Raw genomic sequence first — 49,600 nt, forward strand, 5'->3', positions numbered from 1 at the left:
CCGGGGTGATCTTCTGCTCGATCTCCGAGGCGGTGCGCGAGCATCCGGAGCTGGTGAAGAAATACATCGGCTCGGTCGTACCACAGTCGGACAACTTCTTCGCCACGCTGAACTCGGCGGTCTTCTCGGACGGTTCCTTCGTCTACATCCCGCCGGGCGTGCGCTGCCCGATGGAGCTGTCGACCTATTTCCGTATCAACGCCGAGAACACGGGCCAGTTCGAGCGGACGCTGATCATCGCCGACAAGGGCTCCTACGTGAGCTACCTCGAGGGCTGCACCGCGCCGAAGCGCGACACCAACCAGCTGCACGCCGCGGTGGTGGAGATCGTCATCCTTGAGGATGCCGAGGTGAAGTACTCGACGGTGCAGAACTGGTATCCGGGCGACGAGAACGGTCTGGGCGGCATCTACAACTTCGTCACCAAGCGGGCCGACTGCCGCGAGGACCGGGCGAAGGTGATGTGGACCCAGGTCGAGACCGGGTCGGCGATCACCTGGAAATACCCGTCCTGCATCCTGCGCGGCGAGGCGAGCCAAGGCGAGTTCTACTCCATCGCCATCGCCAACAATGCGCAGCAGGCCGATACCGGCACCAAGATGATCCATCTCGGCAAGAACACCCGCTCGCGCATCGTGTCCAAGGGGATCTCGGCGGGGCGAGCGCAGAACACCTACCGGGGGCTCGTGTCGATGCACCCCAAGGCGACCAACTCGCGCAACTACACCCAGTGTGACAGCCTGCTGATCGGCGACAAATGCGGGGCGCATACTGTTCCCTACATCGAGGTGAAGAACAACTCCTCCCGCGTCGAGCACGAGGCGACGACCTCCAAGGTCGATGACGACCAGCTGTTCTACTGCCGGTCGCGCGGCATGGACGAGGAGGAGGCGGTGGCGCTGGTGGTGAACGGCTTCTGCAAGGAAGTGCTGCAGGCGCTGCCGATGGAATTCGCCATGGAAGCGCAGGCGCTGGTGGCGATCAGCCTCGAAGGATCGGTGGGATGATCGTCACGACGACGCCGAATATCGAGGGTCATCTGATCGCCGAATATCATGGCATCGTCTGCGGCGAGGCGATCCTCGGCGCCAATGTGATCCGCGATCTCTTCGCCGGGATCACCGACATTCTGGGCGGCCGGTCGGGCGCTTACGAGAAAGAGCTCGGCAAGGCGCGCAAGACCGCGCTGGCCGAGATGGAAGACCAGGCCCGTGCCGCCGGGGCGAATGCCGTGGTGGGAGTCGATCTCGACTACGAGGTCATCAACAACATGCTGATGGTGTCGGCCTCCGGCACTGCCGTTACCATTGCCTGAGGGAAAAATATGCTTGAGATCAACAACCTGCATGTGAAACTTGAGGAAGAGGACAAGGTTATCCTCCGCGGCGTCGACCTGAAGGTCGAGGCCGGCTCGGTCCATGCCATCATGGGGCCGAACGGCTCCGGCAAGTCGACGCTTTCCTATGTGCTGGCGGGCCGCGACGGCTATACCGTGACCGAGGGCTCGGCCAAGCTCGAAGGCGCCGAACTGCTGGAGATGGAACCGGAAGAGCGCGCCGCAGCCGGCCTGTTCCTCGCCTTCCAGTATCCGGTCGAGATCCCGGGTGTGGGCAACATGACCTTCCTGCGCACCGCGATGAACGCGCAGCGCAAGGCGCGCGGGCAGGACGAGCTGAGCGCCGGCGACTTCCTCAAGCTGGTGCGCGAAAAGGCCAAGGCGCTGAAGATCGACGCCGACATGATGAAGCGCCCGGTGAACGTGGGCTTCTCGGGCGGCGAGAAGAAGCGCAACGAGATCCTGCAGATGGCCATGCTGGAGCCGCGCATGTGCATCCTCGACGAGACCGACTCGGGTCTCGACGTCGATGCGATGAAGCTGGTCTCCGACGGCGTGAACGCGCTGCGCGACGCGGGCCGCGCCTTCCTCGTCATCACCCATTACCAGCGTCTGCTGGACCATATCCACCCGGACGTGGTGCACATCATGGCCAACGGCCGCATCGTGAAGACCGGCGGGCCGGAACTGGCGCTGGAAGTCGAGAAGAACGGCTACGCCGACATCCTCTCGGAGGTGGTGTGATGGCTGTGGCGCAAGCCAAGCAGGACACGCTGGAGGCGCGGATCGCCGGGCTGTCCTTCCCGAACGAGGGTTGGCAGGCCCCGGCGCGTTTCGACGCGCTGGAACGGCTGGGCGCCATGGGGATGCCCGGACGGCGCGACGAATACTGGCGCTACACCCACCCGTCCTCGCTGACCTCGCCCGAGCCGCTGCCGGCGCCTGTCTTCGTCGACACGGCCGAAACGATGGTCTTCGACGCGATCGACCGGCTGAAGCTGGTCTTCGTCGATGGCGTCTTCGATGCCGAGGCCTCGGACGATCTGGCGCTTTCCGGCGTCGAGATCGATCTGCTGTCGCAGGCGCAGAGCGACATCCACTGGGCGCGCGACATCTACGGCGTGCTCGAGGCGCGGGGCCAGACCCCGGTGCAGCGGCCGCTGGCGGCGCTCGGCACCGCCTTCTCCACTGAGGGCGTGCTGATCCGCGCGACGGCCAAGGCGGCGAAGCCCATCGCGCTGGTTTATGTCCATAAATCAGATACTTCCGACGTGATCCTGCACAACTGCATCAGGGTCGAGGCCGGGGCCGAGGTAACGGTGCTGGAAAGCGGTCCTGCCGCTGCGCGCTTCACCAAGGTGATGGAGGTCGACGTGGCCGAGGGCGGCCGCTTCCACCACATCCGCGCCCAGGGCCCGGATCAGGACCGCCGCGCCGCGACGCATATCTTCGCCCGGCTGGCCGAGGAGGCCCTGTTCAAGAGCTTCACCCTCACCGCCAATGGCGTGATGACCCGCAACGAGGCGGTGCTGGAGCTGGTCGGCGACGACTGCGTGGCACATGTCGCGGGCGCCGCGGTGGGCGACGGCATGTTCCACCACGACGACACCGTGTTCATCACCCATGAGGGCCAGCGCTGCGAAAGCCGGCAGGTCTTCAAGAAGGTGCTGAAGAACGGCGCGACCGGGGTGTTCCAGGGCAAGATCCTGGTGAAGCCCGGCGCGCAGAAGACCGACGGCTACCAGATCAGCCAGTCGCTCCTGCTCGACGAGGACAGCCAGTTCCTCGCCAAGCCGGAGCTGGAGATCTACGCCGATGACGTGAAATGCTCGCATGGCTCGACCTCGGGCGCGATCGACGACACGGCGCTGTTCTACCTGCGCTCGCGCGGCGTGCCGCTGAAGCAGGCGCAGTCGCTGATGGTGCTGGCTTTCCTCGCCGAAGCCATTTCCGAGATCGAGGACGAGGGCATCGCCGAGGACATCCGGCAGCGGCTGGAAGACTGGCTTGCGAGCCACGAGCATTGAATGTCGGTCACATCTGACATCGTGGCCAGCTGGCGACACCCGCGCAAGGTGATCGCCAGCCATCTGGCGCGCGGCCGGTCCGAGCCCTTCGCCTTCAGCCTGCTCGTGGTCTTCCTCGTGCTGGCCTTCGTCGCGCAATGGCCGCGGCTGTCGCGCCAGTCGGTGCTGGGGCCGGACGTGCCGCTGGTGCAGGGCATGGTCGCCACCGGGCTGGCGCTGCTGGCGATGATCCCGGTCTTCTACCTGCTGGCCGCGATCAGCCGCGGCGTCGCCATGCTGCTGGGCGGCAAGGGCAGCTTCTACAGCGCAAGGCTCGCGCTGTTCATGGCGCTGCTCGCCACCTCGCCACTGATGCTGCTGCACGGGCTGACGCTCGGCTTCACCGGCTCGGGCGCGCAGAGCCTGCTGGTCGGCGGGCTCGCCTTCGCCGCCTTCGCCATTCTCTGGATCGTCATGCTGATCGAGGCCGAAACATGGAGCTGACCTTCGGCTCGATCCTGCAACTCGCCCGCTTCACCGTGCAGAAGCCGCGCGAGGGGGCGCGGGCCGTCCTGTCGCTGAACCTGCCGAACGACGCGCGCTGGAGCCTGCTCTTGCTGGTGGCCATCGGCGCAGCGCTGCTGACCTCGGTCTCCATCGCGCTGCTGCCGGCCGAGATGCGCGAGATGCTGGGCGGGGGCGCGCAAAGCCCGCTGGTCAGCGCCGGTCTGCAAAGCGCGGCACTGCTGCTGCTGGTCGGAGTGATGACCCAGGTTGGCCGCTGGCGCGGCGGCAAGGGCAGCTTTGCCGATGCGCTGCTGCTGGTTGGCTGGCTGCAATTCATCCTGCTGCTGGTGCAGGCGGTGCAACTGGCGACGCAACTGGTCGCGCCCTTCATCTCCGAGATCATCGGCATCGCCGGGATCGCGCTGTTCTTCTGGCTGCTCACCAATTTTGTGGCGGAGCTGCATGGCTTCCGCTCGCTGGGCAAGGTTTTCGCCGGCATCCTGCTGACGATGTTCGCGCTGTCCTTCGTGCTGGCGCTGTTTCTGATGCCGCTGATGGCGGCCCAAGGGGTTTGAGCGATGTATGACGTGGCCGCGGTCCGCAGCGATTTCCCGATTCTCTCGCGCGAGGTGAACGGCAAGCCGCTGGTCTATCTCGACAACGGGGCCTCGGCGCAGAAGCCGCAGGTGGTGATCGACGCGATGACCCGGGCCTACAGCCATGAATATGCCAATGTTCACCGGGGCTTGCACTATCTTTCGAACCTTGCGACCGACAAGTACGAGGCGGTGCGCGGCACTGTCGCCCGCTTCCTCAACGCGCCTTCCCCGGAGGAGATCGTCTTCACCACCGGCACCACCGAGGCGATCAACCTCGTCTCCTACGCTTGGGCCGCGCCGCGGCTGCAGCCCGGCGACGAGATCGTGCTGTCGATCATGGAGCATCACGCCAATATCGTGCCCTGGCACTTCCTGCGCGAGCGGCAGGGCGTGGTGCTGAAATGGGTCGATGTCGACGCCAATGGCGATCTCGACCCGCAGGCGGTGCTCGACGCCATCGGGCCGCGCACCAAGCTGGTGGCGGTGACGCATATGTCGAACGTGCTCGGCTCGGTGGTCGATGTGGCGGCGATCTGCGCGGGGGCGGGCGAGAAGGGCGTGCCGGTGCTGGCCGACGGCTCGCAGGCGGCGGTGCACATGCCGGTCGACGTGGCGGCGATCGGCTGCGACTTCTACGCCATCACCGGCCACAAGCTCTACGGCCCCAGCGGCTCCGGCGCGATCTTCATCCGGTCGGAGCGGATGGCCGAGATGCGGCCCTTCCTCGGCGGCGGCGACATGATCCACGAGGTCAGCCGCGACGCCGTGAGCTACAACACCCCGCCGATGCGCTTCGAGGCCGGCACCCCGGGCATCGTGCAGCAGATCGGCATGGGCGTGGCGCTGCATTACATGATGACGCTGGGGATGGACCAGATCGCGGCGCATGAGCGTTCGCTGCGCGACTATGCCCGCGATCGTCTCGCCGGGCTGAACTGGCTGAATGTGCAGGGCAATTCGGCGGGCAAGGGGGCGATCTTCTCCTTCACGCTGCAGGGCGCGGCCCATGCGCATGACATCTCGACCGTGCTCGACAAGAAGGGGGTCGCCGTCCGCGCCGGCACCCATTGCGCCATGCCGCTGATGACCCACATGGGCGTCGGCGCCACCTGCCGCGCCTCCTTCGGGCTCTACAACACGGTGCAGGAGGTCGACGTGCTGGTCGAGGCGCTGGAGCTCTGCCACGAGCTGTTCGGCTGACGCGCCGCCCGCGCCGACGAAACTCGCGCGGGCCGCACTCTTGATGTTGCAGCCCGCCGAGCAACTGGCTATACGCATCTGCGACGCACCCGTAGCTCAGCTGGATAGAGCGCTGCCCTCCGAAGGCAGAGGCCACAAGTTCGAATCTTGTCGGGTGCACCAACACTTAGCAGACCTCCGGCAACCTGCTGGCCCTCGTTTCGCCCTCGATTGCCCCCGAATCCTACCGTCTCGCTTCCATTGCGCGCACCGCGCCCTCCTGGAAATGGGGGCTGTGGTGCCAGTAGACGCGCTCGATCGTCTCGGTCGAGGTGGCGAAGAAGCCAGCGGCATCCGTGATGCTCGCGCCGCGCTGGATCGCCCAGGTGATCGCCGTGTGCTTCAGGGTGTGCGGCGTCGGATGCCATCCCAGCTCCGCCTCGACCGCGATCTTTCCCCAAGCCATCTTGATGTCCGCCACGCGCGAGCCCCGCCACTCAATGGCCCAAGTGCTGCCGGATGCCTTCCAGCGCCGCGCATGGGCGAGGATCTGGCGGGGCAGCTTCGCCGGGGTGCGCCGCTTCTTCGTCGCCCGCTCACCAGATCCGCGGCGGTAGATCACGCCGGCCTCAAGGTCGATCCAGCCGCCCACGGTGCTGGGGCCGCCGAGCCGCAGGTTCAGGATCGCTTCCTTCCGGGTGCCGGTGTAGAGCGCGATCAGGACGAATCGAGCGATGTGATGCTGCTCTCGGGCGCGAGCGGCGCGGATGAACTTCGCGGCCTCGCTGCGTGTCATCGCCCGCTGCTTGGTCACGGGCCGCCTGCGCTACCGCTACGCCACGGTCCCTCACCAGTCTAACGGCCTCGATTTTAAACTCACGGCTGAACTTCCGTCTCGTCGTATCTGCACTCCAGTTCCTTGGTCACGATCTTATCTTCGTGTCCACGAAACTGGCAGCAGCTCACCGTGGCCTCCGGCGAGACCGTGTCGATCATGAACTTCAACGTCCTGTGTGGTGACGAGGCGCGGGGCGACGACGAGACCGACGCAGCTTATGCCGCAGATGTGGCTCGCGCCATTGCGGGCGGCCAATTCTATGTGAACAGCCCGGTGTTTACCGGCCTCACTCCCGACCAGATCGCAACGCTTGTGAACTGGAACGTCAAGCTTGACGGCGCGCTTCCCGCGGCCTCTGCCGCGAGCAGCCTCTCCTTCGACATGCACAGTGCTTTTGACCGTATTCTCTGGCAGACGCAGCGGGTGGATCAACAGGCGGCAGAACCGGCTACCCAGCGCGGTGATGATGGCATTCGCGCCGCGACGATCGCTCTCTCGACCTCGGGCGGCCGGGCGGCGCTTTCCGCCGACGGCGCGAATATGGCCTATCTCTTCGGTGGCCTGGCCCCGGGCTGCAGGACCTCGAAGAGGGCAAGCTCGACTATGATGGCGACGTGCTTGGCCTCGGCATCGAGAGCGAGCTGTCGACGGCTCTGGTCGCGGGCGTTGCGCTCGGTCTCAGCCGGGCCGACGGCTCGATCGGCGATCTTTGCTCGTCGATCGACAGCCGGCAGGTGACGATGTCGCCCTACATGCGCATGGATCTTGGTCCGGGCCTGTCGTTCTCCGGCCGTGTCTTCGCCTCGACCGAAGACTGAAGCTACGAGCGCACTGCAGGTGCGGCGACAGCTTCCGCCAATGCTGAGGGCAAGAGCTTCGGCGGCAAGATCGAACTCGCCAAGGATCTGCGCTCCATGGTCTCCGGTCTGGGCGCCTATGCCGGTCTGTCCTACTCCCATACGGATGTCGATGGTTACACCGGGGGCGCCGCGGGTGCGGCGAACCTGGTCGTGCCGTCCTACGACATCGAGAAGACGGACATCCACGCCGGGCTTCGGCGCACCGCCTCCTGGACGACGGTGGGCGGCACGCTGCTGAACGGCTTCCTTGGCGCAGGCGTGGGCGCGAACCTCAGCGGCGACAGCTCGATCCTGACCAGCTATGCCGGTTCCGGCACTGGTTACAGCAGCATCGTGGAGAATGACCAGGGCGCATACGCGACCCTGGAGTTCGGTCTCTCCGGCGAAGTCGCGCCGGGCGTCACCATTGCCGCAGCCTACGGCGGCCGCTTCAATGACGAGGGCAACGAGCAGTCCGCCATGCTGCGGATTTCCGCAAGCTTCTGATCGGACCGCAAAACTCTCAAGCGCCGCCCCGGGGATTGACATCCCGTGGGCGGCGTTCTTTCAAAAGCAGTATCGCTAATTGCGACGCTACGGTGCTCGGTTCATTGTCGCCAATTACTCGTAGCAGAGGGGGATATGAACGGCTCTGATGATGGGGGCATTTTGCTGCAGAACGGGCTGAACGACTGCTTTCAGGGACTGCAGCCGCTCAGCCCGTTCTTAATCAAAAGATGCGTCGTGGGCCGCGGCCAGTCCTTAGGCGAGTATAGCCTCCTGGTCTTGACCTGGGCAGGCGAAAGGTACCGTGATCCAGTCGAGCGGCAGGCCCGCGGGACCCGGGGAAGCGGTCAGATGATGTGCGCGGAAGTCTGGGGGGTATTCTGGGACTCCGTCCCCAGCTGCCGCCGAGTAACTGCGATTCCCGCCGGTCTGCGATCAGCGAAAATTTTGTGTAACGGCACACCAAACGTGCCAGACCCCAACAATATCAGACCGTTACCCAGGGGGATGCTGGAGCGGGTGAAGGGAATCGAACCCTCGTATTCAGCTTGGGAAGCTGCTGCTCTACCATTGAGCTACACCCGCGACAGGAACTGACCTAAGCCAGCGGAGAGGCTTCGTCAAGCGGGGTCGAGGCGGGAAAATGAGGGGGCCGCGCCGGAGACGCGGCCCCTTCCTCGCCGGCCAGGGGGCAGGAGCCCGGCGAGGACAGATCCGGAGCGCGGGTCGGGTGTGAGCGCCCGCCCGCGGTCCCCGGCCGGTGGACCCTGGCGGGCCTCACATCGCGGGAAGCAGCACCGTGTCGATCACATGGATCACGCCGTTCGACTGCTTTACATCGGCAATGGTCACCGTAGCCACATTGCCCTGACCGTCTTCCAGCATCACCATGCCGTCCTTGGTCATGGCGGTGTATTCGCAGCCGCCGACCGTCGTGACGGTGTGCTTGCCGCCATCATCGGTCACCATCTTGGTGATCGCATCCGACATCGCATCGGCGGCGACCACGTGGCAGGTGAGGATCTTGGTCAGCATTTCCTTGTTCTCGGGCTTCAGCAGGTTGTCCACCGTGCCGGCGGGCAGCTTGGCGAAGGCCTCGTTCGTCGGCGCGAAGACGGTGAAGGGGCCTTCGCCCGAGAGGGTCTCGGCCAGACCGGCGGCCGTGACGGCGGCGACCAGCGTGGTGTGATCGGCGGAATTGGCCGCGTTCTCGACGATGTTCTTGTCCTCGAACATTTCGGCGCCGCCGACCATCGGGTTTGCGGCGAAGGCCGCCCCGGCGAAGAGCGCGGCGGCGGCGGTCAGGGATGCGAAACGGAATGCGTTGGTCATAGGGGTTCCTCCGGGTGGCTGGCAGGGCCATTCCCTGCCTCACGACGAAGCTACGGAGGTTTCTCCCCCGGAGTTTCATCCCGGGCCGATTATCACGGCTTCGTTAGGAAGACGTGACCACGCCCGAGACCAGAACCTCGGTCGGCGCGCCGTCGGGCGAGCCGCCGAGGGGCTCGCGGCTGACCGCCAGCGTCGCGCCGGGCGTGAGCGCGGGCAGGCTGCGCGTCACGGTCTGCGCGTCGATCAGGCCGAGCGAGGCCGGAGCCCCGGTTCCGACGATCACCCAGAGCTCATAGCTGCTGTCCGCCCCGGGGTTCGGTCCGGCGGTATGGGTGACGGTCAGCTCCTCGGTCGCCGCATCATAGGAGGCGGCGAAGGTCAGCGGCTCCGCCGTGGCGCTGAGCGTCGCGGTGAGGGCAGGGGCCGCCGGTCGCGGATCGACCGCGATGAAGACCGCCAAGGCCAAGGCCGCCGCTGCGCCGGCGCCAGCGAGGAAGCGCAGGAAGGCGAAGCGCCGCCGCGGCGCGGGCAGACCGAAGAGCCGCGCCTCGATCACCGGCAGCAGATCGGGCGCGGGCACCTCGGGGTAGGCGTCGTTCAGCGGCGCGAAATGCTGCTCCCAATGGGCGACGCGGGCTGCGAAACCCGCATCGCTGCGGATCAGCGCCTCGGCGCGCTGGCGCTCGGCACGCTCAAGTGTGCCCAGCACGTATTCCGCCGCCAGCGCCTCGCCCTCGTCCCGCTCCTGATCCCGTGCGTCGCTCATCCGTCCAGACAATCCTTCAGCCGCAGCAGGCTGCGGCGCAGCCATGTGCGCATGGTGTTCAGCGGCACGTCGAAGCGGCTGGCAAGCTGCTGATAGGACAGCCCGCCGAGATAGGCGCCGCGCACCGCCTCGGCCCGGTCGGGCTCCAGCGTTTCGAGGCATTCCACTACGCGCCGCGCCTCGCCGCGTGCGATCAGCCCCGCCTCGACCCCGGGCCGCTCATCGGCAAGCTGCTCGGTCTCCTCGCCGTCCTCACGGTCGGGGCGGGCGCGCAGCCGGTCTATCGCGTGGTTGCGCGCGATGGCGATCAGCCATGTCATCGCCCGGCCCCGCTCCGGATCGAAGCGGGCGGCTTTCAGCCAGACACGGGTAAAGACCTCCTGCAGCGCATCCTCCGCTTCGCTCCGGTTTCCGAGGATACGCAGCAGCGTGCCGAAGAGTTTCGCCGAGGCCGCGGAATAGAGCGCGCGAAAGGCGGCGCGGTCCTGGGCGGCGATGCGCGACATGAGCGGGGCCAGCGGATCGTCTGTCATGCCCATCCCGGTGCCTGTGGAGCCTGCCCCTTGATCGGGGATTGGAGGGCGGATGACAAGCCGTCACCTGCCCTCGGCCGATCACGATCTGCGCCGCCGCGCCCCGGCGCCGCCGCCGCCGCCGGTGTTGAAGCTCACCTCGGGCAGGGTGACGATCTTGTGCAGCTCGGGGAAGGCGTCGACCGCATGCGGGATCGCGTTGGCATTGACGAAATGCTCTTGGAAGCGCGGCTCGATCGCGGTCTCGACCTTGTGGATCTCATGCACCGTCGCCTCGATCGCATCGCGGGCGGCGACGCTGGCCAGCGCGATCCGCGCCCCGGTGCCCGCCGCATTGCCGGCCGAGATCACATGGTCGAGCGGCACATCCGGGATCATCCCCAGCACCATCGCGTGTTTCGGGCTGATATGCGCGCCGAAGGCCCCGGCCAGCACGACCTTCTCGACCTTGTCGATGCCCATTTCGTCCATCAGCAGCCGCGCCCCGGCATAAAGCGCAGATTTCGCCAGCTGGATCGCCCGGATGTCGCCCTGCGTCACCATGATCCGCGGCCCGCCCTCGGCGCTGGCGTCATGCAGCAGGTAGGAATGCGTCCGCCCCGAGGGCAGCATCCGCGCCGTCCCTGTCTGTTCCGCCGAGCCGAGCAGGCCTCCGGCATCGACCAGTCCGGCCAGCCGCAGCTCCGCCACCGCCTCGATGATGCCCGAGCCGCAGATGCCGCTGATACCCACGGCCTTCGTCGCCTCGGCAAAGCCCGGATCGTCGGACCAGAGATCGGACCCGATGACGCGGAAGCGCGGCTCCTTGGTCACCGGATCGATCTCCACCCGCTCGATGGCGCCCGGCGCGGCGCGCTGGCCGGAGGAGATCTGCGCCCCCTCGAAGGCCGGGCCGGTGGGAGAGGAACAGGCGAGCACGCGGGTCTCGTTGCCGAGCAGCAGCTCGGCATTGGTGCCGACATCGACGATCAGCACCATGTCCTTCGACTTGCCCGGCTCTTCCGACAGCGCCACCGCCGCGCAATCGGCGCCGACATGGCCGGCGATGCAGGGCAGGATATAGACCTGCGCCGAGGGGTTGACGGCTGTCAACGCGAGATCCCGGGCGGCAAGGCTCATGCTGCCGGAGGTCGCCAGCGCGAAGGGCGCCTGACCCAGCTCCACCGGGTCGATGCCAAGGAGGAGGTGGTGCATCACCGGGTTGCAGACAAAGACCGTCTCGTAGATCGACTGGGGGTCGATGCCCGCTTCCCTGGCGATCTCGGAAGCCAGCGTGTTCAGCGCGGCGCGGACGGCGGCAGTCATCTCGACATCGCCGCCGGGGTTCATCATGGCGTAGCTGACGCGGCTCATCAGATCCTCGCCGAAGCGGATCTGTGGGTTCATCACCCCCGAGGAAGCCAGCACTCGCCCGTCGCTCAGATCGCAGAGATGGGCGGCGATGGTGGTGGAGCCGAGATCGATCGCCAGGCCGTAGAGCCCGTCCTCGTGGAACCCGGGCCAGATGTCCAGGAGCCGCGGCGCGGCATCGTGGTTGCCGCGGTGGACGGCGACGGTCACCTTCCACTCGCCCTTGCGCAGCGCGGGCTGTAGCCGGCGCAAGAGCGCGAGATCGGCCCGCACATCCGTGATGCCCCACTGCTCGGCGAGCGCCTGCGACAGCCGCTCGAAATCGCCGGATGGTTCCTCCATGTCGGGCTCGGCCACCTCGACGAAGAGGGCGCGGGTCGCCGGGTCCATGACGATGTCGCGCTGGGTCGCGGATTTGCGGATCACCTGCTTGTGCACCTGGCTCTCCGGCGGCACGTCGATCACCACATCGCCCTGCACCTGCGCCTGACAGCCGAGCCGCCGCCCGTCGAGCATGCCACGCTTCGTCTTGTAGCGCTCCTCTACCGCGTTCCAGGGCGAGAGCGCATCGGCGTCCACCGTCACGCCATGCTTGGGAAATTCGCCCATGCCGGGCGAGACCTGACATTTCGAGCAGATGCCGCGGCCGCCGCAGACCGAGTCGAGATCGACGCCCAGCTGCCGCGCCGCCGTCAGCACCGGCGTGCCGAGCGGGAAGCGCCCCCGCTTGCCGGAGGGGGTGAAGATCACAAGCGCGTCGGTCATGGGGGCCTCATCGGAGGGGAGCGGAACAGCCTTCCTTTTAGAAGGCGGGCGGGGCGGCGCAATGCCTGAACGCGGCAGGTCGTGGTCGCCTTGCGCCCGAAGGTGAAGTCTTCTGCGAAGACTTCAAGGGGCGATCTTTCTGCGAAAGATCGGAGTTCGTGTTTTCGCAGAAAACACGCCTGCGAGGATTTTCGCAGAAAATCCTCAGAACAGGATATGCACCGGGCGCGGATCGCAGACGATGACGAACTGATCGCCCGCCATCAGCAGGTGAAACCCACGCCTGCGCACCTCGAACAGGAAGCGGTCCCGCCCGACCTCGCGGTCGACCCAACTGATGCTGCGTCGGATCACACCGTCCTTCGCCGCCTTGGCGGCAAAGATCAGCGCGATCCAGGTCTCGGGGTCGGTGATGCGACAGGGCTGGTCCATGGGGCGATCCTGCCGCCCCATGGTAAAGATCGGGTTATCAGCCGCGCGACTTGCGCCCGCCGCGCCGCCCCGAGGCCGCCGAGGAAGCCGCGGCCGAGGCTTCGGCGAAGCTCGCCCCGGCCTGCACCGCTTCCAGCACTTTGGCGAAGCGGATCCATTCGCCGCCGTTCGGATCGTGGTTCATCAGGAAGTTGGCGGCGCGGATCGCCTCCATCTCCTGCAGGCGCACCGGGTTCATGATCGCCGAGGTCATGCCGGCGGTGATCGCCATCGGCAGGAAGGCCGCGTTGATGCCATGGCGATGCGGCAGGCCGAAGCTGATGTTGGAGGCGCCGCAGGTGGTGTTCACCCCCAGTTCGTCGCGCAGCCGCCGCACCAGCGCGAAGACCTGCTGCCCGGCCGTGCCCATGGCGCCGACCGGCATCACCAGCGGATCGACGACGATGTCATGCGCCGGGATGCCGAAATCCGCGGCGCGCTCGACGATCTTCTTGGCCACGGCGAAACGCACGTCCGGGTCTTCCGAGATCCCGGTGTCGTCGTTGGAGATCGCCACCACCGGCACGTTGTATTTCTTCACCAGCGGCAGGACGAGTTCCATCCGCTCCTCCTCGCCGGTGACCGAGTTCAGCAGCGGGCGGCCCTCGCAGGCCTTCAGCCCTTCTTCCAGCGCGCCGGGCACCGAGCTGTCGATGCAGAGCGGCACGTCGGTGATCGCCTGGATCCGCAGGATCAGCTCGCGCATCAGCGGCGGCTCGACGAAGTTGTTGTCGGCATAGCGCGGGTCTTCGGCCATCTTGTTGGTGAAGACCGCGCCGGAGTTCACGTCGAGCACCATGGCGCCGCAGGCCACCTGCTCCAGCGCGTCGCGTTCGACGGTGGAGAAATCGCCCAGCTCAAGCTCGGCGGCGAGTTTCTTGCGACCCGTGGGATTGATCCGCTCGCCGATCACGCAGAAGGGTTCGTCGAAGCCGATGACAACGGTTTTCGTTTTCGATTCAATGATTGTACGGGTCATGCTTCAACCTATTTCTCAGGAGTTTGCCGGGACGCCGGAAGCGCCGCCATTGTCTTTGGCCCACTGGGCATTCGTCTTGATCCCGCCGAGCGGGAAGAAATGAACCGATTCAATGCCGAAGCCGTGGTTCTTCGCCTTGTGCGCGGCGAGGCCCGCGACGAAGTCGGTCGGCTCGTAGGGCACGAGCAGCTTCGTCACATCCATCGCCCGCTTCTGCAGCACGCGCAGCGACGAGCCGACGCCGCAGGCGATGGCGAACTTGATCAGCGTCTGCAGCTTGGCCGGGCCCGCCACACCGATATGGATCGGCAGGTCGATACCTTCCTGCGCCAGACGCTCGGCCCAGGCGATCACGGGATCGGCCTCGAAGCAGAACTGGGTGGCGATCGCCATTTTCGCATCCGACCGCTCGTGGAAGGCCTGCTTACAGCGCAGCGCCTCCATCACCATCCGGTCGGAGCCGTCGGGATCGATGTCCTTGTTGCCCTCGGGGTGGCCCGCCACATGCAGCCGCTCGAAACCGTCGAAGAGCCCGGTCTCCATCAGCTGCATCGAGCAGTGGAAATCACCCACGGGCTGCTTCACGCCACCCGCCAGCAGCAGGGCCTGGGTCACGCCGGCCTCGCCCCGGTAGCGCGCGATCCAGTCGGCCAGCGTCGCCTTGTCCTTGATGATCCGCGCCGGGAAATGCGGCATGACCGGGAAGCCTTCGCTGGCGACGCGCTTGGCGGTCGCCACCATGTCCTCGATCGGCGTGCCTTCGATATGGGCGACATAGACCCGGGTGCCTTCCGGCAGCAGGTCGCGGAAATTCTCGACCTTCTCGGCGGTGCGGGGCATCACCTCGATGGAATAGCCTTTCAGCAGCGCCTCGACGGGCGCGCTGGCGGCGGGAGCAGAGGGCGCCTCGCGGCGGAAGTTGAACAGCGCCATAGCGGCCTCCTTGAGGCGGCGGGGAAGGTCAGGCCCAGCCGTCATTTGCGATCAGCGTCTTCAGACGCGCGGTGTCGTATTCTGTCTCGAGACGCGCGGCCTCGGCGGCCGCGACCGCCTCCTGCTCGCCCTCGACGGAATAGGGATCGGCCTTGCGCCATTCGGCGAGATAGGCATCCGCGTCCTTCGCGCCGATCTTCATCGCGCAACGGTCGATGGCCTGCTCGAAGCGCTCGGTCATCTGCACTTTCGCGCCGCGCCGGCCCTTGCCCACGATCACCTGGGCCGGGATGTCTCGCCAGTAAACCACCGTCACGTCGGGCATTGCTTGATTCCTCTTCCTCGCCCCTTCTACGGGCCAATTTCCGACATCCGCGGCCGGTTTTCGACATCCCGCAATCACGGAGCGACAGCGGTCCCGACGCCGGTCGGCGCCTGCCTGTCTTAGCGCGCCGCGGGGCCCGCCGCGACCCGGCGCAATCGGAAAAATCCTCATGCAGATGATGAGCCAGGCCGGTTCACGACGCGGGGAGGCCCAAGCAGGCGGCGCGATCCACGCTTGCGGAGGGGGCGTGGCGCGACTACTCTGGAGGCAACCATGAATGGAGGGCGACAGATGACGCCCGAGCGTCCCAGGGGTGCGGACGCGATCCCGGGGGATGAGAGCGACACGGTCGTCGACACCCCGGTTGAACCTTCCGCCACCCCGCACCTCGGTCCGGGGCAGCTTTATGCTGCTCTCGACCTTGGCACGAACAGTTGCCGCATGCTGATTGCCCAGCCGAGGGGCAGTCAGTTTCAGGTCGTTGACTCGTTTTCCAAGACCGTGCAGCTTGGCGTCGGGCTGGAGGCATCCGGCCGGCTTTCGCGCGCCTCGATGGGGCGCACGATCCAGGCGCTGCGGATCTGCCAGAAGAAGATCGAGAAACACGATGTCCGCCGGATGCGTCTGGTGGCGACCGAAGCCTGCCGCCGCGCCCGCAATGCCCGCGACTTCATCCGTCAGGTGAAGCGCGAGACCGGGCTGGCGCTGGAGATCATCGCCCCCGAGGAAGAGGCGCGGCTGGCCGTGATCTCCTGCGCGCCGCTGGTGAGCAGGCGCACCGAGCAACTGCTGGTCGTCGATATCGGCGGCGGCTCGACCGAGCTGGTGTGGATCGACCTGTCCTCCGTTGCGCCCGAGGAGCGGCCGCGCGCCATCATGCGGCTGCATGCCGGCTTCACGCCGCAGGGCGAGGGCGCGGCGCGGGTGGTGGACTGGATCTCGGTGCCCTTGGGCGTGGCGACGCTGAAGGACCAGTTCATCGACGTCGAGGACGATGCCGCCCGCTTCGCGCTGATGAGCTGGTTCTTCGAGGAGAATCTCGCCAGCTTCTCGCCCTACAACGCCGAAAACCCGCGCGCCGGTTTCCAGATCATCGGCACCTCCGGCACGGTGACGACGGTGGCGGCCTCGTTCCTCGGGCTGCGCCGCTATGACCGGACCAAGGTCGACGGGCTGCACATGTCGTCGGACCAGATCGACACGGTGATCCGCGACTATCTCGCCCTCGGCCCCGAAGGCCGCCGCACCGATCCGCGGATCGGGCGCGACCGGCACAGCCTGATCATGTCGGGCGCCGCGATTCTCCAGGCCCTCATGCGCATCTGGCCGACCGACCGGCTTTCGGTCGCCGACCGCGGACTGCGCGAGGGTCTTCTTTATGCTCAGATGAGCGCCGATGGCGTTCTGGAAGACGGACCTTACAAATGACCACCGACAAACCGAACTCGGGCCGCGGCCAGCGCGAACTGCGCGTGCGGGTGAAGACCGCCAAGGGGCGCAAGCTGTCCTCGACGCTCTGGCTGGAGCGGCAGCTGAACGATCCCTATGTGCAGCGCGCCAAGAAAGAGGGTTACCGGGGCAGGGCGGCCTTCAAGATCCTCGAGCTGGACGACAAGTTCGGCTTCCTGAAGCCGGGGGCGCGGGTGGTCGACCTCGGCTGCGCGCCGGGCGGCTGGTGCCAGGTGGCGGTGACCCGGGTGAACGCGCTCGGCGACCGCAAGAACAAGCCGCAGGGCACGGTGCTGGGCGTCGACCTGCAGGAGGTCGAGGCGATCTCGGGCGCGCAGATCCACCAGCTCGACTTCCTGTCGGAGGATGCCGACACGCTGGTCAAGGGCTGGCTCGGCGGCAAGGCCGATGTGGTGATGAGCGACATGGCCGCGGCCTCCTCGGGGCACAAGGGCACCGACCACCTGCGGATCATCATGCTCTGCGAGGCGGCGGCGCAATTCGCCTTCGACGTGCTGGAGGAGGGCGGCACCTTCGTCGCCAAGGTGCTGGCAGGCGGGGCGGAGCTGGAGCTGCAGACCACGCTGAAAAAGAACTTCACCAAGGTCGCGAACGTGAAGCCGCCGGCGAGCCGGGCAGACAGTTCCGAGAAGTTCGTGGTGGCGATGGGCTTCCGCGGCCGTGGTCACGATGAGGTGAGCGAGGCCGACGATCCGGCATGAAAAAGGGCGCCCGAGGCGCCCGCTTTCGATCACATCTGCGTCAGGCTTTGGTGATCAGCCGCCCCAGCTCCGGACCGGCCCGCAATCCATATGCACGAAATTCGAGCGTGAATAGCGACCGACGCCGCCGGAACTGCAGGCCTCCGCCGCCTTGGCCATCTGGCCGACCGAGCGCGACTTCAGCCGCAGGTCGGCGGCTTGGCCGACGAGGTGCAGCGAGTGTTTCGCCACGCCGCTGGAGCGCGAGCGCAGCATCGCGTTGGTCGCCGGGCTGCGGTAGCCGGAGAGCAGCATGTAGGGCTCGGAAACATCCATCAGGCGATGCGAAGCCGCCATGATATCCACCGTGCGCGGGTCGATGCGGATCACGTCGTTCGACCGCCAGTCGCGCATGAAGTGGTTGATTTCCTTGATGGCTTCGGGGATGTACTCGCCCTCGATCCAGTAGATCGTGTCCATCGATTCACCGGTCCGGCCCGAATACATCTTGATCCGGCGGATGTCGCCCGCGCCGCGCAGCAAACCGAACGCATTCGAGTAGGTCGGAGCCGCGATCATGGCCGTGGCGGCGAACGCGCCCAACAGGCCGCGCCGCGTGATCTGCGTGAGTTGTTTCGTCATGGAGCGCCTGTCCCGTCGCTGTCTGTGACCGCCTTGTCCGGCGATTTCACTGCTACTTTGAACCTCAAGTGCCTCGCTTCTATGCCACAGCTTATACCTCAACCCAAGGTAAAGAATTGCCGCGCCCCGGGTGGAATTTGCAGATCGGCAAAAAATCGCTGAAAGGTGAGGGAACCGGAGCGGAGGCATCACTTTCCGAAGAGCAGTGGCCAATTTGTAACAAAACCTGTGCTTTCTCTGCCGTGGCGAGTGGACAGGCCGGCTTAAATGGCGGAACTTCAGACTTATTCCAGCATCCGACTTGCTTGAGGAACTTATGGCCCTGCGTTTCCGCCGACCGATGCCCGCCGTGGCAGCCCTGCTTTTCACCCTCGCCCTCGCCCCCGGATTTGCCGCCGTCGCCGAAGCCCAGGTCACGCCTTTCACCCGCTCGCTCTCCGAAGCCGCCAGCCGGGACGAGGCGATCGCCGCCTTCTACCGCGACCGCGGCTATCGCCCGCTCTGGACCGGGGCCGAGGATTCGGCGCGGCGCGAGGCGCTTCTGTCGGCGCTGTCGCGCGCCGCGGACCACGGCCTGCCAGTGCAGCGCTATGACGCCGCCGCGCTGATCGCCGGCTTCCGCGCCGCCGCCACCGAGGGCGACCGCGGCCGGCTGGAAGTGGCGATGACCCGGGCGCTGGTCTCCTATGCGCATGACCTCCAAAGCGGGGTGCTGGAACCCGGCAAGGTCGATCCCGGCATCAAGCGCGAGGTGGAAAAGCAGGACCCGCTGCTGAACCTCGCCGCCTTCGAGCGCGACCCGGCGGGCTTCCTGAAGTCGCTGCCGCCGAAGGACCCGGAATATGCCCGGCTGGTGAAGGAGAAGATCCGGCTGGAGCGGCTGATGCTGTCCGGCGGATGGGGGCCGGAGGTGCCGGCGACCAAGCTGGAGCCGGGCGCGGGCGGGCCGGCGCTGGTTGCTTTGCGCGACCGGCTGATGGCGATGGGTTACCTCGACCGCAGCGCCACCTCGGTCTATGACGAGCGCATCCGCGCCGCCGTCGCCGCCTTCCAGCTCGATCACGGGCTCGAGGCCGATGGCGTGGCTGGGCAGGGCACGCTGGCCGAGATCAACATCCCGCCGCAAGAACGGCTGAAATCGGTGCTGGTGGCGATGGAGCGCGAGCGCTGGATGGGCCGCGACCTCGGTCGCCGGCATATCTGGGTGAACCTGACCGACTTCCGCACCCGGATCGTCGACGAGGGCAAGGTCACCTTCGAGACCCGCTCGGTGATCGGCAAGGACGTGCCGGACATGCGCAGCCCGGAATTCTCCGACCAGATGGATTACATGGTGATCAACCCGTCGTGGAACGTGCCGCGCTCGATCACCACCAAGGAATACCTGCCGCTGATGCAGCGCAACCCGAATGCGGCGAGCCATCTGGTGCTGGTCGACCGCAACGGCCGGGCGGTGAACCGCGGGGCGGTGAACTTCAACGCCTACAACGCGCGCAACTTCCCCTTCTCGATGCGCCAGCCGCCCTCGGACGGCAATGCGCTGGGGCTGGTGAAGTTCATGTTCCCGAACCAGTGGAACATCTACCTGCACGACACCCCGTCGAAATCGCTGTTCGACCGCGAGGCGCGCGCCTTCTCGCATGGCTGCATCCGTCTCGCCGACCCCTTCGACTTCGCCTATGCGCTGCTGGCGGCGCAGACCGACGATCCGGAGGGGCTGTTCCAGGGCCACCTGCGCTCCGGCAAGGAGACGGTGGTGCGGCTGGACCAGCCGGTGCCGGTGCATCTGGTGTATTTCACCGCCTATTCCTCGGCCAAGGGCAAGATGAACTACCGTCGCGATGTCTATGGCCGCGATGGGGTGATTTACGAAGCTTTGACCGCCGCCGGGGTGGTGCTGGGCCCGCTTCAGGGCTAAATCTGAGGAGAGACGGCAGCGGGCCGTCCTGCTGCCGGAGCCGCCCATGAGCCATTCCATCCGCGAGATCGCAACGGCCCTCGGGGCCGAGGCCGCCGGCAATCTGGACTGCCGGATCGACAGCGTCTCGGAGCCGGCCAGCGCCGGGGCCGGGGCTCTCGCGCTGGCGATGGACCCGCGCTATGCCGAAGGGCTCGCTAAGGGGCAGGCGAAGGCCGCAATGCTGTGGCAGGGCGCCGACTGGCAGGCGCTGGGGCTGGAGGCGGCGATCTTCGCGCCGCGCGGAAGGCTGGCCATGGCCGGGCTGTCACGGATGTTCGACGCGGGCCCGGAAATCGCGGCGGGAGTGCACCCGATGGCGCTGGTCGATCCTTCGGCCGAGATCGGCGAGGGCGCGGCCATCGGCCCCTTCGTCAGCGTCGGCGCTGGCGTCCGCATCGGGCCGAACGCGCGCATCGCCAGCCATGTCTCCATCGCCGAGGGCGCGCGGATCGGGGCGGATGCGCTGATCCTGCAGGGCGCGCGGATCGGCGCGCGGGTGGTGATCGGCGACCGTTTCATCTGCCAGCCGGGTGCGGTGATCGGCGCCGACGGCTTCTCCTTCGTCACCCCCGAGAAATCCGGGGTGGAGGAGATCCGCGAGACGCTGGGCGAGCGCGAGGAGATCCGGGCGCAGAGCTGGACCCGCATCCATTCGCTCGGCAGCGTCAGCATCGGCGACGATGTCGAGGTGGGCGCCAATTCCACCATCGACCGCGGCACGATCCGCGACACGAGGATCGGCAACGGCACCAAGCTCGACAACCTCGTGCACCTCGGCCACAACGTCGAGGTCGGGCGCGACTGCCTGCTCTGCGGCCAGACCGGCATCGCAGGTTCGGCCCGGATCGGTGACCGGGTGGTGTTGGGCGGGCAGGTCGGCGTGTCGGACAACATCTTCGTCGGCGACGACGTGATCGCCGGCGGCGGCACCAAGATCATGACCAACGCCCCCGCGGGCCGGGTGCTGCTGGGCTATCCGGCGGTGAAGATGGACAGCCATATCGAGATGCAGAAGGCGCTGCGCCGCCTGCCGCGGCTGGCGGCGACGGTGGCCGCACTTCAGAAAGCTGTTTCAAACAGCGGGTAGAGCGACTAGATCACGCAGGACAATCAGGGGGATGCCATGGCTCGGAGCGTACAGGAAAAGGTCATCGCAATCATCGCCGAACAGGCCGTGCTGGAGCCGTCGGACGTGACGATGACCTCGACGCTGGAGGATCTGGGGATCGACAGCCTGGGGCTGGTGGAATCGATCTTCGCCATCGAGGAAGCCTTCGACATCTCGGTGCCGTTCAACGCCAATGATCCGGGCAGCAGCGCCTTCGACATTTCCTCGGTCGCCGCCATCGTCGCCGCGGTCGAGGGGCTGGTGGCCGCGCGCGCAGCATGAGCCCCCGCGGCAACAGGGTCGTCATCACCGGGGCCGGCACGATCAACGCCCTGGCGCATGACGTGGCCGGCACGCTGGAGGCGTTCCGCGAGGGGCGCTGCGGCATCACCGAGCTCGACATCCGCGACAAGGAACGGCTGTCGATCCGCATCGGCGGCCAGGTCCACAACTGGGACCCGGAAGACCGCTTCAACCGCCAGCAGATCGTGCTCTACGACAAGTTCACCCAGTTCACCCTGCTCGCCGCCCGCGAGGCGGTGGCGCAATCGGGGCTGAATTTCGAGGGGCGGCTGGGCTACGAGACCGGCGTCATCCTCGGCACCGCCGGCGGCGGGGTGAACACCTGGGACGAGAATTACCGCGCCGTCTACGAGGAGGGCAAGAACCGCGTCCATCCCTTCGTCGTGCCGAAGCTGATGAACAACGCCGCCTGCTCGCATGTCTCGATGGAGTTCCACCTGAAGGGCCCGTCCTTCACCGTGGCCACCGCCTGCGCCAGTTCCAACCATGCAATGGGGCAGGCCTTCCACATGGTCCGTTCCGGCATGACCAAGGCGATGCTGACCGGCGGGTCGGAATCGATGCTCTGCTTCGGCGGCATCAAGGCTTGGGAGGGCCTGCGCGTCATGTCGAAGGACGCCTGCCGCCCGTTCTCCCTGAACCGCAACGGCATGGTGCAAGGCGAGGGGGCGGCTGTCTTCGTCTTCGAGGATTACGAGCACGCCCGCGCCCGCGGGGCCGAGATCCTGGCCGAGGTCGTCGGCTTCGCCATGACCTCCGACGCCGCCGACATCGTCATGCCCTCGAAGCACGGCGCCGCGCGGGCCATCGCCGGGGCTTTGCGCGACGCTGGGGTGAATGGCGAGGATGTAGGCTACATCAACGCCCATGGCACCGGCACGGCGGCGAATGACAAGACCGAATGCGCGGCGGTGGCCGATGTCTTCGGTCCGCATGCCGACCGGCTGATGATCTCCTCCACCAAGTCGATGCATGGCCACCTGATCGGCGGCACCGGCGCGGTGGAGCTGCTGGCCTGCATCATGGCGCTGCGCGACGGGGTGATCGCCCCGACCATCGGCTACGAGGAGCCCGACCCGGAATGCGCGCTGGACGTGGTGCCGAACGCCGCCCGCGACGCCAAGGTGGATGTGGTGCTGAGCAATGCCTTCGCCTTCGGCGGGCTGAACGCGGTGCTGGCGCTGCGCCGGGCCTGAAATCAAAACGCCGCCCCGAGGGGCGGCGTCTGTCTTTGGACCTTTGGCCCGATCAGTTCTTGGCGTTCGCCGCCGCCACCGCATCATAGCCGGCGGTGAAGCCGCTCAGCGACACGTCGAGCAGAACCTTCTCGTCCGGGGCCACCACCGGGACGATGGTGATCGTCGCCTTGTTGCCCTTCTTGAAACCGTCCACTTCGGCCTGGGTGAAGCCGACGCGCGACACGCAGCCGACTTGGCTGCACCAGGTGAAGGGATAGACCTTGGCGGCGGCGGAATCGACCTTCAGCGACAGCTGCGCCGTCAGCAGGGTTTCCAGCGGCGCGATGATCGTCGCCCCGGCGGCGGCCTGCTGCCCGGCGGGCAGGGCGAAGAGGCTGATCTCGGCGACCGAGTTGCCGTCCTTGTCCTTCAGCAGCTGGTAGAGCTGGCAGGGGTCGGAGCCGTCCTCGCTGCGGATGCAGCGCTGTTCCCAGGCGCCATGGGTGGCCGCGACATAGGTGCTGCCCGGACCGTCGGCGGCGGGCTGGCCTTCGGTCTGGCCCATGTTCAGATCGGCGGGAGCCTCGGCGGCAGGAGCGGTTTCGGCGGCCGGGGCCTCGGCAGCCGGAGCCGCGGGGGTTTCCTGCGCGACCGCAGCCGTGCCGAGCCCGAGGCTCAGGGTGATCGCGCAAACTCTTGTAAGATCAGTGATCGACATGCCCGAAGGATCCTCAAATGGTGTCGCCGGCCGTTTAGCATGATGCGCCGGCCAAGTCAGGCCCGAATTGCACGGGGCCCGGTGACAAGCTGCTGAGCGGGGCGAGGAGAAGGGGCATCCGGATAAAGGAAAAGGGCCGGCGGTCCGGCCCTTCCCGTGATCTGTTTTGCTCCCTGTCGGACTGGCCGACTTCATTCCTGAGGAAGCTAATGAGCAATTTCGCATGCGTCAACCGGGAATCTTGCCGATGCAACCTGCCCAAAAAGACAAAAACCGCGCCCTTTCAAGGGCGCGGCCAGTTGGGATGAGGAAGGGACGCGGAGATCGGCAAAACGCCGGCCGCCGCGGGGTCAAGACTGGCAGCAAGAGGTTAAAAGAGTACTTTGAACCCTTGAGCAGATCTGGGAGGCGACGGATGAACGCGGAAGACAGCCTGTTCGTGGGCGGCGGCGGCGAGGGGCAATCGGAGGCGCAGCGCCTGCTGCTGCGCTACGGCAACCGGCATGGGCTGATCGCCGGGGCCACCGGCACCGGCAAGACGGTGACCTTGCAGATCCTGGCCGAGGGCTTTTCGGCCGCCGGCGTGCCGGTGTTCCTGTCGGATGTGAAGGGCGACCTCGCGGGGCTGGCGCGGGCCGGCGATCCGGCTGGCAAGCTGCACGCCGCCTTCGCCGCGCGGGCGGCGACCATCGGCATGACGCTCGATTACGCCGCCTTTCCGGTCACCTTCTGGGATCTCTTCGGCGCGCAGGGCCATCCGATTCGCACCACCCTGGCCGAGATGGGGCCGCTGCTGTTCGCCCGGCTGCTGGAACTCACCGAGCCGCAGGAGGGCGCGCTGGCCGTCGCCTTCCGGCTGGCCGAAGAGGAGGGGCTGCCGCTCCTTGACCTGAAGGACCTGCAGGCGATGCTGGTCTTCGTCGCCGAGAATGCCGCCGCGGTCTCGGCCCGCTACGGCCTCGTCGCCGCCGCCTCGATCGGCGCGATCCAGCGTCGCCTGCTGGTGCTGGAGACCCAGGGCGGGGCCGAGCTCTTCGGCGAGCCGGCGCTGGATCTGGCCGACCTGATGCGGACCGACGCCGAGGGGCGCGGCCGGATCAACATCCTCGCCGCCGACCGGTTGATGGCCGCGCCGCGGCTCTACGCCACCTTCCTGCTCTGGCTCTTGTCGGAGCTGTTCGAGACGCTGCCCGAGGTCGGCGACCCGGACCGGCCGAAGCTGGTGTTCTTCTTCAACGAGGCGCATCTGCTGTTCGACGACGCGCCGAAGGCCTTGCTGGACAAGGTGGAGCAGGTGGCGCGGCTGATCCGCTCCAAGGGGGTGGGGATCTACTTCATCACCCAGCAGCCCGGCGACGTGCCCGATGACATCCTGGCCCAGCTCGGCAACCGGGTGCAGCACGCGCTGCGCGCCTTCACCGCAAGGGACCAGAAGGAGTTGCGGCTGGCGGCGCAGACCTATCGCGACAACCCGCGCTTTCCGACCGAGGAGACCATCCGCGCGCTCGGCATCGGCGAGGCGGTGACCTCCTTTCTCGAGGCGAACGGCATCCCCGGCATGGTGGAGCGCACGCTGATCCGGCCGCCGAGCTCGCATCTCGGCCCGATCGCCGTGGCGGAGCGCGCCGCCCTGGTGGCCGCCTCGCCGCTGGCCGGGAAATACGAGACCCGTCTGGAGCGGGACTCGGCCTTCGAGCGGCTGCAGGCCAGGGCGGCCGAGGCCCGGCCCGAGGCGGTTGAGGAGCGGGAGTTCAAGACGGGACGGCGGTTCGGCGGTGAGGAAGCGCGGGCGGAGCGGCCGCGCCCCAGCCGCAGCGACAGCGTCGGCGAGGCCTTCGCCAAATCCTTCGCCCGCCAGCTCGGCAGCCGCACCGGCCAGGCGTTGGTGCGCGGCGTGCTCGGCTCGCTGTTCAAGCGGCGCTGAGGACGCGGATTTTCTGCGAAAATCCGTTCTTCCGCGTTTTCTGCGAAAACGCCGACCCAATCTTTCGCCAGAAAGATCGTCCTGCCGGGCTTTCGCAGAAAGCCCGGCCTACAGCAGGCGCATCTTCAGCTTCATGATCCGGTTCTCGCGCCGCGCCACCACCTCGAAGCGGAAGCCGTGGAAGCTGAAGGTCTGGCCCTCGACCGGGATCATCTGCGCCTCGTGGATCACCAGCCCCGCCACGGTATTGGCCTCGTCATCGGGCAGGCTCCAGTCCATCATCCGGTTCAGGTCGCGGATCGTCATGCTGCCCTCCACCAGGTAATCCCCGGCCTCGGTCCGCTTCAGCGTCGCCGCCTGGGCCAGGTCGAACTCGTCGGTGATCTCGCCGACGATCTCCTCGATGATGTCTTCGAGGGTGATCAGCCCGCGCAGCGCGCCATATTCGTCGACCACCAGGGCGAAATGGGTGCGCCGCTTCAGGAACTGCCGCATCTGCTCGTCGAGCGGCGTGGTCTCCGGCACGAAATAGGGCTTCATCGCCACCTTCAGGATGTCGAGATCCTTCACCGACCCTTGCGCCCCGTCCGCCGCCCGCACCAGCCGGCTGACCTCGCGCAAGAGGTCCTTGGCATGGATCACCCCGACGATGTTCTCGTGCTCGTCGCGGTAGAGCGGGATCCGGGTGTGCGGCGAGGCGAGCGCCTGGGCGATGATCTCCTCCGGCGGGCGGTCGGCGTCGATCATCTCGATCTGGCTGCGGTGGCGCATGATCTCCTCCACCGTGCGGTCGGAAAGGTCGAGCGCGCCCAGAAGCCGGTCGCGGTCCTCCTTCTCCACCGCGCCCTCGGAGTGGCCCAGCGCGATGGCGCCGGCGATCTCCTCGCGCAGGGCGAGCACATGGCTGTTCGGATCGGTGCGCACGCCGACGGTCCAGAGGATGCCGCGCACCAGCGACCGCACAAGGGTGATGATCGGCGAGAACACCACGATCATCACCCGGATCACCGGGGCGACGCGGGAGGCTACGGATTCGGAATTGGTGATGGCATAGGTCTTGGGCAGCACCTCGCCGAAGATCAGCACCATGGTGGTCATCGCCAGCGTCGCCACCGCCACGCCGGAATCGCCGAACAGCCGGGTGAGCAGCGCGGTGGCCAGCGAGGCGGCGAGGATGTTCACCACGTTGTTACCCAGAAGCAGCGCGCCGATCATCCGCTCGCTGTCCTCGGTCACCTTCAGGGCCAGCCGGGCGCTGGCCGAGCCCTTGTCGGCCTGCGCCCGCAGCTTGCCGCGCGAGGCGGCGGTCAGCGCGGTTTCGGACCCGGAGAAGAAGCCGGACAGCACCAGCAATCCGGCAATGGCGGCAATGGTCAGCCAGTCGGCCAGGGCGAGAGCAGTGGTTTCTTCCATCGGGGGAACTCCTTTACGGGGTCGGGCACGGGTCGGACATCGGGTGGGGCGGGAGGCGGGGGGTCATCCCTCGTCGCGGGCGAGCGGGTGGCGCTGCAGGACCAGCGCCTTCAGGTGCTCGTCGAGCACATGGGTGTAGATCTCGGTGCTGGAGAGGTCGGCATGGCCGAGCAGGGTCTGGATCACCCGCAGATCGGCGCCGCCGGCCAAGAGATGCGTGGCGAAGGCGTGGCGCAGGGTGTGCGGCGTGACCTTGGCCGGATCGACCCCGGCCAGCACGGCGATCTCCTTGATCAGCACGTAGAAATATTCGCGGGTCAGGTGGCCGCCGGCGCCGCTGCCGGGAAAGAGGAAGCGCGAGGCGGGCTTGCCCGCCTTCACCGCCAGAGCCTCGGCCGCGTCGCGCGCCGCCAGCCAGCCGGCCAGCGCCTCGCGCGCCGGGGGCGAGAGCGGCACCATCCGCTCCTTGCCGCCCTTGCCGCGCACCAGGATCATCTGCGGGTCGCCGCGCGCCGCCGCCGCCGGCATCTCGACCATCTCCGAGACCCGCATGCCGGTGGCGTAGAGCAGCTCCATCAGGCAGCGGTTGCGGATCTGGTCGCTGGCCGAGCGGCCCTTGTCGCGCGCCGCCTCCAGCAGCCGGTCGACCTCGGCGATGTCGAGGGTCTGCGGCAGGTGCTGCGCCTTGCCGGGGCCCTTGATCCGGAGCGCCGGATTGTCGGCGCGCCAGCCCTCCTCATGGGCGAAGCGGTAGAGCTGGCGGATGGCCGAGAGCCGGCGGGCGCGGGTGGCCTTGGACAGGCCCTGCGCCTCGCAGAAGATCAGGTAGGCCTCCACCGTCGCCCGGTCGGCGCCGGCGAAATCGCCGCCGCGCCGTTCCAGCCAGGCGGCGAAATCCTTCAGGTCGCGGCCATAGGCCAGCCGGGTGTTGCGGGCGGCGTCGAGCTCGGCGGCCTGCGCCTCGAGGAAGGTGGAGATCCAGCGGTCCACCTCAGCCCCGACGCTCCAGCAGCAGGAGCTCCAGCGCGGTGCGCCGCGCCGTCTCCTCCATCCCGAGCCGGCGCAACAGCGCCAGCCCCTCGGTCACCCCGCCGAGGTCGCCATGCACGCCGCGGCTGATCTGCTCCAGCGCCAGCAGAACCGCCTCGCCGATCCGGCCGGAGTCGAGCAGCGTCACCGCCTCTTCCGAAGGTTCGGCGTCGAGGAAGGCCGGGGAGATGGCGCGGCCCATGCTGTCGGTCGGCAGGACGCCGGCAACATTGCCCTTCGCCAGGGCGATCAGGAAACTCTCGGCGCCCGAGGCGGGAACCCGGGCCTGCGCCACGCTTTCGTAGCGGTCGGACAGCAGGCCGATGCGGAAGGCCAGCGCCGCCGGCTCGCCGGTCAGGGCGATCTTGCGCAGCGGCTGGGAGTAGAGCTCGGCGAAGGCCACTTCCAGCTCGGCCTCGGTCATCCGCGCCCAGGCCGGGGCCAGCGTCTCGGCCACCAGAGCGGCGTCGCTGGCGGTCAGCGCCTCGTCGAAGCTCTGGAACGCCTCGATCCGGTCCCAGACCCCGCCCGAGGCGGCGGGCCGCCGCTCGGTGTAGAGCCCGAGCAGCCGGTTCGGCTCCAGCACGCTGGCGCGGGTCAGCCGCTCGGCGGCCTCGACCTGGGCCTTCCAGCCGGCCGCGTCGCGCAGCTCGGCATGGGAGAAGGCCAGCGGCAGCGACTGGGTCGGCAGCGGCTCGCCGATCGCCTCCATCATCCGCCAGACCAGCGGCGTCGGATGCTGCGGGGCCTCCAGCGGCTCCTCGCCCTCGTAGAGGTCGGGGTCGAGGAAGCGCGACAGCAGCGCATCGTCATAGTCGCCGACAAACCCCAGCGCCTGGGCGGTGCGCAGCGTCAACGCCGCCGCGTTCCAATCGCCGGAGCGGGCGAGGCAGAAGATCCGCGCCGGGAAGGTCGGGGCGAGATCGGGAGATTTCTGCATCTCCTGACAGGCGGCGTCCTCCTCGCCGGTCAGCAGCGCCACGTCGAAGCTGCGGCGGAAATACTGCGGCCCGCTCTGGCCGCCGGCGCGCATCAGGCTTTCCGCCTGATCGAGCGCGCCCATTGCCAAGAGCTTGTCGATCCGCGCCAGCAGCAGCTTGCCCTTGCCCTCGGCGTCGACCGGGGCCTCGGCCTCGGCCAGCAGCAGGGTCAGGAGCAGCGACTGCAGCGCCGGCAGCGTCGTGGTCGGGGCGGCGGCGATGCGACCGACGATCTCGTCGGTGCGGCCCATGCCCCAGAGGTCGCGCGGCAGGCCGGTCACCGAGCCCGGCAGCAGCCCCGCGGCATCGGGCGATGGGCCATCGAGCGTGCTGACCGCCACATCCTCGGGCTTCGCGCCCTTGCTGACCGCCGGCTCCTCCGGCGGCAGCACGGCGAGCGGCGTGGTCACGGATTTCGACAGCCAGTCGATGGCGGAGAGCGGCTCCTGCGCGAAGACAGGTCCGGCGAGGATCAGCCCGCAGAGCGCGGCGACACCGTGTCGCGGGCCGGAACTGGCCCGGCCTCCGGCGCGGGGCCTGTCACTCGGCATTCAACATCACCGGTTTCGTCACTTCGGCCTGCGGGGGCGTCAGATCCGCCAGATAGGCGTAGCCCGCGAGCCCGACGAAAGCCAGAACCGCCAATACCAGCAAAGCCTTGATGATGCGCCACATGCCTGTCCGACCCCCTCGTGCCTGCCCGAATTCTTGTTGCCCCCGTACCTGCCACAGGCGACGCGCCAATTACAGAGGCCAGTGCCGGAGGATGTTGCTGTCGAATATATATGGCATTCGCTTCGACTTCACGCCATTCAAGCGGGAAAGATCGGGCTGAGCGGCATAATGCTGGCCCGCAGGCAGGAGAAATGGCCGATTTTCATGACACGGCTGAAGAAAACCGTAGTGCTGGTGGGAATGATGGGGGCGGGCAAGACCGCCGTCGGCACGCAGCTGGCCAAGCTGCTGGGCGTTCCCTTTCTCGATTCGGATGACGAGATCGTGAAGGCGGCCAACCGCTCGATCCCCGAGATCTTCGAGCGCGATGGCGAGGCCTTCTTCCGAGACAAGGAGAGCCAGGTGCTGGGCCGGCTGCTGCGCGGCACGCCCTGCGTGCTGTCGACCGGCGGCGGCGCCTTCCTGGCCGAGGCGAACCGGGCGATGATCGCGGGGCAGGGCGTCTCGGTCTGGCTGCGCGCCGATCTGGACCTCTTGTGGCAGCGCGTGCGGCACAAGCAGACGCGGCCGCTCTTGCGCACCGCCAACCCGCGCGAGACGCTGCGCGTGCTGCACGAGGCGCGCACCCCGATCTATGCCGAGGCCGACCTCACCGTCGACAGCGCGCCCGAGTTTTCGATCGACGCCATGGCGCAGCGGGTGCGCGAGGCGCTGCTGACGCGGCCCGATGTGCTGGAAAGGATCTGAGATGACAGTCGATGTGGTGCCGGTGGCGCTGGGAGACCGCGCCTATGAGGTGCGGATCGGGCAGGGGCTGATCGCCCGCGCCGGGGCCGAGATCGCGCCGCTGCTGCGCCGCCCGAAGGTGGCCGTGGTCACCGACGAGACCGTGGGCACCCTGCATCTGGCGACGCTGGAAGCCTCGCTCAAGGCGCAAGGCATCGCCATGACCGCGCTGCACCTGCCGCCGGGCGAGGCCACCAAGGGCTGGCCGCAATTCGCCCGCTGCGTCGAGTGGCTCTTGGAGCAGAAGGTCGAGCGCCGCGACGTGGTGGTGGCCTTGGGTGGCGGTGTGGTCGGCGACCTCGTCGGCTTCGCCGCGGCGGTGCTGCGCCGGGGCGTACGCTTCGTGCAGATCCCGACCTCGCTTCTGGCGCAGGTCGACAGCTCGGTCGGCGGCAAGACCGGGATCAACACCCCCCAGGGCAAGAACCTGGTCGGCGCCTTCCACCAGCCCTCGCTGGTGCTGGCCGATATCGACGTGCTGGCGACGCTGCCGCAGCGCGACTTCCTCGCTGGCTATGGCGAAGTCGTGAAATACGGGCTTCTGGGCGACGCTGCCTTCTTCGACTGGCTGGAGCTCAACGCCCCGCATCTCGCCACCGACGCCGCGTTGCGGCAATACGCGGTGCGCCGCTCGGTCGAGATGAAGGCCGAGATCGTGGTGCGCGACGAGACGGAGGAGGGCGACCGCGCCCTGCTGAACCTCGGCCACACCTTCTGCCACGCGCTGGAGAAGGCCACCGGCTATTCCGACCGGCTGCTGCATGGCGAGGGCGTGGCGATCGGCTGCGCGCTGGCCTTCGAGCTGTCGCAGCGCCTCGGCCTCTGCGCGCAGGAGGCCCCGAGCCGGCTGCGCCAGCATCTGCGCGGCCTCGGCATGAAGGTCGACATCGCCGACATCCCGGGCGAGCTGCCGGGGCCGGAGGCGCTGCTGGCGCTGATGGGCCAGGACAAGAAGGTGGTGGACGGCCAGCTGCGCTTCATCCTCGCCCGCGGCATCGGCGAGGCCTTCGTCGCCAGCAACGTACCGGGCGAGGCGGTGCTGGGCCTGCTGCGCGACGCGCTGCAGGGCCGCTGAGGGAAAGCGCCGGTGCCCGCCTTCACCCGGCACCGGCGCTTCCTCATCGCCTTCGGCATCGGCCTCCTGCTGGGCGCGGCCTCGCTGCCGCTGCCGCTGGCGCGGCTCGACAGGGTGCTGGTCGCGGCGGACGGTTTCTTCGTCGTCTATCTCTGGCTCATGCTGCGCTTCACCCGCCGTACCGAGCCAGACGACCTGCGCGCCCATGCCGAGCTGAGCGCCGAGGGCCTGCCGCTGATCCTGGCGCTGGCGCTCGGCACGGTGACGCTGAGCCTGGTGTCGATCTTCGCCATCCTGAACGCCGCCGCCGCACCGCCCTTGGAGGTCGCTCTGGCGCTGGCCTCGGTGCCGCTGGGCTGGGCCATGCTGCACATGCTCTCGGCCTTCCACTACGCCTCGCTGTTCTACGCCCGGGCCGACTCGCTTCCCGGCGCGGCACAACGCGACTCGGGCGGGCTCGACTTTCCCGGAACGAGCGAACCCGGCGCCTGGGATTTCGTCTACTTCGCCTTCGTGCTGGGGATGACGGCGCAGACCGCCGATGTCGCGCTGACCGACGGCCGGCTGCGTCGGGCGGTGCTGGCGCATTCCATCGCGTCCTTCTTCTACAACACCGTGCTGATCGCGCTGGTGGTGAACGCCGCGCTGACGCCGGGCGGCTGAGCCTGCCGGGACGCTGCTTGAACATCCTCCGCCAAGCCCAAGGCCCGAAACGAAAAAGGCAGCCCGCAGGCTGCCCGTTTTCAGTAGTTGGCTGGGGCGGGAGGGATCGAACCTCCGTATGTCGGTACCAAAAACCGATGCCTTACCGCTTGGCGACGCCCCAACTGCGGCGGTATTTAGCGAAGCCTTTCGGGGGCTGCAAGCCTCTTTTCGCGGAAATCTCGCGTTGTCGGTCAGAGGCCTGCAGGATAGGACAATTGCATGGAAAAACATGATGTCGTCATCCTTGGGGCAGGGGCTGCCGGCATGTTCTGCGCCATCGAGGCGGGCCGCAGGGGCCGCCGCGTGCTGGTGATCGACCATGCCAGGGCCGCCGGCGAGAAGATCCGAATCTCCGGCGGCGGCCGCTGCAACTTCACCAACCTCGGAATCGCGGCTGACCGCTTCCTGTCGCAGAATCAGCGCTTTGCGCTCTCGGCTCTGAAACGCTACACCCAGTGGGATTTCATCGCCCGGCTCGACGCGGCGGGCATCGCCTGGCACGAGAAGACGCTGGGCCAGCTGTTCTGCGACGGGCCGGCGACGCAGATCGTCGCGATGCTGCTGGACGACATGCGCCGCGCCGGGGTGACGCTCTGGCTCGAGACGGCGCCGGGCGAAGTGCGCACCACGCCGGGCGGATTCGTCGTCGAGACCTCGCGCGGCCCGGTTCAGGCGGCCTCGGTGGTGGTGGCCACCGGCGGCAAGTCGATCCCCAAGATGGGTGCGACCTCCTATGGCTACCGTCTGGCCGAGAGTTTCGGCCTGCCGCTGGTCGAAACTCGGCCCGGCCTCGTGCCGCTGACGCTCGCGGCGCAGGAGCTGGAGGCGCTGAAGCCCTTGGCGGGCGTCGCCGTGCAGGGCAGCGTCACCGCAGGCCGCACGCGGTTTGACGAGGCGCTGCTCTTCACCCATCGCGGGCTCTCGGGGCCTGCGGTGCTGCAGGCGAGCTCCTATTGGCGCGAGGGCCAGCCGATCACGCTTGATCTGGCGCGGGGCATGGATGCCGCCGCGCATCTGCGCAAGGCGCGCAGCGAGGCCGGTCGCGTGGCGCCGCGCACGGCGCTGGCGCAGATCCTGCCGGAGAAGCTCGCGCGCCATGTCGAGGCGCTAGCGGGGCTCAACGGCACGCTGGCCGACCAGGCCAACGCCACGCTCGACCGGGTGGCCGCGCTGGTGCATGGCTGGGAGCTGCGGCCGGTCGGCTCCGAAGGCTACCGCACCGCCGAGGTGACGCTGGGCGGCGTCGACACCGACGCGCTCGATGCCCGGACGATGCAGGCGCGCAACGTGCCGGGGCTCCATTTCGTCGGAGAGGTGGTCGACGTGACCGGCTGGCTCGGCGGCTACAACTTCCAATGGGCCTGGTCCTCGGGCTGGGCGGCGGGACAGGTGGTGTGAGGACAGGGTATATCCGATACCGATAACCCATATTATGTAATTATAGCCGCTCCGCAAACCTTGCCAGCCTGAGACTTTTGACCGCCTTTACCGCATTGCCCCGGATAAGCTACACAGCCCGCACCCCATGCAGGAGCATCCCATGTCCTTCGACCGCCGCATCAAGATCGCCCCGTCGATCCTCTCCGCCGATTTCGCCAATTTCGGCGCCGAGTGCCAGGCGATCGAGGCTCAGGGCTGCGACTGGGTGCATGTCGACGTGATGGACGGCCATTTTGTGCCTAACCTCACCTTCGGCCCGGCGACCTGTGCGGCGATCCGTCCGCACATCAAGGGCGTCATGGACGTGCATCTGATGATCTCGCCGGTGGACGCCTATATCGACGCCTTCGCCGCTGCCGGCGCGGATGTCATCACCGCCCATGTCGAGGCCGGCCCGCATGTGCACCGCACCCTGCAGGCCATCCGCGGCGCGGGAAAAAAGGCCGGGCTGGCGCTGAACCCCGGCACCGGGCTCGACACGGTGGAGTATCTGCTCGACATGGTCGACCTCGTCTGCGTGATGACGGTGAACCCGGGCTTCGGCGGCCAGAAGTTCATCGAAAGCCAGATCGACAAGGTGCGCCGGCTGCGCGCCATGATCGGCGACCGGCCGGTGCATATCGAGATCGACGGCGGCGTGACGCCGATCACCGCGCCCCTGGTGGCCGCGGCCGGCGCCGATGTGCTGGTGGCGGGCTCGGCGGTGTTCAAGGGTGGCTCGGTGACCAATCCGGGCCCCTATGGCGAGAACATCCGCGCGATCCGCGCTGCGGCGGAAGCGGCGGTGAAAGCCGCTTGACCCTTATTTATCAGCCGGTTGCAGGGATATCCTCGCAACCGGCCTGAAGTCTCAGACGATGGCGCGCTCGCGGAACGGCCGGCCTTCCAGCACCCGATCCACCCCCAGATCCGACAGGTCGAGGCTCCGCCAGCCGCCGGTCAGCACATGTTCGGCGATCCCGCGCCCCACGGCTGGAGATTGCTGCAACCCGTGGCCGGAGAACCCGTTCATCAGATAGAGGTTCGGCACCGCCGGATGCGGCCCGAGGATCGCGTTCTGGTCCAGCGTGTTGTAGGCGTAATGCCCGACCCAGTGCCGCACCACCTTCACCGCGTCGAAACCCGGCGCGCGGGCATAGAGCTGCTCCCAGATCACGTCCTCGAAGAGGTTCAGGTCGGGCTCGAAATCCTCGGCGTCGCAGGGCCCGTCCTCGGCGGGCACCGTCGCGGTGATCCAGCGGCCGCCGGATTCCGGCCTCAGATAGAAGCCCTGGTCGACCAGCAGCGGCGCGTCGGGATGGCGGGCGTTCGGCGCGTCGATCACGAAGACCGTGCGCTTCCTCGGTTCCACCGGCAGCGTCAGCCCGGCCATCGCCATGACCTCGGCCGCCCTTGTGCCCGCCGCGTTGATCGCCGCGCCGCAGCCGATCCGACCGCCCGAGGCCAGGGTGACGCCGGTGACCCGTCCCGCCGCCGTCTCCAGCCCGGTGACGCAGTCGCGCAGGAAGACCGCGCCCTGCAGCTTGGCCGCCTCGCGGAAACCGGCGAGCAGCCCCATGTTGTCGAACCAGCCCTCGTCGCGCGGCCCGAAGGAGCCCGCAACCAGATCGCCGACCTCCAGCCAGGGAAAGCGCGCCTTCAGCGCCTCGGGGCTCAGGATCTCCGTCGCCGCCCCCAGCCCGCGCTGCATCTCGGCGACCTCGGCCAGCACCCCTGCCCCGGATTGCGTCCCGGTCAGGAACAGGTAGCCGTTCTCCTTCAACCCCAGCGAACCGATTCCGGTCTCCACCCCGAGGCTCTCGCGGAAGTCGCGGATGAAGCCCACGCCGAAGCGCGAGATCGCCACGTTCACCGCGGTGCTGAACTGGCTGCGGATCGAGGCCACCGACAGCGCGGTCGAGGCGCGGGCAAAGCTCGTGTCGCGCTCGACCACCACCACCCGCAGGCCGGGCTGCATCCGGGTCAGCCAATAGGCCGCCGAGGCCCCCATGACCGCCCCACCGATCACCACAACATCCGCCCTGTCCGCCATCGCCCGCTCCGATCCACGCCAGGCCCTGCCGACACCCTCGACAGAGCTGCGCCGACACCGATATTACAGCCGGAGGGATGGGGCCAGCCCGGCGCGGGCGAATGCGCGGGCGGGAGTATGTGTATGACCGATGTGCTGCAGTTGCTGAACGGCATAGCCGAGGCGCCGAGCCTCCAGACCGCCTGGGCCGAGGCCGCGCGCCTGTTCCGCGACTGCGGCTTCTCCCGGGTCAACTACGGCTTCACCCGGTTCCGCAGCGGCGCTTCCATCGGCAGCCCGGATGACGCGGTGTTCCTCACCACCACCGACCCGGCCTATGCCACGCTCTATTTCCGCGACGGCTTCTTCGCCCGCACCGCGCTCTACCGCTGGACGATGCAGAATGTCGGTGCCTGCACCTGGCGCTGGGTCGAGGAGGCGTTCCGCGCCGGCGCGCTGTCGCCGGAGGAGGCCGACGCGGTGCGGATGAACATCCTGATGGACGTGCGCGCCGGGATCACCATCAGCTTTCCCGAGCCCTCGCCGCGCTGCAAGGGCGGCATGGGGCTGATCGCGGATCCCGGTCTCGGCCATGACGATGTGGACCGGATCTGGGCGGCGCGCGGGCCCGAGATCTCGGCCGTGGCGCATATGCTGCATCTCAAGGTGGCGCAGCTGCCGGCGCCCTGCCAGCGCCGCGCCCTGACCCAGCGGCAGCGCGCGGCGCTGGAATGGGTGGCCGAGGGCAAGACCTCGCAGGACATCGCCACGATCATCGGGCTGTCGGTGCAGACGGTGGAAAAGCACCTGCGGCTGGCGCGGGAGGCCTTGGATGTCGAGACCACGGCGCAGGCGGTGGCGAAATCGACCATGCTGAACCTGATCTTCGCCCGCCCCTGCCCCGGCGCCGAGCCCGACCCGCAGGAGGTAGGGAATCCCTGACTTCCGCAACCGGCGGCGACCTGTCAGAAATTTGCTGTCCCGACCAGAAAGACCGAAAGCTGCCAGCCCCGGGCAGCTGTCGTTGCGAGAAGACTGTACCTGCTCGCCCCAAAGACCTCTGCGCCCGCCTCATCCCCGTGGGGCGGCGCAAAGTGAAACGGTGCGGTCCTTCCCCAGGACCGCACCGTTTCTGTTTTCAGAGGTGAAGCGCCCGGGTCGCCCCGGGCCAGACTTCAGCCGGCCAGGGTCTTGGCGACCTCGGCGGCGAAATCTTCCTTCTCCTTCTCGATGCCCTCGCCGACAGCCATGCGCACGAAGCCCACGACCTCGACGCCCGCATCCTTGGCGGCCTGCGCCACGGTGATGTCGGGGTTCAGCACGAACTTCTGGCCCAGCAGCGTGACTTCCTCGAAGAACTTGGCCATCCGGCCGACGATCATCTTCTCGATCACCGCGTCCGGCTTGCCGGATTCGCGCGCCTGTTCGGTCAGCACATTCTTCTCGCGCTCGATCAGCGCCGGGTCCAGATCGGCCTCGCCCAGCGACGCCGGGTTGGTGGCGGCGACGTGCATGGCGATCTGCTTGGCGATCCCGTTGTCGGTGCCCTTCACGGCCACCAGAACGCCGATCTTGCCCATGCCGTCAGCCGCGGCGTTGTGCACATAGGCAGCGACCGAGTCGCCTTCCAGCACGGCCATGCGGCGCAGGGTCATGTTCTCGCCGATCACGGCGATGGCCTCGTTCAGCGTGGTCTCGACGGTCTTGCCGCCCAGGTCGGCCGATTTCAGCGCCTCGACGTCGGAGACGGTCAGCGCGGCCTTGGTGAAATTCCCCACCAGCGCCTGGAAATCGGCGTTCTTCGCCACGAAGTCGGTTTCCGAGTTCACCTCGACGGCGACGCCCTTGCCACCTTCGACGGCCACGCCGACCAGACCCTCGGCCGCGGTGCGGCCAGCCTTCTTGGCGGCCTTCGCCAGGCCCTTGGTGCGCAGCCAGTCGACGGCGGCTTCCATGTCGCCTTCGGTCTCGATCAGGGCGCGTTTCGCGTCCATCATCCCTGCGCCAGTCGATTCGCGCAGTTCCTTCACCATCTGAGCGGTGATTGCCATAGCGGCTCTCCTCAATGATATCCCGTGAATGCCGGGCGGGACCATGGCCCCACCCGGTAACAAGGCTGTAACAAGCCGGAAGCTGCGGGGCCTCAGGCCTCCAGCGCTTCTTCCTCGGGGGCAGCGTCCAGCGCGCCAAGGTCGATGCCGGCAGCGCCCATCTGGGCGGTCATGCCGTCGAGCGCAGCGCGCGAGACCAGGTCGCAATACAGGGCGATCGCGCGAGCCGCGTCATCGTTGCCCGGGATCACGTAGTCCACGCCCTTGGGCGAGCAGTTGGTGTCGACGACGCCGACCACCGGGATGCCCAGCTTCTGCGCTTCGAGGATCGCCAGATCTTCCTTGCCCACGTCGATGATGAACAGCAGGTCCGGAACGCCGCCCATGTCGCGGATGCCGCCGAGCGACGCCTGCAGCTTGGACTGCTCGCGCTCCATGTTCAGCCGCTCTTTCTTGGTCAGGCCCTCGGCGCCGTTCGCCATCAGCTCGTCGAGCTGCTTCAGGCGCTGGATCGACTGCGAGACCGTCTTCCAGTTGGTGAGCGTGCCGCCCAGCCAGCGATGGTTCATGTAGTGCTGCGCGCATTTCTCGGCAGCTTCGGCGATCGGCTTCTGCGCCTGACGCTTGGTGCCGACGAACAGCACGCGGCCGCCCTTGGCGACGGTGTCACGCACGACTTTCAGCGCCGCGTCCAGCATCGGGACGGTCTGCGTCAGGTCGAGAATGTGGATGCCGTTGCGGTCGCCGTAGATGAATTCACCCATCTTCGGGTTCCAGCGTGCGGTCTGGTGGCCGTAGTGAACGCCAGCTTCAAGCAGCTGACGCATGGAAAACTCGGGGAGCGCCATGTCCATTATCCTTTTCCGGTTTGCGCCTCGGCAGGGCCATCTCAGAACTCGCGTTCCAACCGGCGGACCCTCGGGGATGTCTCCCCCGAAAAGCCCAAGCCCCACCTGTGAAGTGCCGCGCCTATACAAGCCGCCGCAGCCCCTTGCAAGGGCCTTCTCCCGCAGTCGCCTGCGGAAGACCGGGCGGAGCACGCCCGGGCGCGAAATCTGCGCTTGCACCGGCGCGGCGCGCCCGGCATCAGAACGGCCATGCAAGCGCCAGACATCCTCTGTATCGGCTCCGTCCTCTGGGACATCATCGGTCGTTCGCCCACCGCGATGCGGGTCGGGTCGGACGTGCCCGGTCGCATCACCCGGCTGCCGGGGGGTGTGGCGATGAACATCGCCATGACCCTGCGCCGCTTCGGGCTCACGCCGGCGCTGCTCTCGGCCATCGGGCGCGATCCCGAGGGGGACGAGCTGGTGGCGGCCTGCGCGCGGATGGGGCTCGACACCGCGCAGCTCTACCGCTCCGAGGATCTGCCGACCGACCGCTACATGGCGGTCGAGGGTGCCAACGGGCTGATCGCCGCCATCGCCGACGCCCATTCGCTCGAGGCGGCGGGCGACAAGATCCTGCGGCCCCTGGCCGACGGGCGGCTGGGGTCGGAGGCCGCGCCCTATGCCGGGCTGATCGCGCTCGACGGCAACCTGACCGAGGCGCTGCTGGCCGATATCGCCAGCTCACCCCTTTTCGCCGCCGCCGACCTGCGCATCGCCCCCGCCAGCCCCGGCAAGGCCGAACGGCTGAGCCCGCTGCTGTCGCATCCGCGCGCCACGCTCTATCTCAATCTCGAGGAGGCGGGCATCCTGTGCAGGGCGCGGTTCGAGGGGGCCGAGGCCGCCGCCCTCGCCCTGCTCGAGCGCGGCGCCGAGCGGGTTCTGGTGACCGACGGGGGCCGGGCCTGTGCCGACGGGCGGCGGGGGCTCGGCGTGCTGACCGGGACGCCGCCTGCCGTGCTCGTGACCCGGGTGACCGGGGCGGGCGACACTTTCATGGCCGCGCATATCGTGGCCGAACGGCGCGGCGATCCGCGCGAGGCGGCGCTGACGGCCGCCCTGCGCGCCGCCGCCGACTATATCTCAGGAGAAATCGGATCATGAAAGCCCCGCTCACCCTGCTTCCCGAGGTTGCCGACGCGCTGGCCGGGGGCCGCGCCGTGGTGGCGCTGGAATCGACCATCATCACCCACGGCATGCCCTTCCCACAGAACGTGGAGACCGCCCGCGCCGTCGAGGCCGAGATCCGCGCGGCGGGGGCGGTGCCTGCCACCATCGCGGTGATGGGCGGGCGGATCCATGTCGGGCTGACCGGGGACGAGCTCGATCAGCTGGGTCAGGCCAAGGACGTGGCCAAGCTGTCGCGCGCCGACATGGCCGCCTGCCTCGCGCAGGGACGGACGGGGGCGACGACGGTCGCCGCCACGATGATCGCGGCGCGGCTCGCCGGGATCTCGGTCTTCGCCACCGGCGGGATCGGGGGGGTGCATCGGGGGGCGGAGCTGAGCTTCGACATCTCGGCGGACCTGCGCGAGCTGGCGCAGACCCCGGTCACGGTGATCGCGGCGGGGGCGAAGGCGATCCTCGACCTGCCGAAGACGCTGGAGGTTCTGGAAACCTACGGCGTGCCGGTCATCGCCTTCGGGCAGGACGAATTTCCGGCCTTCTGGTCGCGCGGGTCGGGGCTGCCGGCGCCGCTCCGGATGGACAGCGCGGGCGAGATCGCGGCGGCGCATCTGATGCGGGGGCGGCTGGGGCTGCCGGGCGGGCAGCTGGTGGCGAACCCGATCCCCGTGGAGCATGAGATCGCCTTCGCCGAGATCAGCCCGGTGATCGAGCAGGCGCTGGCCGAGGCGGCGGATCAGGGGATCGCGGGCAAGGCGGTGACGCCCTTCCTGCTGGACCGGATGTTCGAGATCACGGCGGGGCGGTCGCTGGCCTCCAACGTCGAGCTGGTGCTGAACAATGCCCGGCTGGGCGCGGCCGTGGCGATCGAGATCGCCAGAGGCTGATTTTCACGTGTGAAAATGCAGATAACCGGTTGATATTCAACGGTTATCTGTTGCGTGTTAATTGAAAAGTAGGATTCGCATGGTGGGGTGAAACCCCACCCTACGCCTACCTTGCTCGCCGGTCGTCGATGCGGAACGACATCCCCATCTCCGGTCACCCGGCGCGTGTCGACGCTCTCCCCGTCAAACGCTACCGTTTCACAGTGCCGTCCAGCCGCCATCGACCGAGATGGTGGTGCCGGTGATCTGGTCGGCATGGGCCGAGCAGAGGAAGACGACGGTGCCGCCCATCTGCGAGGTGGTGGCGAATTGCTTCGAGGGCTGGCGGTCCAGCATGACCTCGCGGATCACCGTCTCGCGGTCCATGCCATGCGCCTTCATCTGGTCGGGGATCTGCGCCTCGACCAGCGGCGTCAGCACATAGCCCGGGCAGATGGCGTTGCAGGTGACGCCCTGCCCCGCGGTTTCCAGCGCGGTGACCTTGGTGAAGCCGACGAGCCCGTGCTTGGCCGCGACATAGGCCGATTTGTAGGGGCTGGCGGTCAGGCCATGCGCCGAGGCGATGTTGACGATCCGGCCCCAGCCCTTCTCCCGCATCCCCGGCAGGGCGGCGGCGGTGGTGTGGAAGGCCGAAGAGAGGTTGATGGCGAGGATCGCATCCCATTTCTCGGTCGGGAAGGCCTCGATGGCGGCGACATGCTGGATGCCGGCGTTGTTCACGAGGATGTCGCAGCCCCCTGCCCGCTCGATCAGCGCGCGGCACTCGTCGGGCTTCGACATGTCGGCCTGCAGGTAGCGGACGCTGACGCCATGCGCGGCGGCCAGCTTTTCGGCCAGCGCGTGATCCTCGGGCCGGTCGGTGATGGAGTTGATGACCACATCGGCGCCAGCCCGCGCCAGCTCCTCGGCGGCGCCCAGTCCGATGCCGGAGTTCGACCCGGTGACGATTGCCGTTCTGCCCTTCAGAGACATGCTGTTCCTCCGCTGTTCCCCGGCCAGACTTAGCCGAGCGACGGACGCAAGGCGAGATCGGAGTTCGCTGCGGCAGAGGTGGGAAGGCAGGCTCAGGCCCAAAAAAAACGCCGGCACGAAGCCGGCGTTAAGTTATTGAGGCAGGTTTCATACAGGCAAGAAACCTATCGAGCAGTGGGTCTGTTATACGCCGATCTCAACCGGGGGCCAAGTTAAAAGTTTGAAATGGCTGGCAAGCCACCTTAGGTTCGGCCCTCAGAAACCGCTGCGCCGGGGGAATGTTGCCGGAATGAAACAGAATATCTTGGCCCGTCTGAGGCATGCGGCAACCCTGATCCTGCTGGCCGCGACGGCGGCGCCCGCAGGAGCAGAATCGGCGCATGGCATAGCTATGTATGGCGAGCCGGCGCTTCCACCCGATTTTGTGGCGCTGCCCTACGCGAATCCCGATGCGCCGAAGGGCGGACGCATCGTTCTGGGCGAAACCGGCGGATTCGATTCGCTCAACCCCTATATCGTCATGGGCCGCGCGCCGGTGGGTCTGGGCCTCGGCTCCACCCCGCTGACGGTCGAGACGCTGATGGCGCGGTCGCTGGACGAGCCCTTCACGCTCTACGGGCTCTTGGCCGAGTCGGTGGAGACCGACGCCGCGCGCAGCTTCGTCGAATTCACCCTGCGCGAGGGCGCCCGATTCTCGGACGGCAGCCCGGTGACGGTGGAGGATGTGATCTGGTCCTTCGAGAAGCTCGGTACCGAGGGCATGCCGCGCTACCGCGTGGCCTGGACCAAGATCGCCAAGTCCAAGATCACCGGCCCGCGCTCGGTGCGCTTCACCTTCAACCAGGAGGACCGCGAGCTGCCGCTGGTCTTGGGGCTGCGGCCGATCCTGAAGAAGGCGCAGTGGGAAGGAAAGGACTTCACCGCCTCGACGCTGGAGCCGCCGATCGGGTCGGGGCCCTATGTGGTCGACACATTCGAGCCGGGGCGTTTCATCAGCTATCGGCGCAATCCGGACTGGTGGGGCAAGGACCTGCCGATCAACCGCGGGCTGCACAATTTCGACGAGGTGCGCTACGACTACTTCGGAGATTCCGGGGTGGTGTTCGAGGCGTTCAAGTCGGGCGCGCTGAGCAGCTACCGCGAGACCAATGCGGCGAAATGGGCGGTGAACTACGGCTTCCCGGCGGTGCAGTCCGGCGACGTGGTGCTGGCCGAAATCCCGCATGGAAGGCCCTCGGGGATGGAGGGGCTGGTGTTCAACGCCCGCCGTCCGATGTTTCAGGACTGGCGGGTGCGCGAGGCGCTGATCCAGGCGTTCAATTTCGAGCTGATCAACCGGACGCTGACCGGCGGGGCGCAGCTGCGGATCAGCTCGTATTTCTCGAACTCGGCCTTGGGGTTTGCGCCCGGCGAGCCGGCGGAGGGCGCGGTGAAGGCGCTGCTGGAGCCCTATGCCGGGGAGCTGCTGCCGGGGGCGCTGGAGGGCTATGCCCTGCCAGTGTCGGACGGGTCGGAGGCGAACCGCAGGAACATGCGGGCGGCGATGAAGCTGCTCGGGGATGCCGGATGGGCGGTGGAGAACGGCGTGCTGCGCAAGGACGGCCAGCCCTTCCGCTTCGAGATCCTGCTGGCGCAGGGCGCGGGCGAGATGATCTCGGTCGCGAGCATCTATGTCGAGGCGCTGAAGCGGCTGGGGATCGAGGCGCGGATCACCGCGGTGGATGCGGCGCAGCTGAAGCAGCGGACCGATGCGCAGGATTTCGACATGATGCCTTTCATCCGCGCGATGAGCCTGAGCCCGGGGGCGGAGCAGACGCTGTACTGGGCGGCGGCGGGCAAGGACCAGCCGGGCTCGCGCAACCTGATGGGGATGGAGAGCCCGGCGGCGGAGGCGATGATCGCGCGGATCCTGTCCTCCACCCAGCAGGCGGATTTCGTCGCGGCGACGCAGGCGCTGGACCGGGTGCTGACCACGGGGCGCTACGTGATCCCGATGTGGTATTCAAAGGTTTCCCGTCTGGCGCATCGCAAGGAGCTGAAGTATCCCGCGAAACTGCCGGTCTATGGCGACTGGCCGGGATTCCAGCCGGATGTCTGGTGGTTCGAGGACTGAGAGCGAGACGTGATGAAGACAGTGATGATGATCGCGATGCTGGCGCTGGCCGGCTGCAACACGGTGGCCGGTGTCGGCCAGGACATCAGCGGCGGCGCGAACCGCGTCGGCGGCTGGATGGGCCCGGGCTACTGATCGCGGGCTGAGCGCCGCGGCCTGTTGCGGGCCGCGGCGCGGTCATTCTGCGACGAGGATCCGGCTCGGCGGGGTCTTGGATTCCAGATCCGCCACCCGCCGCGCCAGCGCCGCGAGCTCCGCCTCGCGTTCGGCGAGGCGTTCGGCCAGCACTTCCGGCGCCGGGATATCCGGCTCGGCTTCCTTCTTGCCGACGAGGCCGCCGAGCAGTCGGGACAGGCCCTTCGACAGGTCGTCCATGATCAGGAAGAAGGACGGCACGATCACCAGGCTGAGCACGGTGGAGACGATGATGCCGCCGATCACCGCCGTCGCCATCGGCGCGCGGAACGACCCGCCCTCGCCCACGCCGAGCGCCGAGGGCAGCATGCCCGCCGACATGGCGATGGAGGTCATGACGATGGGACGGGCGCGCTTGTGCCCGGCCTCCATCACCGCCTCGAACCGCGCCATGCCGCGGGCGCGCATCTCGACCGCGAAATCGACGAGGAGGATGGCGTTCTTCGTGACGATGCCCATCAGCATCAGGATGCCGATCAGCACCGGCATGGAGAGCGCGGAATCGGTGAGGATCAGCGCCGCCGCCACGCCGCCGATGGCGAGCGGCAAGGACAGAAGGATGGTGAAGGGCTGGATCACCGAGCGGAACAAGAGGATCAGCACGGTCAGCACCAGCATCAGGCCCAGCACCATGGCCTTGCCGAAGCTGGCGGTGAGTTCGTTCTGGATCTCGGCGTCGCCGGATTCGGAGACCCGGACCGAGGCTGGCAGGTCGACGCTTTCGGTGATCTCCTTGAAGCGGGCCGAGGCGGTGCCTAGGGCGACGCCGACCGGCAGGTTGGCGCCGATGGTGGCGCGGCGCTCGCGGTTCAGCCGGTCGACCATGCTGGGGCCCTCGGCGATGACGATGTCGGCCACGGTGCTCAGCGGCACGGTGGCGCCGCTGGCGGTGGTGACGCGCAGCGCGGCGATGCGGCCGAGGTCGGCGCGAGCCCCGTCGTTCAGCCGCACCCGCACCGGCACCAGCCGGTCGTCGATCGAGAGCTTGGCGAGGCCGGCGTCGATGTCGCCGATGGTGGCGACGCGGACGATCTCGGCGATCTGCCGGGTGGTGACGCCGAGCCGCGCCGCCTCGGTCGGGCGCGGGGTGATCTGCAGCTCGGGCCGCGGCAGCGCGCCTTCGGAGGCCACGTCGGCCAGCAAGGGGTCGCCGCGCAGCGCCGCCTCCAGCCGGGCGACGGCGAGGTTCAGGTCGGCCTCGTTGTCGGACAGGATCGAGAAGGACAGGTCACGCTCGCCCCGGTCGTTCAGCTTGAAGGCGCGCACATCGGGGATGCCTGCGATGCGGCCGAAGATCTCGGCCTCGATGCTGCTCTGCGGTCTGGTGCGGCCCTCGGGCGGCAGCGCCGGCAGGAGCGGCCCGACCACGGGCAGCCGGCTGGCCAGATCCGACAGGCGGAACATGAGCCGGTGGTCGAGCTTGTCGAGCAGGATGGTGACGCTGGCGCGGCGCACGTCGAGATCGCCGGTGGGGGAAGAGCCGCCCAGCACGAAGATGTCCTTCACCCCGTCCACGTCGCGGATCGCCGCCACCAGCGCCTGGGTGCTGCGGTCGGTCTCTTCCAGCGTCGAGCCGGGGGCCAGTTCGACGCTGAGCGGGATGCGGCTGACATCCTCGGGCGGGATGAAGCTGCCCGGCACGCGCAGCATGAAGAAGATCGACACCGCCAGCACGCCGATGGCCCCCAGCAGCGTCAGGTAGCGGAAGCGCATGGTGCTGCGGACCACGGCGAGATAGCCGCGCATGATCGGGCCGTCGCGATGCTCCTTCTCGTCGGCGTCCTTGGTGCGCATGAGATAGGCGGCCATCATCGGCGTGATCAGCCGGGCGACCAGCAGCGAGAACAGCACAGAGATCGCGACGGTCAAGCCGAACTGCTCGAAATACTGCCCCGGAATGCCCGGCATGAAGGAGACCGGCACGAAGACCGCGACGATGGTCAGCGAGGTGGCGATGACCGCCATGCCGATCTCGTCCGCCGCTTCGATGGCGGCGCGATAGGGCGACTTGCCCATGCGGATGTGGCGGGCGATGTTCTCGATCTCGACGATGGCGTCGTCGACAAGGATGCCGGTGGCCAGCGTGATCGCAAGGAAGCTGACGAGGTTAAGCGAGAAGCCGAGCAGGTCCATGATCCAGAAGGTCGGCACCGCCGAGAGCGGCAGGGCCACCGCGGCGATCAGCGTGGCGCGCCAGTTCTTCAGGAACAGGAAGACCACCAGCACCGCGAGGATCGAGCCCTCGATCAGCGTGTGCAGCGCCGCCTCGTAATTGCCATAGGTGTAATAGACCGTGTCATCGACCAGCGCGACCGTCACCTCGGGGTTCGCGGCGCGCAGCTCCTCCAGCGTGCCGTTCACCACCTCGGCCACCGAGACCTCGGAGGCGCCCTTGGCGCGGAAGACGGCGAAGGTCACCACCGGCTCGCCGTTGAAACGCGAGAAGGAGCGGAGTTCCTCGTAGGTGTCGGAGATCTCGCCCAAGTCAGAGAGCCGGACGTGGCGGCCCGAGGGCAGTGCTATGGTGGTGGCGGCCAGCCGCTCCACCGTGCTGGCGTCACCCAGCATGCGGATCGCCTGCTCGCCCGCCCCCAGTTCCGACCGCCCGGCGCCGAGATTGGCGTTGGTGGCGCGCAGCTGGGCGTTGACCTGCGGCGCGGTGATGCCGAAGCTGCCGAGCTTCACCGGGTCGAGGCTGACGCGGATCTCGCGCTCGGCCCCGCCGTAGCGGTCGACCCGGCCGATGCCGGGCCGGCCCTGCAGGGCGCGGGTGATGGTGTCGTCGACATACCAGCTCAGCTCCTCGATGGTCATCGAGGGGGCGGTGACGGCGAAGGTCATGATCGCCTGACCCTCGACGTCGATGCGGGTGACGATCGGGGCCTCGATGTCGCCGGGCAGGTCGCCGCGGATCTGGTCGATGGCGTCCTTCACATCCTGCACCGCCTTCTCGGTCGGCACCTCCATGCGGAATTCGACCGCGGTGGTGGAGACGCCGTCGGTGACGGTGGAGATGATGTTCTTGACCCCGGTGATGCCGGCGACGGCATCCTCGATCTCCTTGGTGACCTGGGTCTCCATCTCGGCCGGGGCGGCGCCGGATTGCGCCACGCGCACGGCGACCAGCGGCACGTCGATGTTGGGGAAGCGGGTGATGGGCAGGGCGTTGAAGGAAAGCCAGCCGAGCACCATCAGCATGAGGAAGCCAAGGAGGGGCGCGACGGGGTTGCGGATCGACCAGGCCGAGAAGTTCATGGCGCGCCCCTCAGTTGGTCGGCTCGGCCGGGACCGGGTTCACCCGGTCGCCGTCGCGCACGAAAGCGGCGGATTTCGTCACCACCAGATCGCCCTGGGCGAGGCCTGCGGTGATCTCGATGAAGCCCGCATCGCGGATGCCGGTGGTCACCGCGACGCGGGTCACCTCGCCATCGGTGACCTTCATCAGCGTGGCGCCCTCTGCGCCGGAGCCGACGGCGGTGACCGGCACGGCCAGCGCCTCGCGCTCGGCCAACAGGATTTCGGCGTCGGCGAACATGCCGAGCCGGATTGCCGAGGGGTCGTCGATGCTGATCCGGGCGCGGCCAAGGCGGGTGGCGGCGTCGATGGCGGGCTCGACCAGCCGGACGGCGCCGGTGAGGGGTGCGGCACCGCCGACAGTGGTGATCCGCACCCCCTGCCCGGCCTCCAGCCGCAGGAGGTCGCCTTCGGCCACGTCGGCGCGCAGCTCCAGCGCCGCGTCGCGCATCAGCGAGAACATCGGCGTGCCGGAGGCGCTGGCGATGGCCCCGACCTGGGCGTTGCGCTGCACGATCTCGCCGGCCACCGGGGCGACGACATTGGTGCGGGCCAGTTGCAGCTCGACATTCTCCAGCTGCGCCTCGACCAGCGAAAGCTGGGCGCGGGCGGCCTCCAGCGTCTGCACCGCCACCATGACCCGGGCGTTGGCGCTGATCGCCGCGGCCTGCGCCGTGTCGGCGGCGGCCTGCGAGGCGGCGCCTTGCGCGCGCAGCTGCGAGGTGCGCTGGGTGACGCGCTGGGCCTCGTCGGCGCTGGAGCGGGCCTCCAGCACCTGGGCCTCGGCCTGGGCGATGGTGGCCCTGGCCGAGGCGAGCGAGGCGGTGAACTGGCTGCGCTGCAGCTCCAGCGTGGAAAGCGAGAGCCGGGCGAGCACCTGGCCCTGGCTCACCATGTCGCCGACATCGGCCTCCAGCGTCTCGATCGGCTGGCCTTCGATCAGCGGCTGGACCTGGACCATCTCCACCGCCTCGACGAGGCCGGAGGCGATCACCCGGTCGCGCATCAGGCGCGGCGCAACGGTGGAGACGGTGATCGCCGGCAGGGTCTGCGGCGCGGCCTCAGGGGTCTGGGCGAAGGTTGCGCCCGCGCCGGAGAGGCCGAGGGTCAGGGCAAGAAGAACGCTCGTTACCCGCATGGGCTCAACCTTTCACATCGGAACGGGCGACCTCGTCGAGGGTCGCATTGATTGTACGCAGAACCATCGCGGTCAGTTCATCCGCGCCGGTGCGACGGTCCGGCGGCTGCACCGCCGAGGCGGAGACCAGCATCACCACGAAATCGGCATGGGTGACAAAGCGGCGTTCGGTCTCTGCCAAGGGCAGGCCGGTGGCGTGGGAGAAGATGGTCAAAAGGTAGCGCCGCACCTCGGATTCCATCCGGCCGCAGGCGGCGCCGATCTCGGGGCGGCGCTGGGCGATGGCGGTGATCTCGGCCCAGAGCGGGAAATCCTCGTTGCAGTGCTTCACCTCGACATGCTCACGCAGCACGTCGCGCAGCATCTGCATCGGATCGGCCGAGGTGATGACGCGGGCGAAATCCTCGCCCACGGCCTCGAGGTCGCGGGCGATGAGGGCCTCGATGATCGCGGCCTTCGACGGGAAGTAGCGGTAGAAATTGCCGACGCTCATCCCCGCGGCCTTGGCGAGATCCTGCATCGAGGCGCCGTCGAAGCCCTTCTCGGCGAAGCTGCTGCGCACCGCATTGAGGATCTCGGCGCTGCGCGGCTGGGCGGCGGTGAGCGTATCGGGCATGCGGGGCTTTCGGCAGGATCAGCACGGAGCGGGCTGGGAATGAACGTTCATTCATCCTGTGGCCATTTCCGGCGAAGGTCAAGGGGCGGTGCGGGCGGTCAAGGGATGTTGATGCTGACAAGGCGCGTCGGTGCAGAGACTTTACCTGCCCCCGTGCAGGGCTGCACAGGCGCACAGATACCCCTGCGTCTTGCATCGCCGGGGGCGGAGGCGTAGCAGACATCACGCCTCCTTTCCGTCCGCGTCGGCAGCCCCTGCGCCTGCCCCGTCCGAGTGTTGCCGTTTCGAGGCCCGTCATTTCACCCTCCGCGCCGAAGGAGCTCCTGCATGGTCCGTCTCGACATCTTCTCCGACCCGATCTGCCCCTGGTGCTATATCGGCAAGGCCTTTCTCGACCGCGCGCTGGAATCGCGGCCCGACCATCCTTTCGCGGTGGAATGGCATCCCTTCCAGCTGAACCCCGAGATGCCGCGCGAGGGCATGGACCGGCGGGAGTATCTGGAGCGGATCTTCGGCAGCAAGACCAAGGCGGTCGAGGCGCATGTCCAGCTGGCGAAGATGGCCGGCGAGGCCGGGGTCGAGATGGATTTCGCCCGGATCGAGCGGGTGCCGAACACGCTCGACGCGCATCGGCTGATCCATTGGGCCGGGCTGGAGGGGCGGCAGGGCGCGGTGGTGGCGGCGCTGTTCCGCGGCTATTTCCGCGAGGGGCTCGACATCGGCGACGCGCAGGTGCTGACCGAGATCGCGGCGCAGGCCGGGATGGACCGGGCGCTGACCGCGCGGCTGCTCGCCACCGACAACGACCGCGACGATCTGGCGGCGCGCGACGCCGATGCACGGTCCAAGGGGGTGACGGCGGTGCCGACCTTCCTCGTCGACCGGCAATATGTGCTGTCGGGCGCCCAATCCGTTTCCCTCTGGCAGCAGGTGGATCGACGAGATCGCCGCCGCCCCCCG

The 49,600-nt window shown here is 67.9% G+C and carries 48 protein-coding genes, 3 tRNA genes and 2 pseudogenes; 28 read left to right on the forward strand and 25 right to left on the reverse strand.

The features are described from left to right. The 8 genes from sufB to C5F48_RS07285 form a co-directional block, all read left to right on the forward strand. A partial coding sequence (gene sufB, locus C5F48_RS07250) for a Fe-S cluster assembly protein SufB (protein WP_107663239.1) occupies positions 1-1,007 on the forward strand: 1,007 nt, incomplete at its 5' end. Further along, positions 1,004-1,315 (forward strand): heavy metal-binding domain-containing protein, encoded by a 312-nt coding sequence (locus C5F48_RS07255; RefSeq protein ID WP_107663240.1) that lies wholly within the window; start codon positions 1,004-1,006, stop codon positions 1,313-1,315. The genes sufB and C5F48_RS07255, both read left to right, overlap by 4 nt. 9 nt (positions 1,316-1,324) lie before the next feature. Then, entirely contained in the window at positions 1,325-2,080 is a 756-nt protein-coding gene (gene sufC / locus C5F48_RS07260; protein ID WP_107663241.1) for a Fe-S cluster assembly ATPase SufC, read from the forward strand. After that, entirely contained in the window at positions 2,080-3,363 is a 1,284-nt protein-coding gene (gene sufD / locus C5F48_RS07265) for a Fe-S cluster assembly protein SufD (protein WP_107663242.1), read from the forward strand. The genes sufC and sufD overlap by 1 nt, the downstream gene beginning before the upstream one ends. Further along, positions 3,364-3,846: a YIP1 family protein gene (locus C5F48_RS07270; RefSeq protein ID WP_107663243.1), complete on the forward strand. Its 483-nt coding sequence runs from the start codon at positions 3,364-3,366 to the stop codon at positions 3,844-3,846. Next, complete coding sequence (locus C5F48_RS07275; RefSeq protein ID WP_107663244.1) at positions 3,837-4,424, forward strand: Yip1 family protein; 588 nt, start codon at positions 3,837-3,839, stop codon at positions 4,422-4,424. Before C5F48_RS07270 ends, C5F48_RS07275 begins: the two co-directional genes overlap by 10 nt. 3 nt (positions 4,425-4,427) lie before the next feature. Further along, the gene (locus C5F48_RS07280) at positions 4,428-5,648 is read left to right on the forward strand and encodes a cysteine desulfurase (RefSeq protein ID WP_107663245.1); all 1,221 of its coding nucleotides are present in this window, start codon (positions 4,428-4,430) and stop codon (positions 5,646-5,648) included. An 85-nt stretch (positions 5,649-5,733) separates the two neighbouring features. Continuing rightward, a tRNA-Arg gene (locus C5F48_RS07285) sits at positions 5,734-5,810 on the forward strand. A 61-nt stretch (positions 5,811-5,871) separates the two neighbouring features. On the opposite strand, the gene C5F48_RS07290 is transcribed toward C5F48_RS07285, so the two are convergent. Beyond that, positions 5,872-6,423 (reverse strand): tyrosine-type recombinase/integrase, encoded by a 552-nt coding sequence (locus C5F48_RS07290; RefSeq protein ID WP_146170567.1) that lies wholly within the window; start codon positions 6,421-6,423, stop codon positions 5,872-5,874. A gap of 13 nt (positions 6,424-6,436) precedes the next feature. Continuing rightward, positions 6,437-6,496, reverse strand: a pseudogene (locus tag C5F48_RS07295) (hypothetical protein); the annotation flags it as partial. Between the two features lie 125 nt (positions 6,497-6,621). Here C5F48_RS07295 and C5F48_RS25100 point away from each other — a divergent pair. After that, a complete protein-coding gene (locus tag C5F48_RS25100) occupies positions 6,622-7,203 on the forward strand; it encodes a hypothetical protein (RefSeq protein WP_146603640.1) in 582 nt (193 codons plus the stop codon). Positions 7,204-7,379: 176 nt separating this feature from the next. Then, positions 7,380-7,811: an autotransporter outer membrane beta-barrel domain-containing protein gene (locus tag C5F48_RS07305; RefSeq protein ID WP_107663248.1), complete on the forward strand. Its 432-nt coding sequence runs from the start codon at positions 7,380-7,382 to the stop codon at positions 7,809-7,811. 511 nt (positions 7,812-8,322) lie between these two features. On the opposite strand, the gene C5F48_RS07310 is transcribed toward C5F48_RS07305, so the two are convergent. The 9 genes from C5F48_RS07310 to C5F48_RS07350 form a co-directional block, all read right to left on the reverse strand. Continuing rightward, positions 8,323-8,396: transfer RNA gene (locus tag C5F48_RS07310), tRNA-Gly, on the reverse strand. 192 nt (positions 8,397-8,588) lie between these two features. Then, positions 8,589-9,143, reverse strand: a complete 555-nt coding sequence (locus tag C5F48_RS07315) for a fasciclin domain-containing protein (RefSeq protein ID WP_107663249.1) — start codon at positions 9,141-9,143, stop codon at positions 8,589-8,591. 103 nt (positions 9,144-9,246) lie between these two features. Continuing rightward, a complete protein-coding gene (locus C5F48_RS07320; protein WP_170139565.1) occupies positions 9,247-9,909 on the reverse strand; it encodes an anti-sigma factor in 663 nt (220 codons plus the stop codon). After that, complete coding sequence (locus C5F48_RS07325) at positions 9,906-10,442, reverse strand: sigma-70 family RNA polymerase sigma factor (RefSeq protein ID WP_107663286.1); 537 nt, start codon at positions 10,440-10,442, stop codon at positions 9,906-9,908. Before C5F48_RS07325 ends, C5F48_RS07320 begins: the two co-directional genes overlap by 4 nt. 81 nt (positions 10,443-10,523) lie before the next feature. Then, positions 10,524-12,557: an ASKHA domain-containing protein gene (locus tag C5F48_RS07330; protein ID WP_107663251.1), complete on the reverse strand. Its 2,034-nt coding sequence runs from the start codon at positions 12,555-12,557 to the stop codon at positions 10,524-10,526. 204 nt (positions 12,558-12,761) lie between these two features. Beyond that, positions 12,762-12,989, reverse strand: coding sequence for an N-(5'-phosphoribosyl)anthranilate isomerase (locus tag C5F48_RS07335; protein ID WP_107663252.1), 228 nt, complete (start codon positions 12,987-12,989; stop codon positions 12,762-12,764). Between the two features lie 37 nt (positions 12,990-13,026). After that, the gene (locus tag C5F48_RS07340) at positions 13,027-14,007 is read right to left on the reverse strand and encodes a methyltetrahydrofolate cobalamin methyltransferase (RefSeq protein ID WP_107663253.1); all 981 of its coding nucleotides are present in this window, start codon (positions 14,005-14,007) and stop codon (positions 13,027-13,029) included. A 15-nt stretch (positions 14,008-14,022) separates the two neighbouring features. Next, the gene (locus tag C5F48_RS07345) at positions 14,023-14,940 is read right to left on the reverse strand and encodes a methylenetetrahydrofolate reductase (RefSeq protein ID WP_107663254.1); all 918 of its coding nucleotides are present in this window, start codon (positions 14,938-14,940) and stop codon (positions 14,023-14,025) included. A gap of 28 nt (positions 14,941-14,968) precedes the next feature. After that, the gene (locus tag C5F48_RS07350) at positions 14,969-15,265 is read right to left on the reverse strand and encodes a virulence factor (protein ID WP_107663255.1); all 297 of its coding nucleotides are present in this window, start codon (positions 15,263-15,265) and stop codon (positions 14,969-14,971) included. 291 nt (positions 15,266-15,556) lie between these two features. On the opposite strand from C5F48_RS07350, the gene C5F48_RS07355 reads away from it, so the two are divergent. Continuing rightward, complete coding sequence (locus C5F48_RS07355) at positions 15,557-16,693, forward strand: Ppx/GppA phosphatase family protein (RefSeq protein ID WP_107663256.1); 1,137 nt, start codon at positions 15,557-15,559, stop codon at positions 16,691-16,693. Further along, positions 16,690-17,436, forward strand: coding sequence for an RlmE family RNA methyltransferase (locus C5F48_RS07360; protein WP_107663257.1), 747 nt, complete (start codon positions 16,690-16,692; stop codon positions 17,434-17,436). The genes C5F48_RS07355 and C5F48_RS07360 overlap by 4 nt, the downstream gene beginning before the upstream one ends. A gap of 54 nt (positions 17,437-17,490) precedes the next feature. On the opposite strand, the gene mepK is transcribed toward C5F48_RS07360, so the two are convergent. Beyond that, positions 17,491-18,057: a peptidoglycan L,D-endopeptidase MepK gene (mepK, locus tag C5F48_RS07365; protein WP_107663258.1), complete on the reverse strand. Its 567-nt coding sequence runs from the start codon at positions 18,055-18,057 to the stop codon at positions 17,491-17,493. A gap of 316 nt (positions 18,058-18,373) precedes the next feature. Here mepK and C5F48_RS07370 point away from each other — a divergent pair, with 316 nt between their 5' ends. Genes C5F48_RS07370 through C5F48_RS07385 form a run of 4 tightly spaced genes read left to right on the forward strand, consistent with a single transcriptional unit; the run spans position 18,374 to position 22,624 of the window. Further along, complete coding sequence (locus tag C5F48_RS07370) at positions 18,374-19,975, forward strand: L,D-transpeptidase family protein (RefSeq protein ID WP_107663259.1); 1,602 nt, start codon at positions 18,374-18,376, stop codon at positions 19,973-19,975. A gap of 46 nt (positions 19,976-20,021) precedes the next feature. Continuing rightward, the gene (locus C5F48_RS07375) at positions 20,022-21,104 is read left to right on the forward strand and encodes a UDP-3-O-(3-hydroxymyristoyl)glucosamine N-acyltransferase (protein ID WP_107663260.1); all 1,083 of its coding nucleotides are present in this window, start codon (positions 20,022-20,024) and stop codon (positions 21,102-21,104) included. Between the two features lie 36 nt (positions 21,105-21,140). Then, entirely contained in the window at positions 21,141-21,407 is a 267-nt protein-coding gene (locus C5F48_RS07380) for an acyl carrier protein (RefSeq protein ID WP_107663261.1), read from the forward strand. Then, on the forward strand, positions 21,404-22,624 hold the full coding sequence (locus C5F48_RS07385) for a beta-ketoacyl-[acyl-carrier-protein] synthase family protein (protein ID WP_107663262.1): 1,221 nt from the start codon (positions 21,404-21,406) through the stop codon (positions 22,622-22,624). The genes C5F48_RS07380 and C5F48_RS07385 overlap by 4 nt, the downstream gene beginning before the upstream one ends. A 52-nt stretch (positions 22,625-22,676) precedes the next feature. Here the strand turns inward: C5F48_RS07385 and C5F48_RS07390 are convergent, their stop codons facing one another. Then, entirely contained in the window at positions 22,677-23,324 is a 648-nt protein-coding gene (locus C5F48_RS07390) for an invasion associated locus B family protein (RefSeq protein ID WP_107663263.1), read from the reverse strand. Positions 23,325-23,739: 415 nt separating this feature from the next. On the opposite strand from C5F48_RS07390, the gene C5F48_RS07395 reads away from it, so the two are divergent. Beyond that, positions 23,740-25,248 carry a helicase HerA-like domain-containing protein gene (locus C5F48_RS07395; RefSeq protein ID WP_107663264.1) on the forward strand — a complete coding sequence of 503 codons (1,509 nt, stop codon included), beginning with the start codon at positions 23,740-23,742 and terminating at the stop codon, positions 25,246-25,248. A gap of 108 nt (positions 25,249-25,356) precedes the next feature. On the opposite strand, the gene C5F48_RS07400 is transcribed toward C5F48_RS07395, so the two are convergent. The 4 genes from C5F48_RS07400 to C5F48_RS26015 all read right to left on the reverse strand — a co-directional run bounded on the left by C5F48_RS07400 (position 25,357) and on the right by C5F48_RS26015 (position 29,345). After that, positions 25,357-26,661 carry an HlyC/CorC family transporter gene (locus tag C5F48_RS07400; RefSeq protein ID WP_107663265.1) on the reverse strand — a complete coding sequence of 435 codons (1,305 nt, stop codon included), beginning with the start codon at positions 26,659-26,661 and terminating at the stop codon, positions 25,357-25,359. Between the two features lie 63 nt (positions 26,662-26,724). Beyond that, positions 26,725-27,651: a site-specific tyrosine recombinase XerD gene (locus C5F48_RS07405; RefSeq protein ID WP_107663266.1), complete on the reverse strand. Its 927-nt coding sequence runs from the start codon at positions 27,649-27,651 to the stop codon at positions 26,725-26,727. A 1-nt stretch (position 27,652) separates the two neighbouring features. Beyond that, positions 27,653-29,221, reverse strand: coding sequence for a hypothetical protein (locus C5F48_RS07410; protein ID WP_107663267.1), 1,569 nt, complete (start codon positions 29,219-29,221; stop codon positions 27,653-27,655). Continuing rightward, positions 29,211-29,345, reverse strand: coding sequence for a hypothetical protein (locus C5F48_RS26015; protein WP_107663268.1), 135 nt, complete (start codon positions 29,343-29,345; stop codon positions 29,211-29,213). Before C5F48_RS26015 ends, C5F48_RS07410 begins: the two co-directional genes overlap by 11 nt. 168 nt (positions 29,346-29,513) lie before the next feature. On the opposite strand from C5F48_RS26015, the gene C5F48_RS07420 reads away from it, so the two are divergent. Genes C5F48_RS07420 through C5F48_RS07430 form a run of 3 tightly spaced genes read left to right on the forward strand, consistent with a single transcriptional unit; the run spans position 29,514 to position 31,869 of the window. Next, positions 29,514-30,092: a shikimate kinase gene (locus tag C5F48_RS07420; RefSeq protein WP_258186487.1), complete on the forward strand. Its 579-nt coding sequence runs from the start codon at positions 29,514-29,516 to the stop codon at positions 30,090-30,092. 1 nt (position 30,093) lies between these two features. Further along, positions 30,094-31,206, forward strand: a complete 1,113-nt coding sequence (gene aroB / locus C5F48_RS07425) for a 3-dehydroquinate synthase (RefSeq protein WP_107663269.1) — start codon at positions 30,094-30,096, stop codon at positions 31,204-31,206. 12 nt (positions 31,207-31,218) lie between these two features. Continuing rightward, on the forward strand, positions 31,219-31,869 hold the full coding sequence (locus C5F48_RS07430) for a DUF1345 domain-containing protein (protein ID WP_107663270.1): 651 nt from the start codon (positions 31,219-31,221) through the stop codon (positions 31,867-31,869). 88 nt (positions 31,870-31,957) lie between these two features. Here C5F48_RS07430 and C5F48_RS07435 read toward each other — a convergent pair. Beyond that, a tRNA-Gln gene (locus C5F48_RS07435) sits at positions 31,958-32,032 on the reverse strand. A 98-nt stretch (positions 32,033-32,130) separates the two neighbouring features. On the opposite strand from C5F48_RS07435, the gene C5F48_RS07440 reads away from it, so the two are divergent. Together C5F48_RS07440 and rpe are read left to right on the forward strand one after the other, a co-directional pair. Then, the gene (locus C5F48_RS07440; RefSeq protein ID WP_107663271.1) at positions 32,131-33,309 is read left to right on the forward strand and encodes a BaiN/RdsA family NAD(P)/FAD-dependent oxidoreductase; all 1,179 of its coding nucleotides are present in this window, start codon (positions 32,131-32,133) and stop codon (positions 33,307-33,309) included. A 142-nt stretch (positions 33,310-33,451) separates the two neighbouring features. Further along, positions 33,452-34,150 (forward strand): ribulose-phosphate 3-epimerase, encoded by a 699-nt coding sequence (gene rpe / locus C5F48_RS07445; protein ID WP_107663272.1) that lies wholly within the window; start codon positions 33,452-33,454, stop codon positions 34,148-34,150. 51 nt (positions 34,151-34,201) lie between these two features. On the opposite strand, the gene C5F48_RS07450 is transcribed toward rpe, so the two are convergent. After that, positions 34,202-35,383, reverse strand: a complete 1,182-nt coding sequence (locus C5F48_RS07450) for an NAD(P)/FAD-dependent oxidoreductase (RefSeq protein WP_107663273.1) — start codon at positions 35,381-35,383, stop codon at positions 34,202-34,204. A gap of 123 nt (positions 35,384-35,506) precedes the next feature. Between C5F48_RS07450 and C5F48_RS07455 the strand changes: the two genes are divergently transcribed. Continuing rightward, the gene (locus C5F48_RS07455; RefSeq protein WP_107663274.1) at positions 35,507-36,304 is read left to right on the forward strand and encodes a helix-turn-helix transcriptional regulator; all 798 of its coding nucleotides are present in this window, start codon (positions 35,507-35,509) and stop codon (positions 36,302-36,304) included. A gap of 233 nt (positions 36,305-36,537) precedes the next feature. Here the strand turns inward: C5F48_RS07455 and tsf are convergent, their stop codons facing one another. Together tsf and rpsB are read right to left on the reverse strand one after the other, a co-directional pair. Continuing rightward, positions 36,538-37,413: a translation elongation factor Ts gene (gene tsf, locus C5F48_RS07460; protein WP_107663275.1), complete on the reverse strand. Its 876-nt coding sequence runs from the start codon at positions 37,411-37,413 to the stop codon at positions 36,538-36,540. 92 nt (positions 37,414-37,505) lie between these two features. After that, positions 37,506-38,267 carry a 30S ribosomal protein S2 gene (gene rpsB, locus C5F48_RS07465; protein WP_107663276.1) on the reverse strand — a complete coding sequence of 254 codons (762 nt, stop codon included), beginning with the start codon at positions 38,265-38,267 and terminating at the stop codon, positions 37,506-37,508. Positions 38,268-38,510: 243 nt separating this feature from the next. Here rpsB and C5F48_RS07470 point away from each other — a divergent pair, with 243 nt between their 5' ends. Continuing rightward, complete coding sequence (locus C5F48_RS07470) at positions 38,511-39,404, forward strand: PfkB family carbohydrate kinase (RefSeq protein ID WP_107663277.1); 894 nt, start codon at positions 38,511-38,513, stop codon at positions 39,402-39,404. Next, positions 39,401-40,312: a pseudouridine-5'-phosphate glycosidase gene (locus tag C5F48_RS07475; RefSeq protein WP_107663278.1), complete on the forward strand. Its 912-nt coding sequence runs from the start codon at positions 39,401-39,403 to the stop codon at positions 40,310-40,312. Before C5F48_RS07470 ends, C5F48_RS07475 begins: the two co-directional genes overlap by 4 nt. A 198-nt stretch (positions 40,313-40,510) precedes the next feature. Here the strand turns inward: C5F48_RS07475 and C5F48_RS07480 are convergent, their stop codons facing one another. Then, entirely contained in the window at positions 40,511-41,284 is a 774-nt protein-coding gene (locus C5F48_RS07480; RefSeq protein ID WP_107663279.1) for a 3-hydroxybutyrate dehydrogenase, read from the reverse strand. Positions 41,285-41,573: 289 nt separating this feature from the next. Here C5F48_RS07480 and C5F48_RS07485 point away from each other — a divergent pair, with 289 nt between their 5' ends. After that, the gene (locus tag C5F48_RS07485) at positions 41,574-43,397 is read left to right on the forward strand and encodes an extracellular solute-binding protein (RefSeq protein ID WP_107663280.1); all 1,824 of its coding nucleotides are present in this window, start codon (positions 41,574-41,576) and stop codon (positions 43,395-43,397) included. Positions 43,398-43,409: 12 nt separating this feature from the next. Then, positions 43,410-43,532, forward strand: a complete 123-nt coding sequence (locus tag C5F48_RS07490; RefSeq protein ID WP_107663281.1) for an entericidin — start codon at positions 43,410-43,412, stop codon at positions 43,530-43,532. A 42-nt stretch (positions 43,533-43,574) separates the two neighbouring features. Here the strand turns inward: C5F48_RS07490 and C5F48_RS07495 are convergent, their stop codons facing one another. From C5F48_RS07495 to C5F48_RS07505, 3 genes are read right to left on the reverse strand one after another with little or no spacing between them, the layout of a single operon-like run. Then, positions 43,575-46,847, reverse strand: a complete 3,273-nt coding sequence (locus tag C5F48_RS07495) for an efflux RND transporter permease subunit (protein WP_107663282.1) — start codon at positions 46,845-46,847, stop codon at positions 43,575-43,577. A gap of 10 nt (positions 46,848-46,857) precedes the next feature. Continuing rightward, positions 46,858-48,024: an efflux RND transporter periplasmic adaptor subunit gene (locus tag C5F48_RS07500; RefSeq protein WP_107663283.1), complete on the reverse strand. Its 1,167-nt coding sequence runs from the start codon at positions 48,022-48,024 to the stop codon at positions 46,858-46,860. Between the two features lie 4 nt (positions 48,025-48,028). Continuing rightward, on the reverse strand, positions 48,029-48,640 hold the full coding sequence (locus tag C5F48_RS07505) for a TetR/AcrR family transcriptional regulator (protein ID WP_107663284.1): 612 nt from the start codon (positions 48,638-48,640) through the stop codon (positions 48,029-48,031). 327 nt (positions 48,641-48,967) lie between these two features. Between C5F48_RS07505 and C5F48_RS07510 the strand changes: the two are divergent. Then, positions 48,968-49,600 (forward strand): annotated as a pseudogene (locus C5F48_RS07510) (DsbA family oxidoreductase); the annotation flags it as partial.

The organism is Cereibacter changlensis JA139 (genome assembly GCF_003034985.1).
Taxonomy (GTDB): domain Bacteria; phylum Pseudomonadota; class Alphaproteobacteria; order Rhodobacterales; family Rhodobacteraceae; genus Cereibacter; species Cereibacter changlensis.

Excerpts from the sequence above, each read along its gene's own strand:
- C5F48_RS07255 (WP_107663240.1), top strand. The coding sequence starts at position 1,004 with ATGATCGTCACGACGACGCCGAATATCGAGGGTCATCTGATCGCCGAA.
- sufC (WP_107663241.1), top strand. The coding sequence starts at position 1,325 with ATGCTTGAGATCAACAACCTGCATGTGAAACTTGAGGAAGAGGACAAG.
- sufD (WP_107663242.1), top strand. The coding sequence starts at position 2,080 with ATGGCTGTGGCGCAAGCCAAGCAGGACACGCTGGAGGCGCGGATCGCC.
- C5F48_RS07270 (WP_107663243.1), top strand. The coding sequence starts at position 3,364 with ATGTCGGTCACATCTGACATCGTGGCCAGCTGGCGACACCCGCGCAAG.
- C5F48_RS07275 (WP_107663244.1), top strand. The coding sequence starts at position 3,837 with ATGGAGCTGACCTTCGGCTCGATCCTGCAACTCGCCCGCTTCACCGTG.
- C5F48_RS07280 (WP_107663245.1), top strand. The coding sequence starts at position 4,428 with ATGTATGACGTGGCCGCGGTCCGCAGCGATTTCCCGATTCTCTCGCGC.
- C5F48_RS07290 (WP_146170567.1), bottom strand. The coding sequence starts at position 6,423 with ATGACACGCAGCGAGGCCGCGAAGTTCATCCGCGCCGCTCGCGCCCGA.
- C5F48_RS25100 (WP_146603640.1), top strand. The coding sequence starts at position 6,622 with ATGAACTTCAACGTCCTGTGTGGTGACGAGGCGCGGGGCGACGACGAG.
- C5F48_RS07305 (WP_107663248.1), top strand. The coding sequence starts at position 7,380 with ATGGTCTCCGGTCTGGGCGCCTATGCCGGTCTGTCCTACTCCCATACG.
- C5F48_RS07315 (WP_107663249.1), bottom strand. The coding sequence starts at position 9,143 with ATGACCAACGCATTCCGTTTCGCATCCCTGACCGCCGCCGCCGCGCTC.
- C5F48_RS07320 (WP_170139565.1), bottom strand. The coding sequence starts at position 9,909 with ATGAGCGACGCACGGGATCAGGAGCGGGACGAGGGCGAGGCGCTGGCG.
- C5F48_RS07325 (WP_107663286.1), bottom strand. The coding sequence starts at position 10,442 with ATGACAGACGATCCGCTGGCCCCGCTCATGTCGCGCATCGCCGCCCAG.
- C5F48_RS07330 (WP_107663251.1), bottom strand. The coding sequence starts at position 12,557 with ATGACCGACGCGCTTGTGATCTTCACCCCCTCCGGCAAGCGGGGGCGC.
- C5F48_RS07335 (WP_107663252.1), bottom strand. The coding sequence starts at position 12,989 with ATGGACCAGCCCTGTCGCATCACCGACCCCGAGACCTGGATCGCGCTG.
- C5F48_RS07340 (WP_107663253.1), bottom strand. The coding sequence starts at position 14,007 with ATGACCCGTACAATCATTGAATCGAAAACGAAAACCGTTGTCATCGGC.
- C5F48_RS07345 (WP_107663254.1), bottom strand. The coding sequence starts at position 14,940 with ATGGCGCTGTTCAACTTCCGCCGCGAGGCGCCCTCTGCTCCCGCCGCC.
- C5F48_RS07350 (WP_107663255.1), bottom strand. The coding sequence starts at position 15,265 with ATGCCCGACGTGACGGTGGTTTACTGGCGAGACATCCCGGCCCAGGTG.
- C5F48_RS07355 (WP_107663256.1), top strand. The coding sequence starts at position 15,557 with ATGACGCCCGAGCGTCCCAGGGGTGCGGACGCGATCCCGGGGGATGAG.
- C5F48_RS07360 (WP_107663257.1), top strand. The coding sequence starts at position 16,690 with ATGACCACCGACAAACCGAACTCGGGCCGCGGCCAGCGCGAACTGCGC.
- mepK (WP_107663258.1), bottom strand. The coding sequence starts at position 18,057 with ATGACGAAACAACTCACGCAGATCACGCGGCGCGGCCTGTTGGGCGCG.
- C5F48_RS07370 (WP_107663259.1), top strand. The coding sequence starts at position 18,374 with ATGGCCCTGCGTTTCCGCCGACCGATGCCCGCCGTGGCAGCCCTGCTT.
- C5F48_RS07375 (WP_107663260.1), top strand. The coding sequence starts at position 20,022 with ATGAGCCATTCCATCCGCGAGATCGCAACGGCCCTCGGGGCCGAGGCC.
- C5F48_RS07380 (WP_107663261.1), top strand. The coding sequence starts at position 21,141 with ATGGCTCGGAGCGTACAGGAAAAGGTCATCGCAATCATCGCCGAACAG.
- C5F48_RS07385 (WP_107663262.1), top strand. The coding sequence starts at position 21,404 with ATGAGCCCCCGCGGCAACAGGGTCGTCATCACCGGGGCCGGCACGATC.
- C5F48_RS07390 (WP_107663263.1), bottom strand. The coding sequence starts at position 23,324 with ATGTCGATCACTGATCTTACAAGAGTTTGCGCGATCACCCTGAGCCTC.
- C5F48_RS07395 (WP_107663264.1), top strand. The coding sequence starts at position 23,740 with ATGAACGCGGAAGACAGCCTGTTCGTGGGCGGCGGCGGCGAGGGGCAA.
- C5F48_RS07400 (WP_107663265.1), bottom strand. The coding sequence starts at position 26,661 with ATGGAAGAAACCACTGCTCTCGCCCTGGCCGACTGGCTGACCATTGCC.
- C5F48_RS07410 (WP_107663267.1), bottom strand. The coding sequence starts at position 29,221 with ATGCCGAGTGACAGGCCCCGCGCCGGAGGCCGGGCCAGTTCCGGCCCG.
- C5F48_RS26015 (WP_107663268.1), bottom strand. The coding sequence starts at position 29,345 with ATGTGGCGCATCATCAAGGCTTTGCTGGTATTGGCGGTTCTGGCTTTC.
- C5F48_RS07420 (WP_258186487.1), top strand. The coding sequence starts at position 29,514 with ATGCTGGCCCGCAGGCAGGAGAAATGGCCGATTTTCATGACACGGCTG.
- aroB (WP_107663269.1), top strand. The coding sequence starts at position 30,094 with ATGACAGTCGATGTGGTGCCGGTGGCGCTGGGAGACCGCGCCTATGAG.
- C5F48_RS07440 (WP_107663271.1), top strand. The coding sequence starts at position 32,131 with ATGGAAAAACATGATGTCGTCATCCTTGGGGCAGGGGCTGCCGGCATG.
- rpe (WP_107663272.1), top strand. The coding sequence starts at position 33,452 with ATGTCCTTCGACCGCCGCATCAAGATCGCCCCGTCGATCCTCTCCGCC.
- C5F48_RS07450 (WP_107663273.1), bottom strand. The coding sequence starts at position 35,383 with ATGGCGGACAGGGCGGATGTTGTGGTGATCGGTGGGGCGGTCATGGGG.
- C5F48_RS07455 (WP_107663274.1), top strand. The coding sequence starts at position 35,507 with ATGACCGATGTGCTGCAGTTGCTGAACGGCATAGCCGAGGCGCCGAGC.
- tsf (WP_107663275.1), bottom strand. The coding sequence starts at position 37,413 with ATGGCAATCACCGCTCAGATGGTGAAGGAACTGCGCGAATCGACTGGC.
- rpsB (WP_107663276.1), bottom strand. The coding sequence starts at position 38,267 with ATGGACATGGCGCTCCCCGAGTTTTCCATGCGTCAGCTGCTTGAAGCT.
- C5F48_RS07470 (WP_107663277.1), top strand. The coding sequence starts at position 38,511 with ATGCAAGCGCCAGACATCCTCTGTATCGGCTCCGTCCTCTGGGACATC.
- C5F48_RS07475 (WP_107663278.1), top strand. The coding sequence starts at position 39,401 with ATGAAAGCCCCGCTCACCCTGCTTCCCGAGGTTGCCGACGCGCTGGCC.
- C5F48_RS07480 (WP_107663279.1), bottom strand. The coding sequence starts at position 41,284 with ATGTCTCTGAAGGGCAGAACGGCAATCGTCACCGGGTCGAACTCCGGC.
- C5F48_RS07485 (WP_107663280.1), top strand. The coding sequence starts at position 41,574 with ATGAAACAGAATATCTTGGCCCGTCTGAGGCATGCGGCAACCCTGATC.
- C5F48_RS07490 (WP_107663281.1), top strand. The coding sequence starts at position 43,410 with ATGAAGACAGTGATGATGATCGCGATGCTGGCGCTGGCCGGCTGCAAC.
- C5F48_RS07495 (WP_107663282.1), bottom strand. The coding sequence starts at position 46,847 with ATGAACTTCTCGGCCTGGTCGATCCGCAACCCCGTCGCGCCCCTCCTT.
- C5F48_RS07500 (WP_107663283.1), bottom strand. The coding sequence starts at position 48,024 with ATGCGGGTAACGAGCGTTCTTCTTGCCCTGACCCTCGGCCTCTCCGGC.
- C5F48_RS07505 (WP_107663284.1), bottom strand. The coding sequence starts at position 48,640 with ATGCCCGATACGCTCACCGCCGCCCAGCCGCGCAGCGCCGAGATCCTC.